A 56,428-nucleotide genomic window follows, 5' to 3' on the forward strand; every position below is an offset into this window, starting at 1 on the left:
AACTTGGTTTTAAAACCTATCTGGATCCTCAAGGATATTATGGTTATGCAGAAGTTGGTGAGGGGGATCTCCTTGCTATCCTCTGCCACCTAGATGTCGTTCCTGCAGGCGATTTGACAGACTGGGAAACTCCTCCATTTGAAGCTAGTATCAGAGATGGACGGATTTATGGTCGGGGTGCGCAGGATGATAAAGGACCTTCTCTTGCAGCCCTTTACGCAGTCAAAAGCTTGCTTGACCAAGGAATTCAATTCAAAAAACGGGTTCGTTTCATATTTGGTACTGATGAAGAAACCCTTTGGCGTTGTATGGCAAGATATAATGCCATTGAAGAACAGGCCAGCATGGGATTTGCTCCTGACTCATCATTCCCATTAACCTATGCAGAAAAAGGGCTCCTTCAAGTCAAACTTCATGGACCTGGGTCAGAACAACTCTCCTTAGATATAGGTGGAGCCTTTAATGTCGTACCTGATAAGGCAACTTATCAAGGACCACTTATGGAACAACTCCAAGAAGGTCTAGTAGTTGCTTGTTATGATTATCAACAAAATGATCAGTCCCTTACTGTTCTAGGACTATCTAAGCATGCCAAGGATGCCAGTCAAGGGATTAATGCAGTCATTCGTCTAGCCACCATCCTTGATTCTATTCAATCCCATCCTGCACTTACATTTCTTGCCAAAGAAGTTGGTCAAGATGGTCAAGGAAAAGGAATCTTTGGTGATATCAGCGACCAGCCTTCTGGACATTTATCCTTTAATGTGGCCGCCTTAACCATTACTCCCGAAAGTTCTGAGATTCGAATTGATATCCGAATCCCAGTCCTTGCAGACAAGGATGCCCTTGTCAATCAGCTGAAAGAGCGCGCAAAAGCTTACCAACTTAGCTACCAAGAATTTGACTACCTAGCGCCACTTTACGTGGCAAGAGATAGTATGCTCGTCACTACACTCATGCAGGTTTATGAAGAAAAAACTGGTGACAATAGTCCCGATCTATCATCTGGCGGCGCAACCTTTGCACGTACCATGCCAAACTGTGTCGCTTTTGGTGCCCTCTTCCCAGGAAGAGAGCAAACAGAACACCAAGCAAATGAATATGCTATCTTAGATGATCTCTATCATGCTATGGATATCTATGCTGAAGCTGTTTACCGATTAGCGACCTAAAAGACCTCCTAAACTCCGTCCCACATTGGGGCGGAGTTTTATAATAGATTGAATCTAGAACAGTACACTCCGACTGCTAAAAATATTTCTAGAAATTAGTTTAACTTTGCTAATTGATTTGTTCATACCCTATTTCAATCTACTATAGGAAAATTCTAAATAGCAAGCTACAACAAAAGCCAAGGAAGGGATTTTCTTGGCTTTTTGCAATAGTTTTAAGGTAAGTTACCAACTCAGGCACTCTTTTTTCATTAGGACACGAAAACGCGAAAACGATTATTTTTCGCCGATGAGTTAGTAAGGCAGTTAGCTAGACCGCTTCCTTTCTGTTACGACGGCAAAACCCACGAATCGATACCATTCGTGGGTTTTGCCTAGTGAAGCGTTTAGGTAAACCGCCATAGCGGTTACCGTTTATTAGATTACGACACGGAGTTTGGCAAATCGATTCTATTTGCCAAACGTAGTTAGTAAGGCAGTTAGCTAGTTCGCCGAATAGCGACTAGCGTCCAACAATTAGGAACTTTAGTTCCAATTGTTCGTACTGAGTTACATCTTCTCCTCTAGCTCAACGTCTGGATACTTGTCCGCAAACCAGCGGAGGGCAAAGTCGTTTTCAAAGAGGAAGACAGGTTGGTCAAAGCGGTCTTTAGCCAAGATGTTTCGACTTGAAGACATACGCTCATCCAAATCCTCTGGTTTAATCCAGCGAACTGTCTTTTTACCCATTGGGCTCATAACCACTTCTGCATTGTACTCATTTTCCATACGGTGTTTGAAGACTTCAAACTGCAATTGACCAACGGCACCCAACATATATTCACCTGTTTGGTAGTTGGTATAAAGCTGAATAGCTCCTTCTTGAACCAATTGCTCAATCCCCTTATGGAAGGATTTCTGCTTCATGACGTTCTTAGCAGAAACTTTCATGAAAATTTCAGGTGTAAAGGTTGGCAGAGGTTCAAATTCAAATTTATTTTTTCCAACTGTCAAGGTATCCCCAACCTGATAAGTACCGGTATCGTAAACTCCAATAATATCACCTGCCACGGCATTGGTCACATTCTCACGACTTTCCGCCATAAACTGAGTGACATTAGACAGTTTAGCCCCCTTACCAGTACGAGGCAGATTAACACTCATCCCACGCTCAAATTCACCTGACACGATACGGACAAAGGCAATACGGTCACGGTGACGAGGGTCCATGTTGGCTTGGATTTTAAAGACAAATCCTGAGAAATCCTTGTCGTAAGGATCCACAATTTCGCCATCTGTTTTCTTATGCCCATGTGGTTCTGGAGCAAACTTGAGGAAGGTTTCAAGGAAGGTCTGCACACCAAAGTTTGTCAGGGCTGAACCGAAGAAGACAGGCGTCAATTCTCCAGCAAGGATTGCTTCCTCTGAAAACTCATTCCCAGCTTCATTTAAAAGCTCAATATCGTCTTTGACTTGCTCATAGAAAGGATTGCTTCCAAAAAGCTTGTCTCCATCTTCTAGGCTAGCAAAACGCTCATCCCCCTTGTAAAGTTCCAAGCGTTGATTATATAGGTCATAGAGTCCTTCAAAGGCTTTCCCCATCCCGATTGGCCAGTTCATCGGATAGCTCGCAATGCCCAAGACTTCTTCTAATTCTTGCAAGAGGTCCAGTGGCTCACGACCGTCACGGTCTAGCTTGTTCATAAAGGTAAAGACTGGAATGCCACGGTGTTTCACGACCTCAAACAATTTCTTGGTTTGAGCCTCGATACCCTTGGCAGAGTCCACGACCATGACCGCAGCATCCACCGCCATCAAGGTACGGTAGGTATCTTCTGAGAAGTCCTCGTGTCCTGGTGTGTCGAGGATATTCACGCGCTTACCATCGTAGTCAAATTGCATAACAGATGACGTGACCGAAATCCCACGTTGTTTCTCGATATCCATCCAGTCAGACTTGGCAAAAGTCCCAGTTTTCTTTCCTTTTACAGTACCTGCCTCACGAATCTCTCCCCCAAAATAGAGCAATTGCTCTGTAATAGTCGTTTTACCCGCGTCCGGGTGAGAGATGATGGCAAAGGTACGGCGTTTCTTAATTTCTTCTTGAATATTCATAAGTTCTCTTTCTTTGATTCTCTATTTTTCTTGTTTCAATAACTAAGAATGATTTCTACATTGGATTTTACCATTCCTTTCAACACTCCATTATATCGGATTTTAGCATTTTTTTCAATTTCTATTTCTTTTCACTTATCCCTCCCTTATTTATAGGAAAATATGGTAAAATAGAACAGATAAATAATCATCATTTCACGAAAGGATGCAAGATGAAAATTACGCAAGAAGAGGTAACACACGTTGCCAATCTTTCAAAATTAAAATTCTCAGAAGAAGAAACTGCTGCCTTTGCGACAACCTTGTCTAAGATTGTTGATATGGTCGAATTGCTGGGCGAAGTTGACACTACTGGTGTTGAACCAACGACTACCATGGCAGATCGCAAGACCGTTCTTCGCCCAGACGTAGCCGAAGAAGGAACTGACCGTGATCGCTTATTTAAAAATGTACCTAAAAAAGACAATTACTATATCAAGGTACCAGCTATCCTGGACGATGGAGGAGATGCCTAATGACTTTTAACAATAAAACGATTGAAGAGTTGCATAATCTCCTTGTATCTAAGGAAATTTCTGCAACCGAACTAACGCAAGCAACGCTTGAAGATATCAAGGCACGTGAAGAAGCTATCAATGCCTTTGTCACTATCGCTGAAGATCAAGCTCTTTCTCAAGCTAAAGCTATTGACGAAACTGGAATTGACGCTGACAATGTCCTTTCAGGAATTCCGCTCGCAGTCAAAGATAATATCTCTACAGACGGTATCCTCACAACTGCAGCCTCAAAAATGCTTTATAACTACGAGCCAATCTTTGATGCGACAGCTGTTGCCAATGCAAAATCTAAGGGCATGATCGTTGTTGGGAAAACCAACATGGACGAGTTTGCCATGGGTGGTTCAGGTGAGACTTCCCACTACGGTGCCACTAAAAATGCTTGGGACCATAGCAAGGTTCCTGGTGGTTCATCAAGTGGTTCTGCTGCAGCTGTAGCCTCAGGCCAAGTTCGCTTATCACTGGGTTCTGATACTGGTGGTTCTATCCGCCAGCCTGCTACCTTCAACGGGATTGTTGGTCTCAAACCAACCTACGGAACAGTTTCTCGTTTCGGTCTCATTGCCTTCGGTAGCTCATTAGATCAAATCGGACCTTTCGCACCAACTGTTAAGGAAAACGCCCTCTTGCTCAACGCTATTGCTAGCGAAGATGCCAAAGACTCTACTTCTGCTCCTATCCGCATTGCCGACTTTACTTCAAAAATCGGGCAAGACATCAAGGGCATGAAAATTGCTTTGCCTAAGGAATATCTTGGTGAAGGGATTGACCCAGAGGTTAAGGAAACCATTCTGAATGCGGCCAAACACTTTGAAAAACTCGGTGCTATCGTCGAAGAAGTCAGCCTTCCTCACTCTAAATACGGTGTTGCCGTTTACTACATCATCGCTTCATCTGAAGCTTCATCAAACTTGCAACGTTTTGACGGTATCCGTTATGGCTATCGTGCAGAGGATGCGACTAATCTTGATGAAATCTATGTAAACAGCCGTAGCCAAGGTTTCGGTGAAGAGGTGAAACGTCGTATCATGCTTGGAACTTTCAGCCTTTCATCAGGTTATTACGACGCCTATTACAAGAAGGCTGGTCAAGTTCGTACCCTCATCATCCAAGATTTTGAAAAAGTCTTTGCGGATTATGACTTGATTTTGGGACCAACTGCTCCTAGCGTTGCCTACGACTTGGATTCGCTCAACCATGATCCAGTTGCTATGTACTTGGCTGACCTCTTGACAATTCCTGTCAACTTAGCTGGTCTACCAGGGATTTCTATTCCTGCTGGATTTGTTCAAGGTCTACCAGTAGGACTCCAATTGATCGGTCCTAAATACTCTGAAGAAACTATCTACCAAGCTGCTGCTGCTTTTGAGGCAACAACAGACTACCACAAACAACAACCTGTGATTTTTGGAGGTGATAACTAATGAACTTTGAAACAGTCATTGGACTTGAAGTCCACGTAGAGCTCAACACCAATTCAAAAATCTTCTCACCTACTTCTGCCCACTTTGGAAATGACCAAAATGCCAACACTAACGTGATTGACTGGTCCTTCCCAGGAGTTCTGCCAGTTCTCAATAAGGGTGTTGTCGATGCTGGTATCAAGGCTGCACTCGCTCTTAACATGGACATCCATAAGAAGATGCACTTTGACCGCAAGAACTACTTCTACCCTGATAATCCTAAAGCCTACCAAATTTCTCAGTTTGATGAACCAATCGGTTACAACGGTTGGATTGAAGTGGAACTAGAAGATGGTACGACTAAGAAAATCGGTATTGAACGTGCTCACTTGGAAGAAGACGCTGGTAAAAACACCCATGGTACAGATGGTTACTCTTATGTTGACCTCAACCGCCAAGGGGTGCCTTTGATTGAAATCGTATCTGAAGCAGACATGCGTTCACCAGAGGAAGCCTATGCTTACCTAACTGCCCTCAAGGAAGTCATCCAGTACGCTGGTATTTCTGACGTCAAGATGGAAGAAGGTTCAATGCGTGTAGATGCTAACATCTCCCTTCGTCCTTATGGTCAAGAAAAATTCGGTACCAAGACTGAATTGAAGAACCTCAACTCCTTCTCAAATGTTCGCAAGGGTCTCGAATACGAAGTTCAACGTCAAGCTGAAATCCTTCGCTCTGGTGGTCAAATTCGCCAAGAAACACGCCGTTACGATGAAGCTAACAAGGCAACCATCCTCATGCGTGTCAAAGAAGGTGCTGCTGACTACCGTTACTTCCCAGAACCAGACCTACCTCTCTTTGAAATTTCTGACGAGTGGATTGAAGAAATGCGTACGGAGTTACCAGAGTTTCCAAAAGAACGCCGTGCGCGCTACGTCTCTGACCTCAGCTTGTCAGACTATGACGCTAGCCAGTTAACTGCAAATAAAGTCACTTCTGATTTCTTTGAAAAAGCTGTCGCCCTCGGTGGTGATGCCAAACAAGTTTCTAACTGGCTCCAAGGTGAAGTCGCTCAATTCTTGAACGCCGAAGGTAAGACACTGGAACAAATCGAATTGACACCTGAAAACTTGGTTGAAATGATTGCTATCATCGAAGATGGTACGATTTCATCTAAGATTGCCAAGAAAGTCTTTGTTCACCTAGCTAAAAATGGTGGTGGAGCGCGTGAATACGTGGAAAAAGCTGGTTTAGTTCAAATCTCAGATCCTGATGTTTTGATTCCAATTATTCATCAAGTCTTTGCGGATAACGAAGCCGCTGTTGCCGACTTCAAGTCAGGAAAACGTAACGCTGACAAGGCCTTCACAGGATTCCTCATGAAAGCGACCAAAGGCCAAGCCAACCCACAAGTCGCCCTCAAGCTACTTGCCCAAGAATTGGCTAAGTTAAAAGAAGATTAATATGTAAAGGAAACCAGCCCTGAGGTTGGTTTTTTCTTGACAAATACTAGGAAAGCGTTTCCAATATTACATGTAAAGTTTCCTAAAAGGAAAACTAAAAATCGCAACGATAAGGAGTTATTCATATGGCTACAATGAAAGCAGCTCGCTGGCATGCAGCAAAAGATGTTCGTATTCAAGAAGTAGAAGTCCCTGAGGTACTTCCGCACCAAGTAAAAGTTGCTGTTAAATTCACAGGAATTTGTGGTACTGACCTCCACGAATTTTTAGATGGCCCTATCTTCATCCCAACAGAAGAACATGTCTATTCTGGTCAAAAAGCACCAGTAACACTGGGACATGAATTTTCTGGTGAAATTGTAGAAGTCGGAAGCGATGTTACTCGTGTTAAAGTTGGTGATCGTGTTGCTGTAGAACCAATTCTAGCTAAGAATAACTTAGTTGGTAATTATAATTTGGATCCAAACCTTAATTTTGTCGGTTTGGCTGCAGACGGTGGATTTGCTAAATATTGTGTTTTAGACGGTGACTTAGTACATGTCATTCCAGATAGCTTAAGCTATGAGCAAGCTGCTCTCACTGAGCCAGCTGCTGTTGCAGTTTATGCAGTTCGTCAATCAGCACTAAAAGCTGGTGATACTGCTGCTGTCTTTGGCTTAGGTCCGATTGGTCTCTTAATTGTAGAAGCCCTTCGTGCAGCGGGTGCTTCTAAGATTTATGCTGTTGAACTATCACCTGAACGTCAAGCAAAAGCTGAAGAGTTAGGAGCTATCGTTGTCCGTCCGGAAGAAGGTGAAACAGCTGTTGAAGCTATTCATCGTTTAACAAACGGTGGTGTAGATGTTTCTTATGAAGTAACGGGTGTGCCAGTAGTTTTAGGACAAGCCTTAGCTGCCGTACATAAAGCAGGTGAGTGCATGGTGGTCTCTATCTGGGAACGGGAAGCAAATATTAATCCGAATGAATTTGCAATCCAAGAAAAGACACTAAAAGGAATCATTGCTTATCGTCATATCTTCCCTAAAGTATTAGAATTGATGGAACAAGGCTACTTCTCTGCTGAAAAATTAGTTACTAAGAAAATTAAATTGGAAAATATCATCGAAGAAGGCTTTATCGAATTAACTCAAGATAAGTCACAAATTAAAATTTTGGTAGAACCAGAATAAAAATCAATCTTTTTAAGACAATACTAACAGGTCGGAGTAAGCTTACTTCGGCCTTTTGAAATATAATACTCTTCGAAAATCTCTTCAAACCACGTCAGCGTCACATTACCGTATATATGGTTACTGACTTCGTCAGTTCTATCCACAACCTCAAAACAGTGTTTTGAGCAGCCTGCGGCTTGCTTCCTAGTTTGCTCTTTGATTTCCATTGAGTATGAGAAGAAATATAGTGGATACTCTTTAACATTAACCACTCCACCTAACTAGGCAATATTCTTTTTCTCCCCTACCATCTCCCATTAACTATTTTGACTTTATTTCCAGAAGATTTTATGGTAAAATGAAGAGTAATAATATTTATTAAAGAGGTGAAAACATGATTGAAGCAAGTAAACTAAAGGCTGGTATGACCTTTGAAACAGCAGAAGGAAAATTGATCCGCGTTTTGGAAGCTAGCCACCACAAACCAGGTAAAGGAAACACTATCATGCGTATGAAATTGCGTGATGTCCGTACTGGTTCAACATTTGAAACAAGCTACCGCCCAGAAGAAAAATTTGAGCAAGCTATTATCGAAACAGTTCCAGCTCAATACTTGTACAAAATGGACGACACAGCTTACTTCATGAATACAGAAACTTATGACCAATACGAAATTCCTGTTGTAAATGTTGAAAACGAATTGCTTTACATCCTTGAAAACTCAGATGTAAAAATCCAATTCTACGGAACTGAAGTAATCGGTGTGACTGTACCAACTACTGTTGAATTGACAGTTGCTGAAACACAACCATCTATCAAAGGTGCTACTGTTACAGGTTCTGGTAAACCAGCAACAATGGAAACTGGTCTTGTCGTGAACGTTCCAGACTTCATCGAAGCAGGACAAAAATTGATTATCAACACTGCAGAAGGAACTTACGTTTCTCGCGCCTAATCTCTAGAAACTAGAAAGAGGTCATTCTATGGGAATTGAAGAACAACTTGGCGAAATCGTCATCGCCCCACGTGTACTAGAAAAAATCATTGCTATTGCAACTGCGAAAGTTGAAGGCGTACACTCTTTTTCAAACAAATCAGTATCTGACACCCTTTCAAAACTTTCTCTTGGTCGTGGCGTATATCTAAAAGAAGCAAACGATGAGCTCACAGCCGATATCTACCTCTACCTAGAGTACGGTGTCAAAGTTCCTAAGGTTGCTATGGCTATCCAGAAAGCTGTTAAGGATGCTGTCCGTAACATGGCTGATGTTGAAATCTCTGCTGTCAACATTCACGTTGCAGGTATCGTTCCAGATAAAACACCAAAACCAGAATTAAAAGACTTATTCGACGAGGACTTCCTCAATGACTAGTCCATTATTAGAATCTAGACGTGAACTACGTAAGTGTGCTTTCCAAGCCTTGATGAGTCTTGAATTTGGTTCAGATCTAGAAACTGCTTGTCGCTTCGCCTACACACATGATCGCGAAGATACAGACGTACAACTTCCTAACTTCCTTGTAGAGCTCGTTTCTGGTGTCCAAGCTAAAAAGGATGATCTGGACAAACAAATCACACAACATTTGAAAACTGGTTGGACCATCGATCGTCTGACTTTGGTAGAAAAGAATTTACTACGCCTAGGAGTTTTTGAAATCACTTCATTTGATACTCCTCAACTCGTAGCTGTTAACGAAGCCATTGAGCTTGCTAAAAGCTTTTCAGATCAAAAGTCAGCTCGTTTCATCAATGGACTCCTCAGTCAATTTGTGACAGAAGAAGATTAAATAATATAGAAAAAGTGTTTGACTCAGATCAAACACTTTTTTCTTTCCCTTCCACTATCTAAAAAAGTGGTAATAGACATAATTATAAACAAAAATCCAGATAGGTTTTGCATAAGTGAGAAAGTTGAAAAAACTATGGCATAGGATTGTAATTCTCAGGTTCTTTGTCCAACGGTAGACAAGGGCATAGAAGAGACCGCCTAAACTATAAATGATCAAACTGATAGGATCTCGGTGAGTTAGGATCAAATGACTAAGTCCAAAGATAAGAGCAGATAGGATAACATCCAGGTAGTACTTGGACTGGGGGAAAAAGGTATTCATAAAGTACCCTCTATGAATCAGTTCCTCCAATATAGGGCCGACGACTACTGTTAAACTAAAACTGAGAACAGTTGATAGAAAAGTTGGTTGCCCATTGGAATATAGAATCGAAAGAAGGTCTTGAAAGATATACTTGTTATCAATTAAGTGATGAAACTGTAACTGAAAGGCATCCACCAATTGACGATCAAAATAAGTAGCCACTAGAGCGACTAGAAGATAAAGATTTGTCGACCATTTCCAAGACTCATTTTCAACGATATAGAGCATCTTTTTCTTTTTGAGCCAGTAGATAAATAATAGCAAAAGAGCTGTTACTTCAACTGTTAAAAAGATAGAATAGCCATCTATCCCCCATCCTAAAAACTTAGTCAGATGCATAATCCCTAACTCTGGTAGATAAACTGATAGAAATACCAGTAAGATATAGACTCCCAAATGCCAAAGTTTTTTCATACTCACTCCTTTAACTTATCAATAGCCAACACCAGAACCACGTCTAGTCACATCAGCAAGTATAGTTTTCTGATCTGTTGCTATACTAGGTCAAGTCCAAATTCTTTCATCAAACATCCAAATCATACCACCGCCTGAAACTTGCTCTAACTCTTCAAATGAAAGAACTGTAAATATATCTATACATGTCATGTCAAGTAGCTTCTTAAATGATATGTTTCTAAATCTATATGTACATTATACATATTTTTTTGATTATTTTAGCAGTTATTTCCTCAACTGTCAATTCTTAATCCTGAAATGTCTTTTTATAGAAGACAAAAAGCTAGAACCTTTTCCTAGTTCTAGCTTTCTTTTTAATATTTTCTAAAGCGTTGATAACGTTCTTCAATGAGTTGATCTAGCGGAAGTTTACCAAGTACATCGAGTTCTGCTTGGAGTTGTTCCTTCACTTGCTTGATTAAATCTTTGCTTGAAAGACCAACTTCAGAAATGACCTTATCTACAACTTGCATATCCAACAACTCATACGAGGTGATTTTCATCAACTCAGCTGCTTCCATGGCGCGAGTTCCATCTTTCCATAAGATAGAAGCAAATCCTTCAGGACTCAGTACGGCATAGATGGAATTTTCAAGCATCCAAACACGGTCAGCTACTGCTAGAGCTAGAGCGCCACCAGAGCCCCCTTCACCGATAATAATGGCAATAATGGGCACTTTTAAATCACTCATTTCAAAGAGGTTACGGGCAATAGCTTCACCTTGACCCCGTTCCTCTGCCCCTACACCAGGATAGGCTCCCGCAGTGTTGATAAAAGTTACAACAGGCCGGCCAAACTTTTCAGCTTGCTTCATCAAACGAAGGGCCTTGCGATAGCCTTCTGGATGGGGTTGTCCAAAGTTACGGTTAAGATTATCTTGTAAGCTTTTACCTTTTTGGATTCCAACAACAGTTACTGCTTGGTCTCCCAACAAACCAATACCACCAATAACAGCACCATCATCCCGGAAAGAGCGATCCCCATGTAGCTCGATAAAGTCATCAAAAATTCCTGTTGCGAAGTCCAAGGCAGTTAAGCGGGTTTGTTCACGTGCTTCTCTGACGATTTTCGCTATATTCATCAACAATCCCCCTTATGCAACCTTACTAATCGAGCAATCATATCTGGCAATTCTCGCCGTTTTACAATTGCATCTACAAAGCCATGCTCTAGAAGAAACTCTGCCTTCTGGAAATCCTCTGGTAAGTCTTCCCTTACAGTATTTTCAATCACACGGCGTCCAGCAAAACCTACCAAACTTTGGGGCTCTGCCAAGATGATATCCCCTTCCATGGCAAAGGAAGCTGTTACTCCTCCAGTCGTCGGGTCAGTAAGGATTGTCAGATAAAAGAGACCTGCATTGGAATGACGTTTGACTGCTGCAGAGATTTTAGCCATCTGCATCAAACTCATGATTCCTTCTTGCATGCGTGCTCCACCAGAAGCTGTAAACAAGACGACTGGCAATTTCTCATCTGTGGCAAATTCGAACAAGCGAGTAATTTTTTCACCAACAACTGTCCCCATCGATGCCATGATAAAGTTAGAATCCATGATGCCAAGGACAACCTTCTCTCCCTTAATCAAAGCTGTTCCTGTTACAACAGCCTCATCAAGACCTGTCTTTTCGCGCATCAAGGTCAACTTTTTACGATAGTCTGGAAAATTCAAAGGGTCCTGAGTCTCAATCCCTTTAAACATTTCCAAAAACGTCCCCATATCAATGGTTAAGGCTAAACGCTCTTGAGCTGAAATACGGAAGGTATAGCCACAGTGAGGGCATATCCGCTCACTCCCCAGGTCCTTTTGGTAAATCGTATATTTGCAACCTGGACATTGGGAGAAGAGCTCATCTGGAACCTCTGGCTTGATCTGAGGTTGATTTACAGTCGAACGATTGGGATTGATTCGAATATATTTATCTTTTTTACTAAATAGAGCCATACAGCCCCCTTTTCAGTCTTATACTATTTTTATACTCAATGAAAATCAAAGAGCAAACTAGGAAGCTAGCCACAGGTTGCTCAAAGCACTGCTTTGAGGTTGTAGATAAGACTGACGAAGTCAGCTCAAAACACTGTTTTGAGGTTGTGGATAGAACTGACGAAGTCAGTTACCTATATCTACGGCAAAGCGAAGCTGACGCGGTTTGAAGAGATTTTCGAAGAGTATTACATTATTCTTTTTCTTGATAGTGTGGTAAGAAAGTTTCCATCAAGAATGAAGTATCGTAGTCCCCTGCTATCACACGACGATCTGAAATCAAATCGAGTTGAAAATCAGCATTGGTGACGACCCCTTCAATTTCGAGTTCATAAAGAGCTCTTTGCATTTTCATGAGTGCATCAAAACGATTTTCACCATGAACAATAATTTTAGCAATCATACTATCATAGTATGGTGGAATGGTATACCCTGGATAAACTGCAGAGTCAACACGCAAGCCAACACCACCGCTTGGTAGATAAAGATTAGTAATCTTACCTGGGCTCGGTGCAAAATTAAAGGCTGGGTTTTCTGCGTTGATACGGCACTCAATAGCATGTCCTTTTAGAACAATGTCTTCTTGTTTCAGAGTCAGAGGTTGACCTGACGCAATACGGATTTGTTCCTTGACAATATCCACACCAGAAACAAATTCGGTTACTGGATGTTCTACTTGGACACGAGTATTCATTTCCATAAAGTAGAATTTGCCACTTGCTTCATCTAGTAGGAATTCAATCGTACCCGCATTTTCATAACCAACAGATTCGGCTGCACGGACTGCTGCAGCACCAATTTCATTACGAAGTGTTTTCCCAATAGCAATCGAAGGACTTTCTTCTAAAACCTTTTGGTTATTCCGCTGAAGCGAACAGTCACGCTCACCTAGGTGAATCACATGTCCCATCTGGTCAGCAAGAATCTGTACCTCAATGTGGCGAGCAGGATAGATCACACGCTCTAGGTACATCGCTCCATTACCAAAGTTGGCTTTGGCTTCACTAGAGGCTGTTTCAAAGGCTGACACGAGATCTTCTGCTTTTTCAACCTTACGAATCCCTTTTCCACCACCTCCAGCTGAAGCTTTCAGCATAACTGGATAACCAATTTTTTCAGCAATAGCAAGAGCCTCTTCTGCTGTATGGACCTCTCCATCTGATCCTGGAATGACAGGCACGTTTGCCTTAATCATTTGAGCACGGGCGTTAATTTTATCTCCCATGACATCCATGACACGAGCTGATGGTCCGATAAATTTGATCCCAACTTCTTCACACATGGTTGCAAATTTGGAATTTTCACTTAAAAAACCAAATCCAGGGTGAATAGCTTCAGCTTCAGTCAAGACCGCAGCTGAAAGGATAGCATTGATGTTCAGATAAGATTCTGTAGCCTTCCCAGGGCCGATACAGATAGCCTCATCAGCCAAAAGCGTGTGGAGTGCTTCCTTGTCAGCAGTTGAATAAACAGCGACTGTTGCAATTCCTAACTCTCGTGCCGCACGAATAATACGAACAGCGATTTCACCACGATTGGCAATTAAAATCTTACGAAACATGGAAAACCTCCCTAGTTTCCAATAGCAAAGGTCAGAGTACCGCTTGCTGCAAGCTTACCATCTACTTCTGCCTTCGCTTCTACTACGGCGATTGGGCCACGACGTTTGACAAACGTTGCTGTCATGACAAGCTGATCACCAGGAACAACTTGCTTTTTAAATTTAACTTTGTCCATACCAGCATAGAAGACAAGCTTTCCTTTGTTTTCAGGTTTTGATAATTCCAAAACACCTGCTGTTTGTGCCAAGGCTTCCATAATGAGGACTCCAGGCATAACTGGGTATTTAGGAAAATGACCATTGAAGAAAGGTTCGTTAATCGTCACATTTTTAATAGCAACAATGGTATCTTCGCTAACTTCTAAGACACGATCCACTAAGAGCATGGGATAACGGTGTGGCAAAGCTTCTTTAATTCCTTGAATATCAATCATTTGATACGTACCAAGCCTTTCCCAAACTCAACCATTTCTTCATTTTCAACTAGAATTTCTGTTACAACACCATCTTTAGGTGCTGGAATTTCATTCATGATCTTCATAGCTTCGATGATGACCAAGGTTTGGCCTTTTTTAACAGTATCACCTACTGAAACAAAATTAGATTTGTCTGGTCCGGCAGCCAAGTAAGCAACTCCGACAAGTGGACTTTCTACAAGGTCCCCCTCAGCTACAGATTCACTAGCACTTGATTCTGAAACTACTTCTACAGCTGGTGTAGTTTGAGCTTGAGGTGCTTGACTTGCTTCTGCAACAAGTTTCGCTTCATTCTTACTGAAGACCAACTCATCCGTTCCATTTTTATAAGAAAATTCTCTCAAGCTTGACTGGTCAAATTGCGCCATCAAGTCTTTGATTTCATTTAAATTCATCTTTACTTATTCTCCCAACGTTTGAAAACAAGGACTGCATTATGCCCACCAAATCCAAAGGTATTTGAGATAGCATATGGAATTCCACACTTCAATCCCTGTCCATAGATAACGTTTGCTTCAATATAGTCTGATAATTCTGTTGTTCCGGCTGTCATTGGAACATAGCTATGACGAATAGCTTCAATAGTAGCAATGGCTTCAACAGCCCCTGCTGCTCCCAGCAAATGACCTGTGAAGGATTTGGTTGAAGAAACTGGAACATCCTTACCTAGAACAGATACAATGGCACCACTTTCTCCTTTTTCATTGGCAAGAGTCGAGGTTCCATGAGCATTGACATAGGCTACTTGGTCTGGAGAAATCTCAGCTTCTTCCAAGGCTAATTTGATGGCCTTAATAGCTCCTTGACCTTCTGGATGTGGTGAAGTCATATGGTAGGCATCACAAGTATTTCCGTAACCAACAACTTCAGCTAGGATAGTTGCACCGCGTTTTTCAGCATGCTCTAAACTTTCAAGAACCAACATACCTGATCCTTCACCCATGACAAATCCATTACGGTCTTTGTCAAATGGAATAGAGGCACGACTTGGATCCTCTGTTGTTGAAAGAGCTGTCAAGGCTTGGAAACCTGCAATGGCAAATGGAGTGATAGAAGCCTCAGAACCACCAACTAGCATAACATCTTGGTAACCAAACTTGATGGAACGAAAGGCATCCCCAATTGCATCATTTGAAGAAGCACAAGCAGTATTGATAGATTTACAAACACCGTTTGCTCCAAAACGCATAGCAACATTTCCTGATGCCATATTTGGTAAAGCTTTTGGAAGTGTCAATGGTTTTACACGTTTTGGTCCCTTATCATGAAGTCGAAGCACTTGATCTTCGATTTCCTTGATTCCACCGATACCTGAAGCAACGATGACACCAAAGCGGTCTCTATCAAGAGTCTCTACATCAAGATTAGCATTGTTCACTGCTTCTTGTGCTGCATATAGTGCATATAAAGAATAAGCATCAAAACGGTTGGTATCTTTTTTTACAAAATATTTGTCAAAAGGAAAATCCTGGATTTCTGCCGCATTATGCACCGCAAATTCACTATGATCAAACTTGGTGATTTCAGCAATTCCGATTTTTCCAGTTGTCAAACTATTCCAAAATTCTTCTGGTGTATTTCCGATTGGAGATGTCACTCCATAACCTGTCACTACTACTCGATTCAGTTTCATTCTTCTACCTCTATTTTAACTCTTATTGCATAGTTAGTCCACCATCAATTGCAATGACTTGTCCTGTTAGATAATCTTGACTAGCCAGAAAGGCTGTCACATCAGCAACCTGCTCAGCTTGGCCAAATTGTTTCATCGGAATTTGTGCCAACATGGCATCCTTTACTTTATCTGTCAAGACTGCGGTCATATCCGATTCAATCATCCCTGGCGCAATAGCATTGACACGTACATTGCGATTGGCAACCTCACGTGCTACTGATTTAGTAAATCCAATCAAACCAGCTTTGGATGCGGCGTAGTTGGCTTGACCGATATTTCCCATGAGACCAACAACACTAGACATATTGATGATAGCACCTTCGCGTGCTTTTATCATCGGTTTTAAGACTGATTGTGTCATATTGAAAGCCCCTGTCAAATTGACTTTCAAGACCTTCTCAAAATCTTCTTCTGTCATCTTGAGCATGAGAGTATCTTGAGTAATCCCAGCATTATTAACGAGGACATCAACTGAACCCAGCTCTTCAATGGCTTGGTCTACCATACGTTTTGCGTCCGCAAAATCAGACACGTCACCAGAAATAGCAAGAACCTTCACCCCGTATGGTTTAAATTCGGCAAGAAGTTCCTCGGAGATTTCACCACGACTATTCAAAACAACATTGGCTCCCAAGCTGGCAAATTTATGAGCAATGGCGAGACCAATTCCTCGACTTGAGCCTGTAATAAAGACATTTTTCTGTTCTAGTTTCATGTTTCTCCTTTCAGAACTTCTACCTCATGAAATTTAATTCTCTAGAAGTGCTTCTAAGCTTGCTTGATCTTCCACATTAGCAAGTTGAGCTGTTTTATTAATCTTTTTAACGAATCCTGACAAGACTTTTCCAGGACCAATCTCGATAAAACGAGTGACACCCGCTTCTTGCATGACTGCAATACTTTCATAAAAACGAACGGGTTCCTTAACTTGACGAGTCAAAAGTTCTGCAATTCGTTCTTTTTCCATGACCTTTGCTTCTGTATTGCCAACAAGTGGACAAGCAAAGTCAGAAAACTCAACTTCTGTCAGGGCTCGAGCTAGTTTTTGACTAGCAGGTTCCAATAAAGCTGTATGGAAAGGACCAGAAACATTTAGCGGAATCAAACGTTTTGCTCCTGCTTCTTGCAAGAGTTGAACCGCACGATCTACCGCCACTACCTCACCACCAATAACAATTTGACTCAGCGTGTTGTAGTTAGCTGGAGTTACAACACCAAGTTGAGAAGCTTCTTGACAAGCTTTTTCAATCACTTCAACTGGTGTATTTAGCACAGCTACCATTTTCCCTGATCCTACTGGTGCTGCTTCTTCCATATAAGACCCACGTTTAGCAACTAGAGCCACTGCAGCTTCAAAATCCAAGGCACCACTAGCTACCAGGGCAGAGTATTCTCCAAGAGACAAACCTGCCACCATATCAGGCTGGTAACCTTTTTCCTTTAGTAGTCGGTAAATAGCAACGGATGTAGCTAAAATAGCTGGTTGCGTGTAACGAGTCTGATGTAGCTTCGTTTCATCGTTATCAATCAAGTCACGAAGGTCATAACCTAAGACTTGGCTAGCTTGATCGATTGTTTCCTTGACGATAGCATATTGGTCGTATAGCTCACGTCCCATTCCAAGGTACTGGGCTCCTTGACCTGCAAATAGAAAGGCTGTTTTAGTCATTTCTTGTAACTCCTGCCCAACGAGCAGCTTCTGCTTGAATCTTTTCAGCTGCACCATAGTAAATATCTTTTAAGATTTCTTCAACAGTTTCTTCTTTCGAAACCAGACCTGCAATCTGGCCGGCCATCACTGAACCGCCATCCACATCCCCATGGACAACAGCTTTAGCTAAGGCTCCTGCACCCATTTGCTCAAAAATTTCTAAATCTGGATTTTCTTGTTTAAAGGCATCTTTTTCAGCTTGCTCGAAATCACGAGTCAATTTGTTTTTAATGGCACGAACTGCGTGTCCAAAATGTTGTGCCGAAATCGTTGTATCAATATCACGAGCTTTTAAAATTTTAGCTTTATAGTTTGGATGGGCATTTGATTCTTTAGCAACTACAAAACGAGTCCCTACTTGCACAGCCTCTGCACCAAGCATAAAGCCAGCAGCAGCTCCTTCACCGTCTGCAATACCGCCAGCAGCGATAACAGGAATGGAAACAGCAGCTGCAACTTGACGAACCAAGGTCATAGTTGTTAGTTTACCGATGTGTCCACCTGCTTCCATACCTTCTGCAATAACAGCGTCTGCACCGATTTTTTCCATCCGTTTAGCCAAAGCAACACTAGGAACTACAGGAATAACGGTGATTCCCGCTTCATGAAATCGCTCCATGTATTTACTTGGGTTTCCTGCGCCAGTTGTGACTACCTTAACCCCTTCTTCAATGACGAGGTCAACAATATCATCAACAAATGGAGACAGAAGCATAATGTTGACACCAAAAGGCTTGTCTGTTAAAGATCTAATCTTATTGATATTGGCCTTAACCACTTCTTTAGGAGCATTTCCTCCACCGATAATACCTAGACCACCTGCTTTTGAAACAGCTCCAGCAAGGTCACCATCTGCAACCCAGGCCATTCCACCTTGGAAGATAGGATATTTAATATTCAATAATTCTGTAATACGTGTTTTCATAGTGCCTCCATGAGTCTTGCTTAGGTAATAGTTCGACTTTATTATACTTTGACGGTCAAACTATTACCTAAACAAGAGGGAGCGGGTCTCCCCTACTCCTTCTTCATTTATTTTAATTATTTTGTTTGCTCTTCAACGTAGGCAACCAAGTCACCAACTGTTTTCAAGTCATCTTCTGCTTCGATTTGAATATCAAAAGCATCTTCAATTTCTGAGATTACTTGGAACAAGTCCAATGAATCTGCATCCAAATCATCAAAAGTAGATTCAAGTGTTACTTCTGATGCATCTTTTCCAAGTTCTTCAACGATAATTTCTTGTACTTTTTCAAATACTGCCATGATAGACTCCTTTAAAATAAATAGTTTTTATAACAATGTGTTCACCACATGATTACCTAAATTGTAACAATAAGCGTGCCCCATGTCAAACCTCCGCCGAAGCCTGACAAGAGAATTTTTTGGCTTCCATCCAAACGAATGAGCCCTTCCTCTACACACTCTGAAAATAGGATCGGAATACTTGCCGCACTGGTATTTCCATACTTGGTCATATTTGCTGGAAGCTTATCACGATCTACACCGATCTTTCTAGCCATCTTATCCAAGATACGGTTATTGGCCTGATGAAGCAGGAGATAGTCTAGCTCTTCTGCAGATACAGGACTCATTTCTATGGTCTCTTTGATAGACTTAGCAACATCTCGAATTGCAAAATCAAAAACTGCTCGGCCATCCATTTTCAAGAAAGCATCTGGATTTTCTTGAACTGAAAATGGTGACGTCAAGCCTGTCTGCCCATAGGTCAAGCACTCACTACGCGAACCGTCGCTATTGAGACTCTCCGCTAGAAAATGTTGCTTATCGCTTGCTTCTAACAAGACCCCCCCAGCTCCATCTCCAAATAGGACAGCTGTTGAACGATCTGTCCAGTCCAAGGTTTTGGACATAGTTTCACTACCGATGACCAAGCCCTTGCTAAAGCGACCTGATGATATGAATTTCTCAGCAGTTGAAAGGGCAAAGGTGAAACCACTACAAGCGGCGGTGAGATCAAATGCAAAGGCCTTACGAGCACCTATACGAGCCTGTACACGTGTTGCAGTAGATGGCATCATCGAATCAGGGGTCATCGTAGCTAAGATGATGAAATCCAACTCCTCAGCATAAATCCCTGACTTCTCTAGGAGTTGTTTTGCAACTTCAGTAGCCAAATCCCCAGTTGACTCGGTCTTAGAAATGCGACGCTCTTTGATTCCAGTTCGACTTGAAATCCATTCATCACTCGTATCCATAACCTGAGCCAAATCTTCATTTGTGACAATCTGCTCTGGTACATAATGAGCAACCTGGCTTATTTTTGCAAAAGCCATTATTTCAAATCCTCCAAAAATTGATAAAGATTGGTCAAACCTTTACTCATGACATCCATTTCCTCTGGGCTCATGCCTTCGATGATCCTTTCGACCATGGCCTTATGAAAACGTCTATGGAGCCGATGTACCAAGCGACCTTTCTTTGTCAAATGCAGATGTACTACACGACGATCCTGATCTGATCGCAAGCGCTCGATATAACCTTTTCGTTCCAAGTTGTTCAAGCTAGTTGTCACGGTTCCTAGAGTTACCATCAACTCTTTGGACACTTGACTTGGAGTCACATCTGGAAACTTGCCAATCACATCGATCGTGTGCATTTCCTTGATAGAGATATCCTTGAAACGACTACCTCTCAAACTCACTTCCTCAATCACAAGGACGTTATTAAAAATAGATGTTAAATAGTCATTGATCCGTTGGTAGTCCAATTTTCTTCCCTCCCTCATCAAAAAAGTTTAACTATCAAAACATTTGACAAAAAAAGTATATCAAACTTCAAAGAATTGCGCAAGTATTTTATTATTTCCCCAAAAATTTTGGACGTCTTCTTTCAGAATGTGCACGAACACCTTCTTTGAAATCCTCCGTATAAGATAGAGTTTCCTGTAGCTCCAGTTCCAATTTTGCATATTCATGCCACTGCTTAAACTCGCTCTCCCAGACCAATTTCTTAATGGCTGCGTAAGAGTTAGTAGAGCCTCTTCTCAACTTCTTCAACAGTTGCTCTCTTGTCTTTTCCAGTTGCTCACTAGCACACAGACGATAGACAGCTCCTGCTTCTAAAGCCTTCTCAGCTGTAAAAGCTTCACCGGTCATAGCAAGTTGCGTTGCCCGAGTCGCTCCTAGCGATCGTGTCAGCAAGAATAAGCCACCCGCATCTGGAGCCAAGCCCACGCCTACAAAGGCTTGAATAAATTTAGCCTTGTCCGACGCAATACAGAAGTCAACAGCCAAGGCCATATTGGCAGCTGCACCAGCAACTGCTCCGTCTACTTCCATGATGACAGGCTTAGGAATTTGCTTTATTTTATAAGAAATGGCATTGACTAATTCTGCAATCTGAGCCAAGGATGCAATATCATCCTCTTCGACAGCACGTTTCATTTCTACTAGATCGCCCCCAACAGAGAAGACTTTGCCAGCAGCATTGATGAGAATAAACGAAACCGATGCATCTTTTTCAGCCAATTCCAATGCTTCTAGAATTTCTTGACACATAGGAATATGAAAACCATTGGCCACCTCAGGACGATTTAAAGTTAGTATCGCTAAATCGTCTTGAACTTGATAGAGAATATGATCCATAGGCACTTCTTTTACATTACAACGATGTTCAAATTATTTTATTTTCGAATTATATCTTTTTCCAGCTTATTAGACAAGAGAAAAATCGACCGAAAGTGTATCGGCCGATTTTAAAAACTTAGTTTGGTCTCTAAAAATAAAGGAAAACCAGTACTTGTATCATCCATGAAATCATAAATGACTTCAAGCATCCGCCCTCCTTCTCTCTGATAGAGCTGTTCTTTGTTGAATCCTTTATGGTAGAATTCTCCTGAAACCATGTAAAAAACACGATTTGGATCTTCTAGGTAGGCAAAAAGATTCCCTGTAAAAGGAACTTCCTTATCCCCGTCCTTGTCGACCTGACTTGCAGCTAAGAGTTTCGTGATTCCTCTAAATTGTCCACTCTCATCTGTTCGACAGTAAAACTTGACTCTAGCTTCATAGTTAGGATTGACGATAATCTTTTCAGAGAGAATTCGATAAGTCCTTGACTGACTATCTGACAAGCCTATAGATAAGATAATTTTAGCCCTCTCAACTGATATCTGACCTTCCTGAGCATACTCAATCGCTAATTCTTCTCCAGTCAAACGACCACTGGGAAGAGGATGATAAGTTGCTCCGATACTTGTAGGAATCATCACGAAGGTAAGGAATAGTATTAAATAAAACACTCTTTTAATCATCTTTCCCAACTCCTTTCATCAGAAGAGTTTTCCCCTACACCTTTATTATAAGCTTTCCTGATGAGACATTCAAACAATTATATAGGAAATTTTCCAGATTGAAAAAAGCCCCTCTTTCTGCTATAATCGTATAAAATACTTACTTTAGGAGTTCTTATGAAGGTTGTTAAATTTGGTGGAAGCTCGCTTGCCTCTGCTAGTCAGTTAGAAAAAGTTTTAAATATTGTCAAAAGTGACCCTGAACGTCGTTTTGTGGTTGTATCTGCCCCTGGTAAACGCGATTCGGAAGATACTAAGGTTACAGATGCCTTGATTAAATACTACCGCGACTATGTAGCTGGAAATGACATTAGTAAAAGCCAAAACTGGATTATCGATCGTTATGCTGCCATGGTTAGCGAATTAGGTCTTAAACCAGCCGTTTTAGATAAAATTTCAAAAAGCATCCGTGCTCTTGCAACTCTTCCAATTGAAGATAATAAGTTTCTTTACGATACCTTCCTTGCTGCAGGGGAAAACAACAATGCCAAATTGATTGCAGCCTACTTTAACCAAAATGGCTTGGAGGCGCGTTATGTTCACCCTAGAGAAGCTGGTATCGTCGTTACGAGCGAACCTGGAAATGCACGTATCATCCCATCAAGTTACGATAAAATCGAGGAATTGACCAATTCAACTGAAGTTCTTGTTATCCCTGGTTTCTTCGGTGTTACGAAAGAAGACCAAATTTGTACCTTCTCACGCGGGGGTTCAGATATTACTGGTTCCATCATTGCTGCTGGTGTCAAGGCTGACCTCTATGAAAACTTTACGGATGTAGACGGAATCTTTGCAGCTCACCCTGGTATTATCCATAAGCCACACTCTATCCCTGAATTGACCTACCGTGAAATGCGTGAATTGGCCTATGCTGGATTCTCTGTACTACACGATGAAGCACTTCTACCAGCCTACCGTGGGAAAATTCCTCTTGTCATTAAAAATACCAACAATCCAGACCACCCAGGTACTCGCATTGTGCTACAACATAGCAGCGACAAATTCCCAGTTGTTGGGATCGCTGGTGATTCTGGCTTTGTCAGCATTAATATGTCTAAATATCTGATGAACCGCGAAATCGGTTTTGGTCGTAAAGTTCTTCAGATCCTTGAGGACCTTAATATTGGTTGGGAACACATGCCAACTGGTATCGATGACCTGTCTATCATCTTACGTTCACGAGAATTGACTCCGATCAAGGAAGAAGAAATCCTTCGTCAGTTAGTCCAAAAAGCAGAGGTAGATCACGCTGAAATCGAACACGACCTCTCTATCATTATGATTGTTGGGGAAAAAATGAAGCGTCATATCGGGGTAACTGCTACAGCCACTCGTGCCTTATCTGAAAACAAGATCAACATCCAAATGATGTCACAAGGTTCTAGTGAAGTTTCTATCATGTTTGTTGTCCATAAAGACCAAGAAAAAGCCGCCCTTAAAGCTCTCTACCAAGCATTTTTCGGTGAAAATAAGGAAGACTAAACATGGCACAATCCCTCAACAAGGTCGTCGACTTGCAAACAACTGGAACCTCCTATCTCTCCATTACAGGAAAGGTTGGAAAATTTCTGGTCGGAGATCATGCTTTAGAATTTTACGCAAATCGTAATGTCGAGGACTATATTCAAATCCCATGGTCCAGCATTAATCAAATCGGAGCCAATGTTTCAGGCCGCAAGGTTAGTCGTCATTTTGAAATCTTTACAGATCAAGGAAAATTTCTCTTCGCCTCAAAAGACTCTGGAAAAATTCTTAAAATAGCTCGTGAAAAACTGGGAAATGACAAGGTAGTCAAACTTCCTACCTTAGTCCAAATCATTGGTCGAAAAATTAAAAATCTATTTGCAAAAAAATAGAAAGTTTAGTATAATCATAGAAACGGATAAGTAGGTTACTTCCTTCTTTCAGAAAGTCTGCGGGTGCTGCGAGCAGATAGAAGATTTAATTGAAATTCTACCGTTGTTTTAAATCAAATACAGAATCAAGTGCACACCTGTGAAGTTGGATGGAACCGTGGCCCTGCCACTCCAACGCTTTGTCGGGTGTGCTTTTTTCATAAAGGAGTTTATATGTTAGATATCAAACGTATTCGTACAGACTTTGATGCTGTCGCAGAAAAACTAGCTACACGTGGTGTAGATGCTGCTATCTTGAACGAGATGAAAGAAATCGATGCCAAACGACGTGACATCTTGGTTAAGGTTGAAACTCTCAAGGCTGAACGTAACACAGTTTCTGCTGAGATTGCCCAAGCTAAACGTAACAAGGAAAATGCAGACGACAAGATTGCAGCTATGCAAACCCTATCTGCAGAGGTAAAAGCTCTGGATGCTGAGTTGGCAGAAATTGATGCTAAATTAACAGAATTTACCACTACTCTTCCAAACATCCCAGCTGATAGCGTTCCTATTGGAGCAGACGAAGACGATAACGTAGAAGTTCGCCGTTGGGGAACTCCTCGCGAGTTTGGCTTCGAACCAAAAGCTCACTGGGACCTTGGCGAAGACCTTGGTATTCTTGACTGGGAACGTGGTGGAAAAGTCACTGGAGCTCGCTTCCTCTTCTATAAAGGACTTGGGGCTCGTTTGGAACGTGCTATCTACAACTTCATGTTAGATGAGCATGGAAAAGAAGGCTACACTGAAGTCATCACACCTTACATGGTTAACCATGACTCTATGTTCGGTACAGGACAATATCCAAAATTCAAAGAAGATACGTTTGAATTGAAAGATACGAACTACGTCCTCATTCCTACAGCTGAAGTTCCTCTGACCAACTACTACCGTGATGAAATTCTTGATGGAAAAGACTTACCAATCTACTTTACTGCTATGAGCCCATCATTCCGTTCTGAAGCTGGTTCAGCTGGTCGTGATACTCGTGGTTTGATTCGTTTGCACCAATTCCACAAGGTTGAAATGGTGAAATTTGCCAAACCTGAAGAGTCATACGAAGAACTAGAAAAGATGACAGCCAACGCTGAAAACATCCTTCAAAAACTCAACCTTCCATACCGTGTGGTTGCTCTCTCTACTGGAGATATGGGCTTCTCTGCTGCTAAGACTTATGACTTGGAAGTATGGATCCCTGCGCAAAATACCTACCGTGAAATCTCAAGCTGTTCAAATACAGAAGATTTCCAAGCTCGTCGTGCCCAAATCCGTTACCGTGATGAAGCAGACGGCAAGGTGAAACTCCTCCATACCTTGAACGGTTCTGGACTTGCAGTTGGACGTACAGTGGCTGCTATCCTTGAAAACTATCAAAATGAAGATGGCTCTGTGACAATTCCAGAAGTTCTTCGTCCATACATGGGTGGAGCTGAAGTCATCAAACAATAACATTTTCAGATAAAAAAAGAGGAAGCTGAGCTCCCTCTTTTTAAGTGATACAAAAGAAACCGGTAGAAATCATGATTTCCACCGGTTTTTATTTATTTCTTAGTAACCACCCATCATTGATGGATCCATAGCTGGGGCTGGTGCTACAGGTTCTGGCTTATTAGCTACGACTGCTTCTGTTGTTAGAATCAAGCTTGCTACTGAAGCTGCGTTCTGAAGGGCTGAACGGCTAACCTTAACAGGATCGATAATTCCTGCTTCAATCATGTTGACCCACTCACCTGTGGCAGCATTGAAGCCTGTTCCAAGCTCTGCATTTTTCAAACGATCGATAACGATTGAACCTTCATAGCCTGCATTGTAGGCAATTTGGCGAACTGGCTCTTCCAAGGCACGAAGTACAATGCTACGTCCTGTCGCTTCATCACCTTCTAACTCCAAGGAAGCAACAGCAGAGATAACATTAACAAGGGCAGTACCACCACCTGCAACGATTCCTTCTTCAACAGCTGCGCGAGTCGCATTGAGGGCATCTTCGATGCGGAGTTTCATTTCTTTCAATTCTGTTTCAGTTGCAGCACCGACCTTAATAACTGCTACTCCACCTGATAATTTAGCCAAGCGTTCTTGAAGTTTTTCACGGTCGAATTCTGAAGTTGTTGTTTCGATTTGAGACTTGATGACAGCTACACGATTAGCAATTGCTTCAGGATTACCTGCACCTTCTACAATGACTGTACTATCTTTATCAACAGACACTTTAGCTGCTTGACCAAGCGCTTCGATGGTAGCATCTTTCAATTCAAGACCAAGATCTTCTGTGATAACAGTTCCGCCTGTCAAAATCGCGATATCTTCCAGCATAGCCTTACGACGGTCACCAAATCCAGGCGCCTTAACAGCAACTACGTTGAAGGTTCCACGGATCTTGTTCAAAACAAGAGTTGGAAGAGCTTCACCGTCAACGTCATCAGCAATAATCAAGAGAGGACGACTGCTTTGAAGGATGCTTTCTAGTAGTGGCAAGATTTCTTGGATATTTGAAATCTTTTTATCTGTAATCAAAATGTATGGATTTTCAAGGTCTGCAACCATTTTTTCATTGTCAGTGACCATGTACTGTGATAGATAACCACGGTCAAATTGCATTCCTTCTACAACTTCTAGTTCTGTTTCCATACCACGTGATTCTTCAATGGTGATAACTCCATCTTTACCAACTTTTTCCATGGCTTCAGAGATGTACTCACCAACTTTTTCAGAGCGAGAGGATACAGCAGCGACTTGTGCGATTGCTTCCTTGCTTGATACTGGAATTGCATTGTTTTTCAAGGCTTCAACAGCTGCAGCAACCGCAGCTTCAATCCCACGACGAATACCGATTGGATTTGCTCCAGCAGTGACGTTTTTGATTCCTTCGCGGACGATGGCTTGAGTCAAGACAGTTGCAGTTGTTGTCCCATCACCCGCGATATCATTGGTTTTTGAAGCTACTTCTGATACCAATTTGGCACCCATATTTTCAAAATGGTCTTCTAGTTCGATTTCTTTAGCGATTGTTACACCATCATTGGTAATCAATGGTGAGCCGAATGATTTTTCAAGAACAACATTACGGCCTTTAGGCCCCAAGGTTACTTTAACTGTATCAGCTAGGATATCAACACCACGTACCATAGCTGAACGAGCATCTGATGAAAATTTAATGTCTTTTGCCATACTTACTTCCTCCTCTTATTCTTCCACGATTGCTAAGATGCTAGCTTCACCAACGATGACATATTTTTCATCGCCATCTTTGACATCAATGCCTGCATGAGCTTCCACTAAAACTTGATCTCCAACTTTTACACTTGGAGCGACTAGTTCACCACTCAAGGTACGAACGCCTTGTCCTGTAGCCACTACTGTAGCTGTTTTTGTTTTTTCTTGAGCTGATCCTGCAAGGACAAAGCCTCCGACAGTTTGTTCTTTTTCTTCAATTTTCAAGACCACACGGTCTCCTAATGGTTTCAACATCTGTTTTCCTCCATAATTCAATCATATTATTAGCACTCTTTGTACACGAGTGCTAAACCATAGTTCTATTGTATCACTTGGTCAAAAATAGTCAAGAAAAAAGTCTGATTTATAGCATAAAAAGAGTTGGAGAAAAATCTCAAACTCTTTTCATTTTAGAAGGGAAGTTCCTCCTCTTCCAAGACCAAATCTGCTAAGTCTTGTCCTGCATTATTTTCACGCATAGCACGTTGGGCACGGCTTTCTAAGAGTTGGAAACCTGTACAGAGAACTTCTGTTACATAGTTGGTCTGGCCATTTTTCTCGAAGCGACGGGTACGTAGTTCCCCATCCACAGAAATGAGACTGCCTTTGCTTCCATAACTCGCCAAAGTTTCAGCAAGTTTGCCCCAGACTACAATATTAATGAAGTCAGCTTCACGTTCTCCATTTTGATCTTTGTAACGACGGTTCACTGCGATAGTTGCTCGTGCAACGGACTTGTCGTTGTTGGTTTTGTGCAATTCTGGTGTTGCCACGATTCTTCCAATAAGAATAATTTTATTATACATTTTTCATCCTCCTACTTATCTATTCGAAGGAAATCAAAAAAAGTTACAAAATTTGTAACTTTTTTAAATAATGTTAATCTCTGTGAATCATAAATCCAGTTGCTTGTTGATTGGCCATGATGGTCATATCTGTGATTTGCACACGACGAGGTTGGCTGGTCACATAAACTACAGCATCTGCAATATCTTGCGCCTGCAGGGCTTCAAGTCCCTGATAGACCGTTGCAGCCCGTGCCTCATCTCCATGGAAACGGACCTTAGAAAAGTCAGTCTCTACGATTCCTGGCTGAATGGTTGTCACCTTGATATCAGTCGCAATGGTATCAATTCGTAGTCCATCTGAAAATGTTTTGACTGCAGCCTTGGTTGCTGAATAGACTGCTGCACCAGCGTAGGCGTAAATACCTGCGGTTGAACCCATATTAATGATATGGCCTTGATTTGCAGTCACCATAGAAGGCAAGAGACAACGAGTAACAGCCATCAAGCCCTTGACATTGGTATCCAGCATGGTCAGCATATCCAACTCTTCATAGTCCTGATAGGGAGCTAAGCCTAAAGCAAGTCCAGCGTTATTGACCAATATATCAATCTGACCCACAGTTTTTAGAATATCTGAACAGACAGTCTTAACCATGCTCATATCCGTAACATCTAAAGGAAAAGTCCAAACTTTTTGATTTGGAAAGGCTTCTACGAACTCAGTTTTGAGAGCTTCAAGTCTTTCTGTTCGACGCCCTGTGAGAACGATATTCTCACCTTTTTCTAGATATGCACGCGCAATTGCTTCACCGATACCTGATGTTGCACCTGTAATCACTACATTTTTTGCCATCTTATTTCCCCTCAAGCGAACAGCATAGATAACTGTTACGGATTAAGCTGTCCAATGTTTGGCTGGATCGAACGGAGTCCCAACAACTTGGTCGTCTGACAGTTCAATGACACCACGTTTTTTTGGAGCATTTGGTAAGGCAAGTTCACGAGGACTGCACATCATACCAAAGCTCTTTTCCCCACGAAGTTCCCCTGGGAAAATGAGATTGCCTTTTGGCATCATAGCTCCTGGAAGAGCTACAATGGTTTTCAAACCAAGACGCGCATTGGGAGCACCAGCAACGATTTGTACTGTTTTGTCATTTCCAACAGCAACTTGACAGATGTTCAAGTGATCACTATCTGGATGTGCCACCATCTCTACAATTTCACCAACGACAAATTTCGGTTCCTTGTCATTGATAATCTCTTCGGTAAAATCTTGAGCTTGCAATTCTTGGTTCAAATGAGCTACTTGGTCGTCTGTCAAGAATACTTGGCCACGTTCCTCAATTTTGAATAAGCTAGAAACTTCAAAAATATTCCAAGCAACAGTTTCACCAGTTTCCTTTAGGAAAACACGCGCCACATTGCCTTTACGTTCAACATCTAGTTTGGCATCGCCACTGTTTTTCACGATGACCATAAGGACATCACCGACATGTTCTTTGTTATATGTAAAAATCATTCTTTCTTTTCTCCTATTTTAATTCTGCTAAAAAGTCGTTTATTTGTGCCTTGGTTTTACGGTCACGATTGACAAAGCGTCCAATCTCCTTGTTCTTGTCTAAAACAACAAGACTTGGAATCCCGTATACATCCCAAAGTTTAGCAAGTTCCATGTACTCATCTCGGTCTACCCGTATAAAAGTGAACTCTGGATTTGCCTCTTCAATCTCTGGCAAAGCAGGATAGATATAACGGCAATCGCCACACCAATCCGCAACAAAAAGGAAGACCTTCTTGCCATCCTGCTCTACTAAATTTGCTAATTCTTCTATATTTTTAGGAGAAATCATAAGACTTCCTCCTCGTAGATGAGATCTTCATCTTCATAGACAAAGGTATAGTGACGACCATCTTCAAAAATGACACCACCAACAAGACGTTCTAGGCTACTTTCATACACTTTGACATAGAGAGTTCCAATCTCTCCCATTTCTGAAAAGTAGTCACGCACAATAGCAGTCAACTCTTCTTGTGTCTTCATGAGTTTGTGATCATCAGCGACTTTCTTAGCACCAAAAGCAAGAGCTCCAAGCCCTACCACAACTAAACCTGTTTTAATAATATTTTTCGTTTTCATGCTAACATTGTAACACAAAAAGGCTCAAGGAACAATGAAAAAGGGAGTTTCCCTCCCCTTTACCATCATTGAATACTTAATAGTTTCTCTCTCCAAATAAACCCTCTGGTAATTCATGGAATCCCTTGCCTGCCTTGAAATTTTCAAACTTGCCTAGCAAGAACTGGTAGGCATCCAAGCGACTTTCATAGCGAATCATGGCATCTTTAGCACGCTCATCTTGATCTTCTTCATAGACCTTTTGGCTTTCCTTGAGCGCCATATCGTTAATCATGATTTGGGTATTAACCCAAGCTTCAAATTCTTTCATAAATTCTTGTTCGTAACTCATTGTTTCTCCTTATTCTATTCCTCGATAATAATCTGTATCAATCTCACGGTAAGGCTGGATATCCTGAACGTACTCCAAGACTCCTTGAAATTCTCCATTTTCATCGTGTACAGCAGCATAAGTAATATGAACAAACTTGCCCCGTGACTCGGACTTGAACCACATCTCGTACTTATCTTTTTTCCCTTCACGAAGACCTTGCATAATCGCTTTGACTTTCTCCAAATATTTTGGTGGATGACATAGCTCAACATTGCGACCGACTTGAGACGGTGTCCGCTTGAAAATCATCTCATCTGCTGGCGTATTGTCATTGTAATACTGGAAGATATCATCCTTATTAACAAAGGTAATCTCCATAGGTAGATGGTTGAGGATGAGATTGGCTTGTTCAACTGAGAGATAACCATTTCCAAAAGCTTGTTGGCTATGGCGGTCTACTACCGTTTCCTTTTCCTTTGGTGTAAAAGTGATAGTAAACTGACCTTCTGGTGTATCGATCACTTGCTGAACTTGTCCATCTACAGTTTCTGGCTGAGTTGGTTCTTCTACACTTTTCTCCTCAACAAAGCTTTTACGTTCAGGAACCCATTTTTTAGATGGCCGGATGATAGCATAGCCATAAGCATCACTTTCCTCGGCAATCTGAATCCAGTCATCCTGGGTAAAGGATTCGAGCAGAATCATGAGAAGGATAGATTCTTCCTTGAAAATCATACTCTCAAATTCAGTCGCAAAAGCTTCAAAAGCTTCCTTTACAGCGGAAATATGCTCTTCTGGTAATGACTTGGTTGCCGCTAAAGCTGTTTGAAAGAGATCCCTAATCTGATCATCCACTCCCCACATGACTTTGGGAGGTGAATCATGTCCATAACGTTCCATGATAGGAAAAAAGAGCTCTTCCTTGCGCTGGTAGTGGATATTAAATTGACCAACAAGCCCCATCTGACGTACCAAGCCTTTGCGCATCTCAACCAGCATTTCCTCATCGTCCACAGATTCATAAGTCGAGAGCAATCTACGAACCCGAATCAAGGCAGCACGGAGAACTAGATTTTCATCCTTAAAGACTCGTACAGGGTGACCAGGATGCTCGGTATCTTCAACTTCTACGCCCTTAACAGCATTCTTAAAGAGGTTAGCATGCACATCACAGAGTTCCATGACGTCTTCAAATGTCACACCTGAGTCAGAGTTCATCAACTCGTGCTCCATGAGAGAAATCTCGATAGCTGATACACCTGTAAAGGTTGCATCAAAGCGTTCCTGAACGGATTCAGGGGAGGCTCCATTATGCAATTCTAATAAAATATCCCGTAGGATATGAATACGTTCATCTGCCATTAGTCTATTCCAATCACTTCGTAACCATTTGCTTCAAGTGTGCGCACAATCTTATCCATAGGAGTTCCCTCCAGCTTAGACCCCTGTTTGAGCGATACTTTTCGTCCGACTGTATTTCGCATCAAAGGATTTGCAAGAGGTTTAAAACCGAGTTCTACTAGGATATCTAAAACTTCTGGATGCTTGTCCACAACTTCCGCAACAGGAATAGATACATCAATGATATTGTCCATCATAACCTCCATCATATTCTCTAACAGTTTTTTCTTTTTTATTATACCACAAGGGCAAAGATTAAAAAACTAGCAGTAGAAGACTTGCTAGTTTATTTCGTATAATTTCATTATTTCTAATTATATAGACTTTTCCTAGTAAAACCTCAAAGTCTTATCCTTACCATGATCATCAGAGAAGTTTGAAAAACCAATCTATGATCTTGAAAAGAATCTTATAGAACAGTAATTGGAAGGCGAAAGAGATTAGGAACCAGAGTATTTTTATCAAACCAACAATTGGTGTTATAAAAAGAAGAGTGAAGAGCCTCCAAAAAGATTTCATTCTTTATCCTCCGGCTTCATCAACCAAGTAGCTGTATCCATAAGCTTATCTACAAGAAATAATTTTCCTAAGCCAACTACTATATTTTCATCTTTCTTCATGGTTTCTGCGACTTTTATAGCCTGAGTTGTAAGAAAATAATTACCGTATGTTTTAGCCAATATTTTAATGATACCCATTTCATTCACCTTCTATGATTTCCGCTTCCTTTCGGATTGTTTCTATATCTTCTTGATATTGCTCCTCATCATAGTTAACTAATTTGGAGAGCTCTTTTTGCAGACTTTCACCCATGGGTTTCATGGTTGCAAAGGTTAATCCTCCAGAAATGATTCCACCTAAAATAGGAATAAATTTCCCCATTCCCTTGGCCAATCCTCCTTTTGTTAAGTTAACTCCAAAAATTTTCAAAACTTTTTTCAAAATTGGGTACCAAAGTGTCTTAGTCAAAGCTTTCTGGGGAACAGTTTTCATGACCTGCTTAGCAACAGCAACACCTCCCGCCCGGAGGAGAGCAGCAGTGCCATTCACTCCAAGCATTACTCCGAGGTAGAGTAAAAGTGTGTTTTGAGCATCTTCACTCAATTCATCACGAGATGCCCATAGATCATCATAACCATAAATATATCCTAGTTCTTGAGCTAATTTCAATGAAAAAGCATAAAACTGGGCCACATCTGCTGGTATGGTAATTGCCATAGCCAGCCCTCCAGGTAGACCTGCTACAACCGATGTCCCGCTAGCCAGTAAGACATTATCCATAATACATGCATTTGCCACTCTATCTAAAATTTCCTGAGAGAGCAAGCTTGATGGCCCCTGTTCCAATAATGTGGTAATATCCTTTGGATCTAATTCTTTAGAAAACTTATCAACTAAAAATTTTGAACGATCAACTTTCACAACAGGTAGTTTCACCACTTGTTCCAATACTTGCATCGCTAAATCTTGCTCAGCCATTTTAATATCTCCCTTAAATTAAATATTTACATTATTTATTATACCATTCTATTTGAAAATTATAAAGCGTTTTCGTATCATATATTATCTTTCATTTTTCCACACAAAAAAGAGGGTTACCCCTCTTTCTGCTTAATGTTTATCCAGATTGCGTAGCATCTCGTCAATCTTGTTTCCATATTCGATGGATTCGTCTTTGACGAAAGTTAAGTCTGGAATTTTGTACAATTTCAAATTGCGACCAAGTTCACGTTTGATAGTACCAGTTGCTTTTTCAAGTCCGACTTGAGCTTTTTGATTATCTGAAGCAAGGTTACTCAAAATAGTGTAGTAGACCTTAGCAACAGACAAGTCACCTAGCATCTGAACATCAGTGATAGTCACACCTTGGACACGAGGATCACGGACTTTCTTTTGCAAAATCTCATTGACTTCGCGTTTGATTTCCATGCCTACACGGTCTGTACGGAAATGATTTGCCATACTTTTTTCCTTTCTCTCAATTGAACCAAAAGCTAGGCCAGCAGACCTAGCTTTTTTTAAACTTATTGATTTTCAATTCAAATTGAAACGAAGTGCAATTTGAACTCATCCGCTTCTTTCGCCGTGGTGAAAGTGCTAGAACTGATTTATCAGTTCTAGCACAGGGGATTTTTGAGACTCTAGGCTCAAAAATAAGCAATGAAACCATGGGTTTGCTTGCGTCCCTCACCACCTGAGAAAGGAGCAAAAAATTATCTCTTGATTTCTTCCATGATGTAGGCTTCAATCACATCATCCATCTTAAGATCATTGTAGCCGTCAATCATGAGACCACCTTCACGGCCGTTTGTAACTTCTTTAACGTCATCTTTATAGTGTTTTAAGCTAGCTAGAGCACCATCGTAAATAACGACACCATCACGGATAACACGGACTTTAGAGTCACGGGTAACTTTACCGCTGGTAACCATGAATCCTCCGATTGTTCCCACTTTAGATACCTTGAAGGTTTCTCGGATGATCGCTTCACCGATAACTTTTTCTCTAAATTCTGGGTCAAGCATCCCTTTCATGGCTTCTTCCATCTCTTCGATCACCTTGTAGATGATGCTGTGGAGACGGATTTCTACATCGTCAGCTTCTGCTTGTTGACGAGCTTGTGGTGTAGGACGTACGTTGAAACCAATGATAAAGGCATTTGAAGCCTCGGCAAGAGTCACGTCAGATTCGTTGATGGCACCGACAGCTGCATGGACGATAGTAACTTTCACGCCCTCAACATCAATTTTTTGAAGTGAGGCAGAAAGTGCTTCAACAGAACCTTGTACGTCTGCTTTGATAATGACGTTAACTGACTTGAGTTCGCCAGCTTTAAGGGTATCAAAGAGATTTTCAAGGCTGACACGTTGTGTAGCTTGACGTTGCTTCATAAGAGCACGTTTAGCACGTTCTTCACCAGCTGCACGAGCAGATTTTTCATCTTCGTAAACGGCAAAGTGGTCACCAGCCATTGGCGCTTCGTTCAAACCAGTGATCGATACTGGTGTTGATGGGCCTGCGACCTTCACACGACGTCCAAGGTCGTTGGTCATTGCACGAACACGTCCGAAAGTATTTCCGACAACGATTGGGTCTTGAACGTTCAAAGTACCTTGTTGAACAAGGAGGGTTGCAACTGCACCTTTTCCTTTATCCAAACGGGCTTCGATAACAGTACCGATGGCACGAACAGTTGGGTCAGCCTTGAGTTCTTGGAGCTCAGCCACAAGGAGGACTGTTTCCAGCAACTCATCAATATTTTGGTTGAACTTGGCTGAGATTTCTACAAACTCAGAATCTCCACCCCAGGCAGTTGACATAACACCGTGTTCAGCCAATTCACCGATCACACGTTCTGGGTTGGCACCTGGTTTATCGATCTTGTTAATGGCTACGATGATTGGAACATTAGCCGCTTTTGAGTGGTTGATGGCTTCGATAGTCTGAGGCATTACCCCGTCATCTGCCGCTACGACCAAGATGGTAATATCGGTAACAGAAGCACCACGCGCACGCATAGAAGTAAAGGCCGCGTGTCCTGGTGTATCAAGGAAGGTAATCTTCTTACCATTTTCTTCGATCTGATAAGCACCGATATGCTGAGTGATACCACCAGCTTCTCCCGTAGCAACACGAGAATTACGAAGGGTATCCAAAAGGGTTGTTTTACCATGGTCAACGTGTCCCATGATCGTTACAACTGGTGGACGCTCTACGAGTTCATCTTCATTGAGATAACCCTCTTCAGCAAAGAAACGTTCGATATCAGCATTGTCCACTTCAACCTTTTGTTTAGCTTCAATACCGTAATCTACCATGAGGAGTTCGATTGTTTCACCGTCCAAGGACTGATTTTGTGTCGCCATCACACCCATCATGAAGAGTTTCTTAACAATCTCAGCTGGTTCGCGTTTGATACGTTTTGCGATTTCCGCAACGGTCATACCATCTGTATATTCAAATTCTGTTGGCAATTCATGGAACTTACGCTCTGTAACAGGTTTTGGTGCCTGATTACGGTTGTTTTGCTTATTGCCTTTTTTATTCTTTTTGTTATTGTTCCAGTTACTATTTCTTTGATTTCTCACTTGATTTTGACTACTTCGATTCTTTTGTTGTTTTCTAGGACCATCTTCTTCGTGATCGTAATCATCACGATCTTTGTCTGGTCGGGCTTGTTTCTTACGACGTGTATCCACTACAGGTTCTTTAGCTGCAAGAGCTACTTCAACCACTGGTTGAACTGGCTGCGCTTGTTCAGCTAACTTAGCAGCTTCTTCAAAGATTTCCTCAGGTTCCTTACGTTTATTTGCTTGGGCCAAGGCTTCTTTAGCTGCTTGTGACTGTTTGAAGCGTTCCTCGCTTGAGCGTGCGTATTCGGCATTTTGCTCTGCCTTCAGGGCTGCTGCACGAGCCTTGAAATCAATGCGTGGTCCAGCCTGATTTGAACGTTTGTCCTCTTGCTGACGGCGATCATTCCCACGATTTTGCTGACCTTGTTGTTTTTTACCTTGATCATTAAAACGACGGTTGTCGCGGTTTCCTTGACCTTGTTTGCCACCGTTACGGTTATCATTTTTTTGACGATTCCCATTTTGTTGATGGTCACGGTTATTACCCTTATTTTGCTTGCGTCGTTCAGCCTGCTCTTTTGCACGTGCTTCACGCTCAGCCTTAAAATTTCGACTCTGCGGTTTTGCTGGTGCCACTTTTTCTTCTTTAGGGGCAACAGCTGCAGCTGGTTTTGCCTCTTCCTTAGTGACAACTGGCTTTGGAGCCACAGGTTTCGATTCTACCTTTGGAGCAGGAGCAGGTTTAAAACTTGCTACGATTTTTGAAGCAGCTGCTTCCTCCACACTTGATGAGTGGCTTTTTACATCCAAGCCCAACTCTTTTGCACGCGCTACAACTTCTTTACTTTCTTTTCCAAGTTCTTTTGCGATTTCGTACAATCTTTTCTTAGACAAATCATGTCCTCCTCTTCTATTCCATAAGAGACCTCATTTTCTTTGTAAATCCAGCATCTGTCACAGCCAAAACTTTTCTTGATTTTCCGACTGCTATGCTTAATTCCAGTGTTGAAAACACGGTAATAACTTCTACTTGATAATAATGACTTTTATCCTGAATCTTCTTGGTCAGGTTGGGACCAGCATCATGGGCGAGAAATACCAGTTTTACTTTCTGGTCTTGGATAGCCTTGACGACCATTTCTTCACCCGAGATGATTTTCCCTGCTCTCTGAGCAAGACCCAAGAGATTGGCAATTTTTTGCTTATTCAAGTCCTAACTCTCTTCTTTTCACTTTGTGATCAACATAGGCAATCAACTCGTCATAAAAGCTTTCTTCAACTTCCATACTAAAGCTACGGTTAAAGACTTTTTTCTTTTTGGCCTCAAGGGCTTCTGCATTGTCTAGCTTGATATAAGCACCACGACCATTAGCCTTGCCTGTCGGGTCGATAAAGACCTGTCCCTCTTTGTTCTTGACAATACGGAGCAAGTCACGCTTATCAATCACTTCATTAGACACAACAGACTTACGCAAAGGGATTTTTCTAGTTTTCATCCTTCCCTCCTCTGATCAGCTCTTATTCTTCGACCAATTCATCTGCTTCTACCTGGTCAGCTTGTTCTGCTGCTTCCATGGCTTCAAACTCACTTGCAGACTTGATATCGATACGGTAGCCTGTCAAATGAGCTGCCAAACGAACGTTTTGTCCACGACGACCAATCGCAAGAGAAAGCTTGTTATCTGGCACAACGACCAAGGCACGTTTGCTGTCGTTTTCATCAAAGATAACTTGGTCAACTTCTGCAGGAGCGATAGCATTGTAGATAAATTCAGCTGGATCTGCTACCCATTCGATAACGTCGATGTTTTCTTCGATTGGAACCATACGATCGCTCTTGGCATCGTAGCGAGCTGGGTGGAATTTGCTAGTAATTTTCTTGATGTTAGCACCACCACGTCCGACGATTGTCCCGATCGCATCCACGTTTGGATTGTGGCTACGAACAGCAACCTTTGTACGGTCACCTGCTTCACGAGCCACGCTCATGATCTCAACTGTTCCGTCATAAACTTCAGGAATTTCTTGTTCCATCAAGCGTTTGATCATTTCTGGATGGCTACGGCTCACAAAGACGTTCACACCACGAGGATTGTCTTCAACCTTGTAGACATAAACTTCGATACGATCGTGAGAAGCAAAGACTTCTCCCGGGATTTGATCTTGTTTTGACAATTGAGCTTCGATGCTGCCAAGGTTGACATAGATAAAGCGATTGTCGAAGCGTTCCACTGTACCTGACATGATTTCTTGCTCATGCTCTTTGTATGTGTTGTAAGTGATAGCACGTGTTTGCTTACGCATTTTTTCCATGATGGTTTGTTTTGCAGACTGGGCTGCTACACGACCAAACTCTCCTGGTGCTTCTTCAAATTTAATCTTGTCCCCAAGCTCGTAAGCTGAGTTAATGGCAAGAGCATCTTTCAAGCTGATTTCCAAACGGCTATCAAATACTTCATCAACAACTTCACGAACAGTATAAACTGTAAAGTCACCTGTTTTTTCGTTGAAATCAATGGCTACACTATCAGACTGCCCATAGCGTCTGCGATAGGCTGAACGAAGTGATTCCACCACTGCATCAATGATGTCTTCTTTTTTGATTCCCTTGTCTTCTTCCAAAATGCGGAAGGCCTCTAGCATTTCTTTACTCATCTTCTATTCACTTTTGAATCTTCAAAAGCTTCCTTTCTTTTACTATAATTTTACTGCTAAACGTGCTTTCGATACCAAACTGTATGGGATTTGGACTGTTTTCTTACGAGTCTTGTCCATATATTCCATAGTCAACTCATCCTCTTCAAAGGCTAGCAAGGTTCCTTCAAAGACCTTTTGCTTATCGATGGCTTGGTAAAGTCCAACATGGATGTATTTCCCAACTGCTCCAGCGACTGCTTCCTTGGTTTTCAAAGGACGCTCCAAGCCTGGACTGGTGATTTCTAGGAAATATTGTTCTGGGAAGGGATCTGGCTTGATAGTATCTAGGACAGGACTGATGATTTCTGTCAAGTCCGCTGTGTCGTTCAAGGTAATTCCCTCTGGTTTATCTACAAAAATACTAAGAATCATGTCACTGCCAATCTTTCCGTACTCGATATCCACGAGTTCAAAGGGAGCTTCAATGACAGGTTCTACGACTTCTCTGACTAATTCTACGATAGTTGCGATTGCGTCCACCTCCTCATAAGCAAGAGGCGAAGATATTTCCCCGCCTCACTTTCTCATATTCTTACTTATAGTATAGCACTTTTGACTACTTATGTAAAGTATAAGCACTCAGAAGGCTTGATTTTAAGCTTGTTCTTAAAATTCTGCACGATTTTCCAGAAAAGAATCTATTATGGAGAGACGAGAGTGTCCCCACCGAGCAATCTGAATTCCTTACAAATCAACCACCCTCATCAAAACAACAGATCCTTTTCAATCTTTCACCTCTTTTGACTGTGAAATTCCTAATAACCCCAAATCATATTTCCATGATAAAATGCGTCTCACAGATTCATCAATACGATCTTCTGTCAGCTCCCCAGAGGAGACTTTCTTTAATAAATAGGGAATCTGAGTCTGGTATGAAGACCCTAAAATTAAGTCATTTCCGGCTAGAATCACTTGGAAAGCAGCTTCATCCTGATTAACAAAATCAGCTAATCCTGCCATATCTAGATCATCCGTCATAATGACACCTTTAAAATTCAGTTCCTTGCGAAGAATTTCATTGATTTTGGGTGAGATAGAAGACGGAACTGTATCGATTTTAGTCAGGATGTTGTGAGATACTAAAACACTATCTGCACCAGCATCTATGCCAGCTTGAAAGGGGAGAAAATCTGCTTGTCTTAATTCATCCAGAGAACGGTTGTCTTGGATAATAGCAGTATGGCTATCTCCATTATCACCATATCCAGGAAAATGCTTCAAGGTTGACCCAACCTTGTTTTTTTGAAGTTCTGTTACAACCTCCTCAACATAACTTGCAGTCGTTTGGGCATCTTGTCCAATGGTTCGATCATAGATGAAGGCTGATGGATTGCTGGCAAGATCTGCAACTGGAAAGAGTCCAGCATTGATACCAACAGATTTTAGTAGCTCTGCCTTCTGCCTAGTATCAGAACGGATTGCCTCCATCCCACCCTTTTGATAAAGTTCCAAAGGAGATTGGAAAGGAGTATCTAAAATCGAACTGATACGAGTCACTGTTCCACCTTCCTCATCTGAACCAATTAATAAAGGAATCTTTGAAGTGGCTTGGTAGCGACTTGTTAAAGCCTTGATATCCTCTAGGGTTTGTCCTTGAAAATCTCTCCCAAACAAGAGATAACCTCCAAAATGATAGGACTGAAGGTCTTCTAGCTGATGACTAGAAGGAACCCTAGCCCAGAACAACTGGCCTACTTTTTCTTCCAAAGTCATCGAGACTAATCTTTCTTCAACAACCTTATTCTTCTCTGTTTCACTAGTTTGAGTAGTTTTCTCAGTTTTTTCTACTTGAGACTCCACTTGTCTATGATGTTGATAGTCGGCCAAAATCAAACCACCTATCACAAGGAAAAAAAAAAGATAGACTACAATCGGTTTTATTCTTCTTCTCATAACTCCTTCATTATACCACTTATCCGGTTGCAAGTATACAGTTACCAAAATCTCGAATGAACTAACAGCAAACTAAAAGAGCTTAGCCCCGTGCAATAGAGAACTAAACCCTTGGAAAATTATATATCTAACTTTTTTGGTTATGATAAAATTTTTGATTAACATATTTTTTACATTAAAACTGAGCCTCAACTCGGTAGATAACTTGACCCTTACTTGAGAATTTTTCTTCATATTCAGTCATGACATTACCTTCAAAGTCGCTGGCATGCAAGTCTAACCAAACTCCATTGAGCTTCATGCCATATTGAGAAAAGCTCACTAGGCTATATTCAAACAAGCCACGGTTATCCGTTTTGAAATGAATCTCACCGTGTTCAGGCAAGATACGCTTGAAGGTATCCAAGAAACTCTTATAGGTTAGACGACGCTTTTCATGGCGTTTTTTAGGCCACGGATCTGAAAAGTTCAGGTACAAGCGATCAATCTCACCATCTTCAAAGTAGTCGGTCAAATCAGAACCATCAACCCACAACAACTTAATATTGGGTACAGCGACTTCCAAGACCTTGTCCAAGGCATAACTTAAAACAGACTTTTGGATATCAATCCCGATATAGTTGATATTAGGGTTTTGTTTGGCCATACCTGACACAAAGGCCCCTTTACCACTACCAACCTCAACATGGATAGGATTGTCATTTCCAAATAAGTCTCGCCATTTTCCTTTGGCTTCTAAAGGATTTAAGACAACATACTGAGGATTAGCCTCTAGTAATTCTGTTGCCCCTTTACGATTTCTAACTCTCATCTCTTCTTTCCATACTTGTCACGGAAGATACGCAAGGCATAAATCTCCCGATTGACATTTTCTAGATCTTCATTTGTATAATATTTGGCAATCTGGCTCAAGAAGGATAACTGAGCATACCAAAATAGTTTGCTGATGACTGTCTGGTTGTATTTATAACCGTAATAAGTCAACCACTCTTTCCACTGATAGTCTGGAATATAGTGACATAGCATATGCGCTACATCAAACATGCGATCCGTTAAACGAACGGAATCCCAATCCACTAAATAAATAAGACCGCTCTCTGTCTCAATCCAATTACTATGTCGTACATCTCCATGAACGATCGTTGCATAATCTTCCCTAAAGTTTGGCAAACTTCCGCGCAAATCCTCTACTACCATTCTTAGATATTGATTGTTCTTCAAGGATTCGGGAGCATCTTTTAACCAAGCCTGAAGCAAGTCTAAAGGTGTTTCTAAAGAATAACCCAAACGAGTCAATTGCGTCATCAAAGGACGCGAACGATGCAAACGACTCAAAATATTGATAATCTGCTTGCGATTCATATCATAAGGGGTCAAAATTTTACCATTCAACCATTCTTGGGCACACATATCACGCCCATCCGATAAACGGCGAGTCCATAATAATTGAGGAGCGATTTGTTCCTTGGCTAAACCAGGTAGGATTGGAGAGGTGTTCATTTTAATAAAGACGCGCTTCCCATTAGGATAGCTTCCCATATAAGCTTTCCCGCTTTTCCCAGGTATAGGGGTCAGCGTTAGCTCAATATCACCCAAGTCCATTTCTTTCCTCCGTATAAAGTTTCCTTACTATTCTACTAGTTTTTAGGCTATTCGTCAACCAGTCCAGACCTGATTCTCAAATAAAAGCCTCTGGGGTGGGGTGGGTTATCATTATAGAAAGAAAAAGGTAAGCACAATCTCCTACTTACCTTTCATGATTTTTATAAATAAAATAAGAGCGGCCAACTGTTGTAAAACATATGGACTAGAGTAGAAACCCATAGATTTTGGCTCTTTTTATAAGCAAAGCCCAGTAACAAGCCCCCAAGTAGATAAAAAATAAACGAAGGGACATTAGAAGGTCCATGCATGAAAGAAAAGAGAGAGGAAGTTAGAACAAGCCCCAACCAAGAATTTTCAAATATAGCCCCCTGAAGAAGTCCCCTGAAAATGAGTTCCTCCTGGATGGGTCCAAAAACTGAGGTAGTCAAAATCAAAGACAGAGAAATTCCTCTGCTGACTTCCGCCAAGTGTTGAACTCCCGCGCCAGAAGAAACAGCGAAGAAACGAATATAAATTAGCGTCTCAAGCACACTTAGAAGAAAGGTTACAATGAACAGCAAAAGTTCTTTCTTACTTAACATCCCAAAAGAAATCATTTCAAACTGTCTAGCATAAGCAACACTCAGCAAGGTTACAAGAAGACTTACAATAATCAGTGCAGATTCATTTTGAAAAAAATCTCCATGGTTAATCGTATAAGGAACTGTAATGACGATTATTAGTACTAAAAATCCAAAACATAAGGCATGAAATTTATCAAAAAACTCCATCAAATTATCCTCCTCAACAAACAGACTTCCTACATGTCATCCTTTAGTTCTAGCCTTTCCAAAACAAACCATTTTAACAACCAAAATCCGACCACATAGCCAGCCCCTAAGAATATAGCTATTAAAGCTAACATGGGATTCAGGAAATAAAAGACCACCACAGATACAAAGGTTAGCACAAAAACATTAAAGGCAATGGTGTCAGAAGCCAAGTCTAGAATATAGGGCGTCAACCAGTCTAAGGTTTTTGAATCTAGGAAAAATAAGTGTTTATACATGATGACCTCCTCTATGGCTGAAAAGTAAGCCTTTGGTTTTTTTACCCCAAGACCCTATGTAGAAAAGTGAGCAAAAATGGTAAGTTTGCGATGATATTATTGATGATATGAATCGTATAAGAAGGATAGATAGTCTTGGTATAGCGTGTCAAACCACCAAATATACATCCAACTGCTGTATAAACCAGAAGATCTAGTAGACTAGGAAAACTTGAAAAATGAGGTAAGGCGAACAAAATCGACGGAAATAGAATATCCAGTCCCCATCTTGAATTCTTAAAGAAGGCATGTTGAAGTAGTCCCCTACATACCAATTCTTCCATCAGAGGTCCTAGCACGATTAAGGTTAGGTAAACACCGAACTCCGCAAAATTGGTCTCACTATAGACAATAAACAAATTCCAACTTTCGTTTGTCCCCTGAACATGTTTAGCTGTCAGATAGTTAAAGCTTATAAGCACGACAGCGGCTAACATCGTCAGAACAGAATAGCTCAACCACTTTTTCCTAGGGATACAAAAGAGATAAGCATGACCCGACCTGATCAAAATCCAAACCATCAGGCCAATAAAGAGAAGGCTGATGATGTTTCGAATCCAGATGACATTTCCTACCCAAGACGAGAACTCCCAATAATTTCTCCAAAATTGGGTTGTCCAAAACAATCCGAAAAACAAAAATAAATAAGAAAGGACTGCACTAGTTTTGAAAAGAATAGAATATTTTTTCATAGAAACTCCCTAATGGCTTTGCTATCGTAACTATCAACAATTATCATTTAATTCTCCACATTCAGTCTCGGTAGCTATCACAATGACTTTGATAAGCTAATACATCTACCCTTGTGTACTTTTGTTGCTGCTAAAAACTTTATATTTTTCATCATCTAGGCAGTCAATTCTTTTCAAAATGATAGACCATCATCTTTTTCTACCTAATCATTTTATAATACTTGATAGTCTCGATGAAAAGCCTTGGCAGATACCACTCGATGATTTGTGAGGTCAAGATAATCTCCTGGATAGCCAAGGACATACATACTATAACCAGCAAAACCTCCTCCTGCTGTTCCGACTAGACCAATTTTGAGATTGGTTACAAGAGAAGACTGAAGTCCTGCCATTAAAATTCGGACATGATTGTCTAGCCATACTATGTAATTCTTTTGCAAGGCGTCTTCTACCCAATCTGGTTTAGGAGTATCTTTACCAATTTCCCAAACTTCTACTATTTGATTTTTATATTTTGCTTGCATCTTTTTAATCTTTCAGGACTCTTGCGGGATTTTTATGTTCTTCTTACCTGGTCTATGTCTTACTAGACTATAGATCGTAACAGGAGTACTCACCAGTACAAGAACATTTCTCCATAGTTCTGTTGAAATCATGAGTACTCTTATACAAAGAACAAGAGATATCAATATTACTACAACTCGGGCAAAGCAATCTAAAAAATACACATACTTTTTCATCTGATTCCTCCATCTATTGATTTCACATCTACCAGGTTAGTTCCCTAGTCACTATGGCGTTAACTGACCATCCTCTATATTCCTTTATAAATTTAACCACTGTCAACTACTAGAAGAATGATAAACAATTGTAACAGATATGGACTAAAGTAGGCACCGATAGGTTTTGACTCTTTTTATAAGCAAAGCCCAGCAACAAGCCCCCAAGTAGATAATGGAAAAATGATCCATTCTAGACCTATAAAACTTCTATGTTCAAGATTCAAAGTGGCTGTTTCTCCATTTTTTTATTGAACTTAATGAAGATATAAACCGAAACAAAGTATGCTAGTGCGTCCATTACATAATACCACTCATTTCCCCTAAGCGGATAAAGACAAGTTTGCATGATTACATACAAGATGACAATCGTTATTATTTTTTTCACCATAAGAATCACTCCTCGATTTCAGTTTAGCATTGGTATCCTTGTGATTTTTCACTTTTAGGATAGCACTACTTTTTTAGGTTTTGCATCCAAATCTTGAATGGTCATCAAAAACTCTTAAATTACAAGAACTTCTTTTTTAAAAAAACCAGCAGTCTGAAAACACGGCCTGTAAGTTCTTTTTGTGATCTTACTTTTTATAATACTTCAAGCCCCAAATGAGTAGCAGCATGATAATCAAGCAGAGAATAGAACCAATATAGCCAATCAGTTGCTGATAGGATTCGGCTGCTGTGATTCCTCTATACAAACAAATAATAGACATAAAGCATGTCAATCCGATGAACATAAGTTGGTTGGTTCTAGGACTAACCAAATCATCATCTTCAAACTCTCTTATTCTCATCTCCCTAGTGAGATAAACAGTGACCAAAATGGAAGCTAAGTTAATAACCACTAAAAGAAATTGGAAAACTAAGGAAAAATTTAAAAACTGACGAGAGAGAAATAGATAAGTAGAGACAAGCAAGGGCAACTGACCTAGGAACAATCTCGCAAGGAAGGTGTTCCGTTTTTTAGCAAGAATAGTTTTCATTTCTTTGCTCCTTTCTTTTTCATTAAAGCAAAATAGATTATAACTGCAATCAGATAGGCTATGGTATAAAATAAATGATACCAATTACTCTCCCCAAGCGGAGACATGATTAGATACAAGATGAAAATGACAAGTATTTTTTCTTCATAAGACTTCCTCCTAAATATTTGTTGAGCAAGAACCTTTACACTGCTAGTATAGCACTCCTTTTGACAGTAATTCCCCCAAATCATGAATGGTCATCAAAATCTCCTAAATTGTAGAAAAAGCAAGCACGGAAAACATGCTTGCCCTAATAAAACTTAACAAATTAAAATGCACTCATCCTTACTTCCCTTTCTTCTGATACATTCTCATGATAGCTAGGACGATAAAGACTAGCCAGCTTGCTAAAACTAGTAGAGTGAGGCCTGTATGTATGATTTCAGGTGTCCTCTCTATTTGGCTGATGAGACGGACTAAGGACATCACTGCCATCTGAATGAGGAGTATGGATTCCGCCCTAACCAATGATGTCTGCTGATTTTCAACTGCATGTAAAAAGGCTGGTAGCAAGACACAGGTTGTAACAATTATAATCAGATTAGCTCCTGTACCTTCTCCCTCCTTGACTAGAGAAAAAATGAGAAGATTTGATAGGATGATTAGTAGAGAACAAGCTATAAAATAGGATTTCTTATTCATATAGGATACCTCACAAACTAGAGTATATATTATTTTTGGTTTCTGAATGATATTCATTATTTTGGTAAGGAGAAAGTTCTTTGTTCAATTCAAGATGTTTCAATAACCATTCAAGATTTGGATGAAAATTTTTTAAAAATAGTACTATACTAAACTTGTCAAAGTTGCAACAAGACAAAAAAGAAATGTATTAATCTTATAGGTTTTATTCATAGTAAATACCTATAAGGTATATTGTATGGACCAAGTTAGAGTGTATATCAATTTTGTAAAATGGGGGTGGGGGCTTGATGAAATTTCAAAACTGTAGTTCGCAATTTGGCCTATGTTTATTTGGTCTGTACATAGTTGTAGAGCATCAGGATTTATTAAACTTTATTATTGGAGGTGTGTTAATTATTACTTCCATTATATCGTGTCATGTTAATTATAAGAAATACAAAAGGAGAAAAAATGATTGATTTAGCTATTAAATTTCAAAAATTAGAAACCTCTCCCGATGGTTGATGATAGAGAAAATTATTTTATACAAGCAATTTACTGTAACTCAAAATTACTTTGATTAACTATTCAGCCATACAGACCGAGAAACAAGAATTCTCGGTCTTATTTTCATCATTCTGTATGTATCATAGTAAGCACCTGACGAAAGACTTGATCTTGACAGGTGGTATTGAGACTGGCATTGGGATAACTTTCCACAATCTTCATGACAGTATAGAGACCAACCCCTCGGTTCTCCCCTTTAGAACTAACTCCAAAGGAGAAGATTTTTGAAACATCTATGCCCTCTTCTTTGATGGAGTTTTCAATGATAAAGGTCTCCTGTGCTCCATTTTTTAAAAAGGCAATTGAAACGCGAGGTTGACTGGTCTCTAGACTAGCTTCAATAGCATTGTCACAAAGGATAGACACAATGGTTAGAAAATCAAGCAGGCTCATACTCTCGACTTGAATTTCCTCAGGAACTTCGACATTAAAGACAATATCCTTTTCTCTGGCTTTTATAAATTTTCCAGCTAGGAGACTTTTGAGGGCACGGTCCCGAACATTCACCAATCGTCCAAGGTCATATTTATTGTCCTGCAATTTCTGACTGGAGTCCTTCAAGACGGAGTCGTAGACCTCTTTTATCTGCTCCATATCCTCCTCTTCAATGCCCAGACGTAAGCTGGTCAAGAGGTTAGTGTAGTCATGGCGAAAACTCCGTACTTCCTTGTAAAGTTCCTCTATATGCCGACTATAGCGTTCCATATCTCTATAGCGCAAGGTCTGCTCTTGGTCCAATCTCTCATGGAGTTTGTCCTTCAAATAGGTATCCAATTTCTTAATAATTCCCATAAAAAAGAGCAAGTAAAAGACTAGGATGAGATGGCGAACAGTCTTTGATTGGATATCGTATGCATATTCAAAGTAAGACAGATTTTCCATGACTAGAAAGTAGGCCCCCATTATCCAGTTAATCTTAGTCAGGGACTTTTGAAAACCTTTATCTAGAATCTCCTTTCTCAAACTAGTAAAATCATAGTCCAACCATTTCAAGAAAGCTAAAACTATGAAGCAAACGAATAGCATAATCAATAAAAAGACAGGATTGCCATCTCCATCTACAATCCCTTGCCCCAAAAACGGAAGCACAAAATAAGAAACACTTCTGTAAAAGAGATCCATCAATACAATTGGAAAGAGACCATAAAAGAAAAGGAGTTTTTTAGGAAGCCCTCTTAACAGTAAGAAAGATAGACATATACCGAACAAAGGTTCTATAAAATAGGACAAATATTCACTTACATCCAAAAATTGAAAAGTCGCAAAAATGGCCCCTAGAAGAAATTTCAAAAGAAAAGCTTTAAAAATCCTCTCAAAAGTGAGACCAATTCCATCTACCTTAAAGAAAATGACAATTTCTAGTCCATTAATAACAAGAAAATACAACAATATCCAAGCAATGTTCATAAACTCTCCTAGCTCAATGTAAGTTATTGATAGCCTCAGACACTTCCCTGACCTTATAACGCGCTATCATACAACTTCCACCATTAGGAAAGAAAAGGAGTTTTTCTTTCTTATCCAAACGCACCACATTGGCAGGATTGATGAGAAAAGAGCGATGGCACTGCAAGAGACGAGGTTCCTGCTTGAAAACCTCCTCTAAACTCGCTGTAAATTCCAACCTGTCCGTCTTGGTATAGAGAATAACACGATGGGGTCTTGGAGACGTTTCGAGATAGTAAACCTCTTTAAAAGGATACTGAAATTGGGCGAATTTTGATTTAAAATAAAAGCAATCTTCCGCTAGACTTTTACTGTCTCGACTATTGGCATAGAGGAGGGCTGTCTCGATCCGAGCTTCAAATTCCTCTGCCGAAAGGGCCTTATCAATGTAGTCCAAAGCAGACACTTGGTAACGAAAGGACAGGGGCATAAACTCTGAGTGAGTCGTCACAAAGACAATCAGGGCATAGGGGTCCCGATCTCGAATCTTTCTAGCCACTTCTAGCCCTTTCATCTCTTCATTTCGAATCTCAATATCCAAAAAGAAAAGCTGATGCGCCCCCTTTTCATGCACTTCTGCCAGCAGTTGGTCTGGTTTCCCAAAGACTTCAAAAGAACTGGGAATGATACTCTGTTTTTTCAAAAGTTTTTCAATTGTCGTTTCAATTCTTGCTTGTTGGGAAAAATCATCTTCTAAAACAAAAATTCTCATCTTCTTACTCTCCTTCTTTCAACCATTTTTGGCGAATTTCTCTATAACGACGTCTGGAATACTGAACAGCATATCGACCTTCTTCTCCAAGAAAAAGAGTCTTTGATTGGAGTTCCATGGATTTTACTCGTTCAAGGTTGACCAGACAATTCCGATGACATCTCGTTAAGGTTTCCCCATATTGTTTCTCAAGCTTGCTTAAATTTTGAAACAGATCAAAGCTAGCTTCTTTAGTAAAAATCTGCACGGTATGGGCTTTACTTGGATGCGTTTGGATATAGTAGATATCCTTTATGTTTAATTTAAAAATTTCTTTCTCTTTTTGGATGATGATATAGTTCATGGATAAAACCTCCTGTAGAGAGGATATCATAAGTCTAGCAACTAATTTTCACCAAATCCTAAACGGTCCTCAAAAATTCCTAAAGTGTTGAATTTTTTACTAAATAACCATGATAACCTTACAACTATTTTATCATAAAATCCCGCTATTACCATTCAGGAAATTTCAATGACAATTAAAGATTTGTAGATAAAAAAAGAGTAAAAAGTGATAGGCTATGATTAGAAAGACAAAGGCTTAAAACAACTTTAAAACCATCACAAAGGAGGAATTCTCATGACAGAAACAGACCCAATCAAAAGAGCTCAGACACTGATAACTGAGTTAAACAAAGCCTACCAAGTCTGCAAACAGGCAACAACTGACGATGTCCGTTTCCAGGAGCAACTGGACAATATCCTCTGCTTTCTCTCTAAAGCTGAGACAGTGGATAATCGATTCTTGATTGAGCTGGAAAAATTTTACCAAACTTCCAGTCTTCTCATGGGCCTCAGTGCTCTCAATCCAGATGCCCCTACCCGTGCCGCTTGGAGAGCCTATGACCGCTTCCACTTTGACCAAGTCAAAACCAAGTTGAGTCTCTACGGGCCAACCCTTATCTTGTAATAGTCTTCAAAAATATTTTCAAACCATGTTAGCCTTAAAAATGGGATTTGAGTAACCTGCGGCTAGCTTCTGATTTGCTCCTTGCTATTCATTGAGGTTAGGTAAATAAAAATGGCGGTGTGACAGAAATTGATAGACAAAGTCTCGATTTCGTAGTCCCAGCCCCGCGAGGATGATTAGGAGCTTTTTGGAGTCTAAAAGACGAACAAAAAGTTCAATCAGCTACCGCGTCAAAGTTTGATTGCTAATAAAAAGTGAGGTCGGGATCTTTTGTCCCAACCTCATTTTTTTCTAATCTTATAAGATTTAGTCCTGCATCTGGCGTTTCACCTGATAAGGAAGATACAAGATTTGCAAGACCAGGCCAGCTCCAAGGAGGGCTAAAAGGGCTAGTTTTTCTTGGAGGGTAATCAACCCAACTAGCAGTTGAACCAATAAAACAAAACCAGTCAATCCTCGGACAACTGCCTGTAACCCTTTTTCCTTTTGTCCCTTGTTTAGCGGGAAAAGTTGGGTCAAATATTGGTAATCAAAGGCATGATAGAGGGCCAGCAACTGAAAGAGCAAGAGATAGTTAAATAAAACCACTACTGCTGCGGCTATCCAAGCTTGCTCGATAAAGATCAACGCCAGCAAGGATAGGAAGAGGAGACGAAGGCTGAGGGCAAAGAGGTCTCCATTTCGCAGATAAGAACGAAGATAGAGGTTCTGCCAGATCTTGCTCGGCACCTTCTGAACAACTTTAAGAATAAAGTCTAGATAGGCACGACGCTTGACGCTGTTTGAAATTCCCTTGACTTGGGTAAAGAGGGCAAAGAAGCGAAGCAAGAACTGCTTGCGTTTACTTTCTTGGGCAATCACATAGTCCCAGTCAAGATGATTTGCACTAAAAAACTTGCCAGCCTTTTTCTGAAACAGGAAATATTTCCCGACTCCCAAAAGAAGAACATAAACACCAAAAACTCCTAAGCCCAAGCCCATGGCTAAAAATAGAGGGGCAAAAAGAAGCAAAAAGAGAGTCTGTACACTAACCCAAAAGATGAAGGAAACTAGGCTGTGCTTTTGGATATGTTCTCTTACTTCTTCTTCAGCTACTAAGAGAAAGAGCTTATCAGGCGCTTCCACATAGGTCGCTATCCCACCCCAAAGTAAGAGTAAAACAGAGACAATCCCAATTAAACCTAGGATTGGTAAGTGATTCTCAGGAAAATGCTGGAGCAGTTGACTATACTGATAGGCTAGAAAACCTACCAAGACCAGTAAAAACAAGACAAAATGGTCATTGAGCACATAGCGCAGATAACCGACACACTCTTTACGAAATGCCTGCTTTCGCTTTAGAAACAAGTCTTTCATCGGTCCTCCTCTTTGGTCAAAGCCAAATAGATATCATTGAGACTTGCTTGAGGCATAGCAAAAGCTTGTCTCAACTCTTCAAGATCCCCTTTAGCTCTCACTTGACCTTTGTGAAGAATAACAAAAGAATCACACATTTTTTCAGCAGATTCAAGAACGTGGGTACTCATGAGGATAGACTTCCCTTTTTTCTTTTCAAGATCCAGAAGCTGAATCAAGTCAGAAATAGCCAAGGGATCAAGACCAAGGAAAGGTTCATCGACGATAAAGAGACTCGGATCCACTACAAAAGCACAGATAATCATGACCTTCTGCTTCATCCCTTTTGAAAAATGAACAGGGAACCAGTCCAATTTCTGGTCCAAACGAAACATTTTTAACAAGGATTCTACTCGCTCAAAAGCTACTTTCTGCTCAATACCATAGGCCATGGCAACCGTCTCGATATGCTCTCTGAGAGTTAATTCTTCGTACAAGCTAGGAGTTTCAGGGATATAACCAATTTTCTTGCGATAGCTCGTAGCATCCTCTCCTAGAGTCAATCCGTCAATCTTAATCTCCCCACTATATGGCGTCAAAAGACCAATAATCTCATTGATAGTCGTAGATTTTCCTGCACCATTCAAACCTATCAAACCTACCAACTGTCCGCTTTCAACTGTAAAGGACACATCTTTCAAAACAGGAACATGAACATAGCCCCCAGTCAGGTTTTTAATTTCTAACATATTTTCTCCAAATCTGGTATAATGTAGCTATATTATATCAAAATTCAATACAGTAGAGGTAGATTTTATGTCAGATTGCATTTTTTGTAAAATTATCGCAGGGGAGATTCCCGCATCAAAGGTTTACGAAGATGATCAAGTTCTTGCCTTCCTTGATATCTCACAAGTAACACCTGGTCACACCTTGGTCGTACCAAAAGAACACTACCGCAATCTTTTAGAAATGGATGCTACAAGTGCTAGCCAACTTTTCGCCCAAGTACCAAAGATTGCTCAAAAAGTCATGAAAGCTACCAAAGCTGAAGGTATGAATATCATCGCCAACTGCGAAGAAGTCGCTGGACAAACCGTTTTTCATACCCATGTCCATCTAGTTCCTCGTTATGGTGCAGATGACGACCTAAAAATTGACTTTATCGCACATGAACCAGACTTCGACAAACTTGCTCAAGTCGCTGAAACAATCAAAAACGCTTAAGGAGTCACTATGAAACTATCAAATTTACTACTTTTTGCAGGCTCTGCAGTCGGTTCATACCTCCTCGTTAAGAATCGCCAAGCTATCACTGAAGAAGTTCTAGATACTACTGATCGCGTTGAAGCCATTAAGGATGACTTGGATATCATCCAAGATAGCCTGCAAATTATCGACCAACAAAAAGAACTCATCAAGGAATATCAAAAAGATTTGACCTATAAGTTTAAAGTCTTGGAAAAAGACGTCCAAACAAGACTTGCTGTACTAAAAGAATTGCAGGAAACTGAAGAAAACTAAGGGAAACTCCAATTTTCCTTATTCCCCTTTAAATCCATTTTGGATTATCAGATCTTAATAGACAAGGGAGGGCATGAAAATGAAACAGTTTTTTAAAGTTTTGGCGCGGATCATCCTGATTATTTGTGGTGCCCTCTGCCTTCTTGCAGCCCTGGCATTTCTAATACTGGCCAATCTGTTCAAGGCCTCACCTGGTGATATTCAAGAAGGAAATGAATCCTTAAAACAAATCTTTATCTCCCTTGACCTGCCTCCTGAGAAAGTAGAATCAAATGGAAGCTATCAATTCGAGGGTGGGGGCTTAGATTTTTATGTGACTTTCTCAGATGATATCGTCAATAGCCACCCAGTCCTAAAAGAAAGCCCAAACCTTACTAAAAACCGACTCAAAGTCTATGTCTTAAACACAGGAGATATTTCCTACCATTCAGTAGAAGACAACTTATTCAATCATGGTTTATTCCAATTTTTAGAGGAGGAAAGCAGGAAGTATTTCCAAGAAATCGGAAAGAAATCAAATCCTTCTTACTTTATTCTCTCTTGGAGGGATCCAGAAAGCATGAAAAAGGGAATCGCATTCTATGAAAAAGCTTTGACCTTGGTGGATATTCAGGATAATTCGGCGATTAATCACATTGATACCGTCGTCCTTAAACCTGGAAAAGAAGCGGAATTCAGGCAACTCATCCAGGACATGGATGAGGCTGGCTTACTCACTCAAAGATCTGAATAGCAGACCAACCAGAGATTATTTCTCCCATGCTAAAAGACTAAAGATTGCACGAAAAAGAGCCCGAAGGCTCTTTTTACTTTATGCTTTATTCTCCTTCAAAGGCATCCTTAATATGGTCAAAGAAGCCTTTTTTCTTTGGATTTACTTTTAAATCACCTGCAGCTGCGAATTCTTTCAAGGCTGCTTTTTGTCGTTCGTTCAAGCCTGTTGGAGTCACGACATTGACAGTAACGTATTGGTCACCAAGGGCACCACCACGAAGGCTAGGCGCACCTTTACCACGTAGACGGAATCGTTTACCAGTCTGAGTTCCTTCTGGAATGACTAATTCTACATCACCATGAACTGTAGGGATGTCTACTGTATCACCAAGTGCTGCTTGAACAAAATTGAGGTTCAAATTGTAGAAGATAGTGGTTCCTTCACGTTCAAACTTATCACTAGCTTCAACTGAAACCACCACGTACAAGTCACCATATGGTCCACCGTTAAATCCTGCTTCACCTTGACCAGCTAGGCGGATCTGTTGACCTGTTTCCACACCAGCAGGGATTTTTACGTGTACACTATGGGCTTGTTTTTCATGACCAGTTCCATGACAGGTTGTACATGGATCTTTGATTTCTTGACCACGGCCATGACAGACATCACAGGTTACTTGGCGACGCATCATGCCGAGAGGTGTTTGGGTATCAACATTGATCACACCTGAACCATGACAGCGTCCACAAGTAACTGGACTTGTTCCTGGCTTAGCACCAGAGCCATTACATGTACGACAGCTAGCTTCACGATTATATTTGACTTCCTTTTCTGTACCAAAAATAGCTTCTTCAAAAGTCAAATGAACGCGATACTGGAGGTCGTCACCTTGACGAGGGGCGTTTGGATTACGTGATGCACCGCCACCACCAAAGAAGCTTGAGAAGATATCTTCAAATCCGCCAAAGCCACCTGCTCCGTCGAAGCCTCCGAAACCGCCAGCACCACCAAAACCACCGTTGGCTCCAGCCGCACCATATTGGTCGTAAGCAGCACGTTTCTGTTCATCACTTAAGGTCTCATAAGCTTCTTGAACTTCCTTGTACTTGTCCTCAGCACCAGGCTCCTTGTTGATATCTGGGTGATATTTTTTAGATAATTTCCGATAGGCTTTCTTGATCTCATCTTGAGATGCATTCTTTGAAACGCCCAAACGGTCATAAAATTCAGTATTGTTCATACAAGATACTAAGAGCGGACAGAAAGCGACTAAAATTTAGGAAACCGACAAGAAATCCTGATTTCTTAGGCGTTTTATCTAATTTCCAAGCTTTCCGCTCGGGTTCAATTCCCCGAACACTCTTTGTTCCTTTCTTTTAGTATTGTGAAATGAAACTACAATTTAAGTGGGTTCATTTTTATCTATTAACAAAAAAATCGTAATCAATTTTAAAACAAGAGTGTTTTTACAATATTTAGTTTAAGTAAAATAAGACAAAAGCAGTATTTACTTGCATACCAGCTATATATTACAGATCACATCGTAGATAAATTATTTTTCTCAATAAAAGATACTCATTAAAAATGTTTAGTATATAAATAATTGTTGCTATTTTAAGAAATCAAAGTTGACTTTTTTTACATTATATTCTGACAAATCTATTTTATTTCTACTTTCATAATAAGTACCATCATCTTTTTGGCGAATATAGAAGTCATAGGTCTTGTTCCCAGTTTTACTATTGCTTGGTTTCATCTTGCTAGCCAATAATTTAAGCTGAGGTGCCTCAAATTGAACTCCTTTAAACACATCATCTACTTTAGTAAAAAATATCAAAAATTCATTGTCATGTAAATCTTCAATCATTTTTTCATCCAAAGAATACCACGTCGACCATAAAAAATCAATATCTTTATAATTCTTACTGTAACGAACATATTTAACTGGTATTTTTTTATTCTTAGCAATTAGCTTCTTTATATCTTTCAGTAAAAATACTTTTTCTGCTCTAGAGACTTGTTCGTTATATTTGGACATTGGTTCGTTATCACTATCAGAATCATTATTCTCAAATTTACTACTAACATAGTCTAGATAGGTACCTAAAAATTCATTCGAGGAATTTTTAGTTTTCCATCTCATAACCTCAATATGCGATTGACATTGACTAATGATCTTAAGTTCATCATTCTTATTCCTATAAAACTCACGAATGTTATCAATATCTTTTAACATTTGCAAATTTTTTTCATACTCTATTTTCGACTTACTATGACGCCATGAATAAATTCCCGCAATACCAGCCACTATGGACACTAGGGTCTCTGAAGAAAAAATAACTTTGATTAAGGTGGGACTAGATTCATTAATCTCATTATAATAGAATGTTAAACCAATAAATATTATTAGTATAAAAATGAGAACATATAAAAGTAGTAACAAATAATCTTGTTTTAGCTTTTGTATTGGTTTGCAACACCGTTTCTTAAACATTTTACTCCTATAAGAAACTAGAACAGCTTAAGCTGTTCTAGTTATTCAACTTTACTTTTCAGTAAACTCTCCGTCTACGACGTCATCGCCTGCGTTTCCTGTTGCTTGTGCGCCTTCTGCTCCTGCTTGAGCTTGTTGCGCTGCTGCGGCTTGTTCGTAGAGTTTAACAGCAAGTCCTTGAGCTTTTTCGTTCAACGCTTCAAGTTTTGCTTTCATTTCGTCCAAGTTGTTGTCTTCTTGAGCTTTCTTAAGGTCATCAAGGGCAGCTTGGGCAGCGTCACGTTCTGCG

The 56,428-nt window shown here is 40.6% G+C and carries 67 protein-coding genes and 1 pseudogene (2 of these 68 only partly in view); 15 read left to right on the plus strand and 53 right to left on the minus strand.

Annotation, left to right across the window (positions count from 1 at the left end; all coding sequences use genetic code 11):
• On the plus strand, window positions 1–1,172 hold the 3' portion of the coding sequence (locus O3611_RS06585; RefSeq protein WP_371608148.1) for a dipeptidase. Its footprint begins 157 nt before the window's first position; 1,172 of the gene's 1,329 nt are visible here — the last part of the coding sequence; its start codon lies beyond the left edge, outside the window; its stop codon occupies window positions 1,170–1,172.
• Window positions 1,173–1,721: 549 nt separating this feature from the next.
• On the opposite strand, the gene O3611_RS06590 is transcribed toward O3611_RS06585, so the two are convergent.
• Window positions 1,722–3,266: a peptide chain release factor 3 gene (locus O3611_RS06590; protein WP_311522608.1), complete on the minus strand. Its 1,545-nt coding sequence runs from the start codon at window positions 3,264–3,266 to the stop codon at window positions 1,722–1,724.
• Window positions 3,267–3,478: 212 nt separating this feature from the next.
• Here O3611_RS06590 and gatC point away from each other — a divergent pair, with 212 nt between their 5' ends.
• From gatC to nusB, 7 genes are all read left to right on the plus strand, one after another.
• Window positions 3,479–3,781, plus strand: coding sequence for an Asp-tRNA(Asn)/Glu-tRNA(Gln) amidotransferase subunit GatC (gene gatC, locus O3611_RS06595; protein WP_248034666.1), 303 nt, complete (start codon window positions 3,479–3,481; stop codon window positions 3,779–3,781).
• On the plus strand, window positions 3,781–5,247 hold the full coding sequence (gatA, locus tag O3611_RS06600) for an Asp-tRNA(Asn)/Glu-tRNA(Gln) amidotransferase subunit GatA (RefSeq protein WP_248034667.1): 1,467 nt from the start codon (window positions 3,781–3,783) through the stop codon (window positions 5,245–5,247). Before gatC ends, gatA begins: the two co-directional genes overlap by 1 nt.
• Window positions 5,247–6,689 (plus strand): Asp-tRNA(Asn)/Glu-tRNA(Gln) amidotransferase subunit GatB, encoded by a 1,443-nt coding sequence (gatB, locus tag O3611_RS06605; protein WP_248034668.1) that lies wholly within the window; start codon window positions 5,247–5,249, stop codon window positions 6,687–6,689. Before gatA ends, gatB begins: the two co-directional genes overlap by 1 nt.
• A 125-nt stretch (window positions 6,690–6,814) precedes the next feature.
• Complete coding sequence (locus O3611_RS06610; RefSeq protein ID WP_371608149.1) at window positions 6,815–7,858, plus strand: 2,3-butanediol dehydrogenase; 1,044 nt, start codon at window positions 6,815–6,817, stop codon at window positions 7,856–7,858.
• A 376-nt stretch (window positions 7,859–8,234) separates the two neighbouring features.
• Window positions 8,235–8,795, plus strand: a complete 561-nt coding sequence (gene efp / locus O3611_RS06615) for an elongation factor P (protein WP_000568646.1) — start codon at window positions 8,235–8,237, stop codon at window positions 8,793–8,795.
• Between the two features lie 28 nt (window positions 8,796–8,823).
• The gene (locus tag O3611_RS06620; RefSeq protein WP_049503061.1) at window positions 8,824–9,213 is read left to right on the plus strand and encodes an Asp23/Gls24 family envelope stress response protein; all 390 of its coding nucleotides are present in this window, start codon (window positions 8,824–8,826) and stop codon (window positions 9,211–9,213) included.
• The gene (gene nusB, locus O3611_RS06625) at window positions 9,206–9,628 is read left to right on the plus strand and encodes a transcription antitermination factor NusB (protein WP_049503062.1); all 423 of its coding nucleotides are present in this window, start codon (window positions 9,206–9,208) and stop codon (window positions 9,626–9,628) included. Before O3611_RS06620 ends, nusB begins: the two co-directional genes overlap by 8 nt.
• Window positions 9,629–9,682: 54 nt before the next feature.
• Here nusB and O3611_RS06630 read toward each other — a convergent pair whose 3' ends face one another.
• The 16 genes from O3611_RS06630 to O3611_RS06705 all read right to left on the minus strand — a co-directional run bounded on the left by O3611_RS06630 (window position 9,683) and on the right by O3611_RS06705 (window position 22,133).
• A complete protein-coding gene (locus O3611_RS06630) occupies window positions 9,683–10,408 on the minus strand; it encodes a CPBP family intramembrane glutamic endopeptidase (protein ID WP_248034671.1) in 726 nt (241 codons plus the stop codon).
• 90 nt (window positions 10,409–10,498) lie between these two features.
• Window positions 10,499–10,600 carry a bacteriocin gene (locus tag O3611_RS06635; protein ID WP_282434667.1) on the minus strand — a complete coding sequence of 34 codons (102 nt, stop codon included), beginning with the start codon at window positions 10,598–10,600 and terminating at the stop codon, window positions 10,499–10,501.
• A gap of 164 nt (window positions 10,601–10,764) precedes the next feature.
• Window positions 10,765–11,532 (minus strand): acetyl-CoA carboxylase carboxyl transferase subunit alpha, encoded by a 768-nt coding sequence (locus tag O3611_RS06640; protein WP_371608150.1) that lies wholly within the window; start codon window positions 11,530–11,532, stop codon window positions 10,765–10,767.
• On the minus strand, window positions 11,532–12,395 hold the full coding sequence (gene accD / locus O3611_RS06645) for an acetyl-CoA carboxylase, carboxyltransferase subunit beta (protein ID WP_371608151.1): 864 nt from the start codon (window positions 12,393–12,395) through the stop codon (window positions 11,532–11,534). Before accD ends, O3611_RS06640 begins: the two co-directional genes overlap by 1 nt.
• A gap of 232 nt (window positions 12,396–12,627) precedes the next feature.
• Entirely contained in the window at window positions 12,628–13,995 is a 1,368-nt protein-coding gene (accC, locus tag O3611_RS06650; protein WP_371608152.1) for an acetyl-CoA carboxylase biotin carboxylase subunit, read from the minus strand.
• Window positions 13,996–14,006: 11 nt separating this feature from the next.
• Window positions 14,007–14,429: a 3-hydroxyacyl-ACP dehydratase FabZ gene (fabZ, locus tag O3611_RS06655; protein ID WP_371608153.1), complete on the minus strand. Its 423-nt coding sequence runs from the start codon at window positions 14,427–14,429 to the stop codon at window positions 14,007–14,009.
• Window positions 14,426–14,866 carry an acetyl-CoA carboxylase biotin carboxyl carrier protein gene (accB, locus tag O3611_RS06660; RefSeq protein WP_371608154.1) on the minus strand — a complete coding sequence of 147 codons (441 nt, stop codon included), beginning with the start codon at window positions 14,864–14,866 and terminating at the stop codon, window positions 14,426–14,428. Before accB ends, fabZ begins: the two co-directional genes overlap by 4 nt.
• 2 nt (window positions 14,867–14,868) lie before the next feature.
• Window positions 14,869–16,104: a beta-ketoacyl-ACP synthase II gene (gene fabF, locus O3611_RS06665; RefSeq protein WP_371608155.1), complete on the minus strand. Its 1,236-nt coding sequence runs from the start codon at window positions 16,102–16,104 to the stop codon at window positions 14,869–14,871.
• 22 nt (window positions 16,105–16,126) lie between these two features.
• Complete coding sequence (gene fabG / locus O3611_RS06670) at window positions 16,127–16,861, minus strand: 3-oxoacyl-[acyl-carrier-protein] reductase (protein ID WP_248034678.1); 735 nt, start codon at window positions 16,859–16,861, stop codon at window positions 16,127–16,129.
• Window positions 16,862–16,894: 33 nt separating this feature from the next.
• A complete protein-coding gene (gene fabD / locus O3611_RS06675) occupies window positions 16,895–17,815 on the minus strand; it encodes an ACP S-malonyltransferase (protein ID WP_248034679.1) in 921 nt (306 codons plus the stop codon).
• Window positions 17,808–18,782 carry an enoyl-[acyl-carrier-protein] reductase FabK gene (gene fabK, locus O3611_RS06680; protein ID WP_371608156.1) on the minus strand — a complete coding sequence of 325 codons (975 nt, stop codon included), beginning with the start codon at window positions 18,780–18,782 and terminating at the stop codon, window positions 17,808–17,810. The genes fabD and fabK overlap by 8 nt, the downstream gene beginning before the upstream one ends.
• Window positions 18,783–18,898: 116 nt before the next feature.
• Entirely contained in the window at window positions 18,899–19,123 is a 225-nt protein-coding gene (locus tag O3611_RS06685; RefSeq protein ID WP_000257838.1) for an acyl carrier protein, read from the minus strand.
• Window positions 19,124–19,179: 56 nt separating this feature from the next.
• On the minus strand, window positions 19,180–20,154 hold the full coding sequence (locus tag O3611_RS06690; RefSeq protein WP_371608157.1) for a beta-ketoacyl-ACP synthase III: 975 nt from the start codon (window positions 20,152–20,154) through the stop codon (window positions 19,180–19,182).
• On the minus strand, window positions 20,154–20,588 hold the full coding sequence (locus O3611_RS06695; protein WP_075232026.1) for a MarR family winged helix-turn-helix transcriptional regulator: 435 nt from the start codon (window positions 20,586–20,588) through the stop codon (window positions 20,154–20,156). The genes O3611_RS06690 and O3611_RS06695 overlap by 1 nt, the downstream gene beginning before the upstream one ends.
• A 91-nt stretch (window positions 20,589–20,679) precedes the next feature.
• Window positions 20,680–21,465, minus strand: a complete 786-nt coding sequence (locus O3611_RS06700; RefSeq protein ID WP_371608158.1) for an enoyl-CoA hydratase — start codon at window positions 21,463–21,465, stop codon at window positions 20,680–20,682.
• Between the two features lie 110 nt (window positions 21,466–21,575).
• The gene (locus O3611_RS06705; RefSeq protein ID WP_371608159.1) at window positions 21,576–22,133 is read right to left on the minus strand and encodes a hypothetical protein; all 558 of its coding nucleotides are present in this window, start codon (window positions 22,131–22,133) and stop codon (window positions 21,576–21,578) included.
• A 156-nt stretch (window positions 22,134–22,289) separates the two neighbouring features.
• Here O3611_RS06705 and O3611_RS06710 point away from each other — a divergent pair, with 156 nt between their 5' ends.
• From O3611_RS06710 to serS, 3 genes are all read left to right on the plus strand, one after another.
• Window positions 22,290–23,654, plus strand: a complete 1,365-nt coding sequence (locus tag O3611_RS06710) for an aspartate kinase (protein ID WP_371608160.1) — start codon at window positions 22,290–22,292, stop codon at window positions 23,652–23,654.
• 2 nt (window positions 23,655–23,656) lie between these two features.
• On the plus strand, window positions 23,657–24,028 hold the full coding sequence (locus O3611_RS06715; RefSeq protein WP_371608161.1) for a DUF956 family protein: 372 nt from the start codon (window positions 23,657–23,659) through the stop codon (window positions 24,026–24,028).
• A gap of 213 nt (window positions 24,029–24,241) precedes the next feature.
• Window positions 24,242–25,516, plus strand: a complete 1,275-nt coding sequence (gene serS, locus O3611_RS06720; protein ID WP_371608162.1) for a serine--tRNA ligase — start codon at window positions 24,242–24,244, stop codon at window positions 25,514–25,516.
• 99 nt (window positions 25,517–25,615) lie between these two features.
• Here serS and groL read toward each other — a convergent pair whose 3' ends face one another.
• The 31 genes and pseudogenes from groL to O3611_RS06875 all read right to left on the minus strand — a co-directional run bounded on the left by groL (window position 25,616) and on the right by O3611_RS06875 (window position 49,465).
• Window positions 25,616–27,235, minus strand: coding sequence for a chaperonin GroEL (groL, locus tag O3611_RS06725; RefSeq protein WP_371608163.1), 1,620 nt, complete (start codon window positions 27,233–27,235; stop codon window positions 25,616–25,618).
• Window positions 27,236–27,250: 15 nt separating this feature from the next.
• Complete coding sequence (gene groES, locus O3611_RS06730) at window positions 27,251–27,535, minus strand: co-chaperone GroES (RefSeq protein WP_371608164.1); 285 nt, start codon at window positions 27,533–27,535, stop codon at window positions 27,251–27,253.
• Window positions 27,536–27,690: 155 nt separating this feature from the next.
• The gene (locus tag O3611_RS06735) at window positions 27,691–28,086 is read right to left on the minus strand and encodes a single-stranded DNA-binding protein (RefSeq protein WP_371608165.1); all 396 of its coding nucleotides are present in this window, start codon (window positions 28,084–28,086) and stop codon (window positions 27,691–27,693) included.
• Window positions 28,087–28,159: 73 nt separating this feature from the next.
• Window positions 28,160–28,921 (minus strand): SDR family NAD(P)-dependent oxidoreductase, encoded by a 762-nt coding sequence (locus O3611_RS06740; RefSeq protein WP_371608166.1) that lies wholly within the window; start codon window positions 28,919–28,921, stop codon window positions 28,160–28,162.
• 42 nt (window positions 28,922–28,963) lie between these two features.
• Window positions 28,964–29,590: a YtpR family tRNA-binding protein gene (gene ytpR, locus O3611_RS06745; protein ID WP_371608167.1), complete on the minus strand. Its 627-nt coding sequence runs from the start codon at window positions 29,588–29,590 to the stop codon at window positions 28,964–28,966.
• A gap of 13 nt (window positions 29,591–29,603) precedes the next feature.
• Complete coding sequence (locus tag O3611_RS06750; RefSeq protein WP_371608168.1) at window positions 29,604–29,921, minus strand: thioredoxin family protein; 318 nt, start codon at window positions 29,919–29,921, stop codon at window positions 29,604–29,606.
• On the minus strand, window positions 29,918–30,208 hold the full coding sequence (locus O3611_RS06755; protein ID WP_371608169.1) for a DUF4651 domain-containing protein: 291 nt from the start codon (window positions 30,206–30,208) through the stop codon (window positions 29,918–29,920). The genes O3611_RS06750 and O3611_RS06755 overlap by 4 nt, the downstream gene beginning before the upstream one ends.
• A gap of 76 nt (window positions 30,209–30,284) precedes the next feature.
• Window positions 30,285–30,539 carry a DUF1912 family protein gene (locus tag O3611_RS06760; protein WP_371608170.1) on the minus strand — a complete coding sequence of 85 codons (255 nt, stop codon included), beginning with the start codon at window positions 30,537–30,539 and terminating at the stop codon, window positions 30,285–30,287.
• Window positions 30,540–30,548: 9 nt separating this feature from the next.
• The gene (locus tag O3611_RS06765) at window positions 30,549–31,883 is read right to left on the minus strand and encodes a DUF438 domain-containing protein (protein ID WP_371608171.1); all 1,335 of its coding nucleotides are present in this window, start codon (window positions 31,881–31,883) and stop codon (window positions 30,549–30,551) included.
• Window positions 31,883–32,116: a DUF1858 domain-containing protein gene (locus tag O3611_RS06770; protein WP_000368731.1), complete on the minus strand. Its 234-nt coding sequence runs from the start codon at window positions 32,114–32,116 to the stop codon at window positions 31,883–31,885. Before O3611_RS06770 ends, O3611_RS06765 begins: the two co-directional genes overlap by 1 nt.
• Before the next feature lie 321 nt (window positions 32,117–32,437).
• Window positions 32,438–32,620: a hypothetical protein gene (locus tag O3611_RS06775; protein ID WP_075230637.1), complete on the minus strand. Its 183-nt coding sequence runs from the start codon at window positions 32,618–32,620 to the stop codon at window positions 32,438–32,440.
• 1 nt (window position 32,621) lies between these two features.
• Window positions 32,622–33,401: a hypothetical protein gene (locus O3611_RS06780; RefSeq protein WP_371608172.1), complete on the minus strand. Its 780-nt coding sequence runs from the start codon at window positions 33,399–33,401 to the stop codon at window positions 32,622–32,624.
• Window positions 33,402–33,533: 132 nt separating this feature from the next.
• The gene (rbfA, locus tag O3611_RS06785) at window positions 33,534–33,884 is read right to left on the minus strand and encodes a 30S ribosome-binding factor RbfA (protein WP_075227613.1); all 351 of its coding nucleotides are present in this window, start codon (window positions 33,882–33,884) and stop codon (window positions 33,534–33,536) included.
• A 251-nt stretch (window positions 33,885–34,135) separates the two neighbouring features.
• On the minus strand, window positions 34,136–36,889 hold the full coding sequence (infB, locus tag O3611_RS06790) for a translation initiation factor IF-2 (protein WP_371608173.1): 2,754 nt from the start codon (window positions 36,887–36,889) through the stop codon (window positions 34,136–34,138).
• Window positions 36,890–36,905: 16 nt separating this feature from the next.
• On the minus strand, window positions 36,906–37,205 hold the full coding sequence (locus O3611_RS06795; protein ID WP_223140590.1) for a YlxQ-related RNA-binding protein: 300 nt from the start codon (window positions 37,203–37,205) through the stop codon (window positions 36,906–36,908).
• The gene (gene rnpM / locus O3611_RS06800; RefSeq protein ID WP_000857562.1) at window positions 37,198–37,491 is read right to left on the minus strand and encodes an RNase P modulator RnpM; all 294 of its coding nucleotides are present in this window, start codon (window positions 37,489–37,491) and stop codon (window positions 37,198–37,200) included. The genes O3611_RS06795 and rnpM overlap by 8 nt, the downstream gene beginning before the upstream one ends.
• A 22-nt stretch (window positions 37,492–37,513) precedes the next feature.
• Complete coding sequence (gene nusA / locus O3611_RS06805) at window positions 37,514–38,650, minus strand: transcription termination factor NusA (protein ID WP_075230030.1); 1,137 nt, start codon at window positions 38,648–38,650, stop codon at window positions 37,514–37,516.
• Window positions 38,651–38,692: 42 nt separating this feature from the next.
• The gene (gene rimP, locus O3611_RS06810) at window positions 38,693–39,172 is read right to left on the minus strand and encodes a ribosome maturation factor RimP (protein WP_000338687.1); all 480 of its coding nucleotides are present in this window, start codon (window positions 39,170–39,172) and stop codon (window positions 38,693–38,695) included.
• Window positions 39,173–39,415: 243 nt separating this feature from the next.
• Entirely contained in the window at window positions 39,416–40,585 is a 1,170-nt protein-coding gene (locus O3611_RS06815) for a glycoside hydrolase family 3 protein (RefSeq protein ID WP_371608174.1), read from the minus strand.
• 175 nt (window positions 40,586–40,760) lie between these two features.
• On the minus strand, window positions 40,761–41,396 hold the full coding sequence (gene trmB / locus O3611_RS06820) for a tRNA (guanosine(46)-N7)-methyltransferase TrmB (protein ID WP_075230032.1): 636 nt from the start codon (window positions 41,394–41,396) through the stop codon (window positions 40,761–40,763).
• Entirely contained in the window at window positions 41,393–42,187 is a 795-nt protein-coding gene (gene ccrZ, locus O3611_RS06825; protein ID WP_371608175.1) for a cell cycle regulator CcrZ, read from the minus strand. Before ccrZ ends, trmB begins: the two co-directional genes overlap by 4 nt.
• Window positions 42,188–42,348: 161 nt before the next feature.
• The gene (locus O3611_RS06830; protein ID WP_371608176.1) at window positions 42,349–42,960 is read right to left on the minus strand and encodes a lysostaphin resistance A-like protein; all 612 of its coding nucleotides are present in this window, start codon (window positions 42,958–42,960) and stop codon (window positions 42,349–42,351) included.
• Window positions 42,961–42,989: 29 nt separating this feature from the next.
• Window positions 42,990–43,238, minus strand: a complete 249-nt coding sequence (gene blpZ / locus O3611_RS06835) for an immunity protein BlpZ (RefSeq protein WP_060955300.1) — start codon at window positions 43,236–43,238, stop codon at window positions 42,990–42,992.
• Between the two features lie 41 nt (window positions 43,239–43,279).
• On the minus strand, window positions 43,280–43,969 hold the full coding sequence (locus O3611_RS06840) for a lysostaphin resistance A-like protein (protein WP_371608177.1): 690 nt from the start codon (window positions 43,967–43,969) through the stop codon (window positions 43,280–43,282).
• Between the two features lie 212 nt (window positions 43,970–44,181).
• Window positions 44,182–44,493, minus strand: a complete 312-nt coding sequence (locus O3611_RS06845) for a role in replication (RefSeq protein WP_371608178.1) — start codon at window positions 44,491–44,493, stop codon at window positions 44,182–44,184.
• A gap of 325 nt (window positions 44,494–44,818) precedes the next feature.
• Window positions 44,819–44,935: pseudogene (locus O3611_RS06850) on the minus strand (type II CAAX prenyl endopeptidase Rce1 family protein); the annotation flags it as partial.
• A 391-nt stretch (window positions 44,936–45,326) separates the two neighbouring features.
• Complete coding sequence (locus O3611_RS06855) at window positions 45,327–45,731, minus strand: immunity protein (RefSeq protein ID WP_371608179.1); 405 nt, start codon at window positions 45,729–45,731, stop codon at window positions 45,327–45,329.
• Between the two features lie 327 nt (window positions 45,732–46,058).
• Window positions 46,059–46,415 (minus strand): hypothetical protein, encoded by a 357-nt coding sequence (locus O3611_RS06860; protein WP_371608180.1) that lies wholly within the window; start codon window positions 46,413–46,415, stop codon window positions 46,059–46,061.
• Between the two features lie 615 nt (window positions 46,416–47,030).
• On the minus strand, window positions 47,031–48,371 hold the full coding sequence (locus O3611_RS06865; protein ID WP_371608181.1) for a sensor histidine kinase: 1,341 nt from the start codon (window positions 48,369–48,371) through the stop codon (window positions 47,031–47,033).
• 13 nt (window positions 48,372–48,384) lie between these two features.
• Window positions 48,385–49,122, minus strand: a complete 738-nt coding sequence (locus O3611_RS06870; protein ID WP_371608182.1) for a response regulator transcription factor — start codon at window positions 49,120–49,122, stop codon at window positions 48,385–48,387.
• A 4-nt stretch (window positions 49,123–49,126) separates the two neighbouring features.
• Window positions 49,127–49,465, minus strand: a complete 339-nt coding sequence (locus O3611_RS06875; RefSeq protein ID WP_248034717.1) for a LytTR family DNA-binding domain-containing protein — start codon at window positions 49,463–49,465, stop codon at window positions 49,127–49,129.
• 276 nt (window positions 49,466–49,741) lie between these two features.
• On the opposite strand from O3611_RS06875, the gene O3611_RS06880 reads away from it, so the two are divergent.
• Window positions 49,742–50,071 (plus strand): hypothetical protein, encoded by a 330-nt coding sequence (locus tag O3611_RS06880; protein ID WP_049549671.1) that lies wholly within the window; start codon window positions 49,742–49,744, stop codon window positions 50,069–50,071.
• 306 nt (window positions 50,072–50,377) lie between these two features.
• On the opposite strand, the gene O3611_RS06885 is transcribed toward O3611_RS06880, so the two are convergent.
• Window positions 50,378–51,427 carry an ABC transporter permease gene (locus tag O3611_RS06885; RefSeq protein ID WP_049548358.1) on the minus strand — a complete coding sequence of 350 codons (1,050 nt, stop codon included), beginning with the start codon at window positions 51,425–51,427 and terminating at the stop codon, window positions 50,378–50,380.
• Window positions 51,424–52,155 (minus strand): ABC transporter ATP-binding protein, encoded by a 732-nt coding sequence (locus O3611_RS06890; RefSeq protein WP_371608183.1) that lies wholly within the window; start codon window positions 52,153–52,155, stop codon window positions 51,424–51,426. The genes O3611_RS06885 and O3611_RS06890 overlap by 4 nt, the downstream gene beginning before the upstream one ends.
• A 67-nt stretch (window positions 52,156–52,222) precedes the next feature.
• Here O3611_RS06890 and O3611_RS06895 point away from each other — a divergent pair, with 67 nt between their 5' ends.
• The 3 genes from O3611_RS06895 to O3611_RS06905 all read left to right on the plus strand — a co-directional run bounded on the left by O3611_RS06895 (window position 52,223) and on the right by O3611_RS06905 (window position 53,663).
• Window positions 52,223–52,633 (plus strand): HIT family protein, encoded by a 411-nt coding sequence (locus tag O3611_RS06895; RefSeq protein WP_049548356.1) that lies wholly within the window; start codon window positions 52,223–52,225, stop codon window positions 52,631–52,633.
• Window positions 52,634–52,642: 9 nt separating this feature from the next.
• Entirely contained in the window at window positions 52,643–52,930 is a 288-nt protein-coding gene (locus O3611_RS06900; RefSeq protein WP_045763640.1) for a hypothetical protein, read from the plus strand.
• 79 nt (window positions 52,931–53,009) lie between these two features.
• Window positions 53,010–53,663 (plus strand): hypothetical protein, encoded by a 654-nt coding sequence (locus O3611_RS06905; protein ID WP_371608184.1) that lies wholly within the window; start codon window positions 53,010–53,012, stop codon window positions 53,661–53,663.
• Window positions 53,664–53,748: 85 nt separating this feature from the next.
• On the opposite strand, the gene dnaJ is transcribed toward O3611_RS06905, so the two are convergent.
• The 3 genes from dnaJ to dnaK form a co-directional block, all read right to left on the minus strand.
• Window positions 53,749–54,885, minus strand: coding sequence for a molecular chaperone DnaJ (gene dnaJ / locus O3611_RS06910; RefSeq protein WP_049508269.1), 1,137 nt, complete (start codon window positions 54,883–54,885; stop codon window positions 53,749–53,751).
• Window positions 54,886–55,254: 369 nt separating this feature from the next.
• Window positions 55,255–56,139, minus strand: coding sequence for a hypothetical protein (locus O3611_RS06915; protein WP_371608185.1), 885 nt, complete (start codon window positions 56,137–56,139; stop codon window positions 55,255–55,257).
• Between the two features lie 51 nt (window positions 56,140–56,190).
• Window positions 56,191–56,428, minus strand: the final stretch of a protein-coding gene (gene dnaK, locus O3611_RS06920) for a molecular chaperone DnaK (RefSeq protein ID WP_000034667.1). 1,586 nt of this gene lie beyond the right edge of the window; the window shows 238 of its 1,824 coding nt (coding positions 1,587–1,824); its start codon lies beyond the right edge, outside the window — the gene reads right to left on this strand; the stop codon is at window positions 56,191–56,193.

It is taken from the genome of Streptococcus sp. 27098_8_91 (assembly GCF_041432385.1).
GTDB lineage: Bacteria > Bacillota > Bacilli > Lactobacillales > Streptococcaceae > Streptococcus.

Coding starts and splice junctions, on each gene's coding strand:
- O3611_RS06775 (WP_075230637.1), bottom strand. CDS start 32,620: ATGGGTATCATTAAAATATTGGCTAAAACATACGGTAATTATTTTCTT.
- gatC (WP_248034666.1), top strand. CDS start 3,479: ATGAAAATTACGCAAGAAGAGGTAACACACGTTGCCAATCTTTCAAAA.
- fabK (WP_371608156.1), bottom strand. CDS start 18,782: ATGAAAACACGTATTACAGAATTATTGAATATTAAATATCCTATCTTC.
- O3611_RS06640 (WP_371608150.1), bottom strand. CDS start 11,532: ATGAATATAGCGAAAATCGTCAGAGAAGCACGTGAACAAACCCGCTTA.
- nusA (WP_075230030.1), bottom strand. CDS start 38,650: ATGAGTAAAGAAATGCTAGAGGCCTTCCGCATTTTGGAAGAAGACAAG.
- O3611_RS06590 (WP_311522608.1), bottom strand. CDS start 3,266: ATGAATATTCAAGAAGAAATTAAGAAACGCCGTACCTTTGCCATCATC.
- O3611_RS06750 (WP_371608168.1), bottom strand. CDS start 29,921: ATGATTTCTCCTAAAAATATAGAAGAATTAGCAAATTTAGTAGAGCAG.
- ccrZ (WP_371608175.1), bottom strand. CDS start 42,187: ATGGACTTGGGTGATATTGAGCTAACGCTGACCCCTATACCTGGGAAA.
- ytpR (WP_371608167.1), bottom strand. CDS start 29,590: ATGATTTTTACATATAACAAAGAACATGTCGGTGATGTCCTTATGGTC.
- accB (WP_371608154.1), bottom strand. CDS start 14,866: ATGAATTTAAATGAAATCAAAGACTTGATGGCGCAATTTGACCAGTCA.
- O3611_RS06880 (WP_049549671.1), top strand. CDS start 49,742: ATGACAGAAACAGACCCAATCAAAAGAGCTCAGACACTGATAACTGAG.
- groES (WP_371608164.1), bottom strand. CDS start 27,535: ATGTTGAAACCATTAGGAGACCGTGTGGTCTTGAAAATTGAAGAAAAA.
- rnpM (WP_000857562.1), bottom strand. CDS start 37,491: ATGAAAACTAGAAAAATCCCTTTGCGTAAGTCTGTTGTGTCTAATGAA.
- rbfA (WP_075227613.1), bottom strand. CDS start 33,884: ATGGCAAATCATTTCCGTACAGACCGTGTAGGCATGGAAATCAAACGC.
- gatA (WP_248034667.1), top strand. CDS start 3,781: ATGACTTTTAACAATAAAACGATTGAAGAGTTGCATAATCTCCTTGTA.
- O3611_RS06780 (WP_371608172.1), bottom strand. CDS start 33,401: ATGGCTGAGCAAGATTTAGCGATGCAAGTATTGGAACAAGTGGTGAAA.
- trmB (WP_075230032.1), bottom strand. CDS start 41,396: ATGAGAGTTAGAAATCGTAAAGGGGCAACAGAATTACTAGAGGCTAAT.
- serS (WP_371608162.1), top strand. CDS start 24,242: ATGTTAGATATCAAACGTATTCGTACAGACTTTGATGCTGTCGCAGAA.
- O3611_RS06915 (WP_371608185.1), bottom strand. CDS start 56,139: ATGTTTAAGAAACGGTGTTGCAAACCAATACAAAAGCTAAAACAAGAT.
- O3611_RS06860 (WP_371608180.1), bottom strand. CDS start 46,415: ATGAATAAGAAATCCTATTTTATAGCTTGTTCTCTACTAATCATCCTA.
- O3611_RS06890 (WP_371608183.1), bottom strand. CDS start 52,155: ATGTTAGAAATTAAAAACCTGACTGGGGGCTATGTTCATGTTCCTGTT.
- dnaJ (WP_049508269.1), bottom strand. CDS start 54,885: ATGAACAATACTGAATTTTATGACCGTTTGGGCGTTTCAAAGAATGCA.
- efp (WP_000568646.1), top strand. CDS start 8,235: ATGATTGAAGCAAGTAAACTAAAGGCTGGTATGACCTTTGAAACAGCA.
- O3611_RS06900 (WP_045763640.1), top strand. CDS start 52,643: ATGAAACTATCAAATTTACTACTTTTTGCAGGCTCTGCAGTCGGTTCA.
- O3611_RS06905 (WP_371608184.1), top strand. CDS start 53,010: ATGAAACAGTTTTTTAAAGTTTTGGCGCGGATCATCCTGATTATTTGT.
- O3611_RS06770 (WP_000368731.1), bottom strand. CDS start 32,116: ATGGACAATATCATTGATGTATCTATTCCTGTTGCGGAAGTTGTGGAC.
- O3611_RS06855 (WP_371608179.1), bottom strand. CDS start 45,731: ATGAAAACTATTCTTGCTAAAAAACGGAACACCTTCCTTGCGAGATTG.
- O3611_RS06690 (WP_371608157.1), bottom strand. CDS start 20,154: ATGGCTTTTGCAAAAATAAGCCAGGTTGCTCATTATGTACCAGAGCAG.
- O3611_RS06765 (WP_371608171.1), bottom strand. CDS start 31,883: ATGGCAGATGAACGTATTCATATCCTACGGGATATTTTATTAGAATTG.
- O3611_RS06870 (WP_371608182.1), bottom strand. CDS start 49,122: ATGAGAATTTTTGTTTTAGAAGATGATTTTTCCCAACAAGCAAGAATT.
- O3611_RS06830 (WP_371608176.1), bottom strand. CDS start 42,960: ATGGAGTTTTTTGATAAATTTCATGCCTTATGTTTTGGATTTTTAGTA.
- O3611_RS06685 (WP_000257838.1), bottom strand. CDS start 19,123: ATGGCAGTATTTGAAAAAGTACAAGAAATTATCGTTGAAGAACTTGGA.
- O3611_RS06710 (WP_371608160.1), top strand. CDS start 22,290: ATGAAGGTTGTTAAATTTGGTGGAAGCTCGCTTGCCTCTGCTAGTCAG.
- O3611_RS06610 (WP_371608149.1), top strand. CDS start 6,815: ATGGCTACAATGAAAGCAGCTCGCTGGCATGCAGCAAAAGATGTTCGT.
- accC (WP_371608152.1), bottom strand. CDS start 13,995: ATGTTTCGTAAGATTTTAATTGCCAATCGTGGTGAAATCGCTGTTCGT.
- O3611_RS06885 (WP_049548358.1), bottom strand. CDS start 51,427: ATGAAAGACTTGTTTCTAAAGCGAAAGCAGGCATTTCGTAAAGAGTGT.
- fabG (WP_248034678.1), bottom strand. CDS start 16,861: ATGAAACTAGAACAGAAAAATGTCTTTATTACAGGCTCAAGTCGAGGA.
- O3611_RS06845 (WP_371608178.1), bottom strand. CDS start 44,493: ATGCAAGCAAAATATAAAAATCAAATAGTAGAAGTTTGGGAAATTGGT.
- fabF (WP_371608155.1), bottom strand. CDS start 16,104: ATGAAACTGAATCGAGTAGTAGTGACAGGTTATGGAGTGACATCTCCA.
- fabZ (WP_371608153.1), bottom strand. CDS start 14,429: ATGATTGATATTCAAGGAATTAAAGAAGCTTTGCCACACCGTTATCCC.
- groL (WP_371608163.1), bottom strand. CDS start 27,235: ATGGCAAAAGACATTAAATTTTCATCAGATGCTCGTTCAGCTATGGTA.
- accD (WP_371608151.1), bottom strand. CDS start 12,395: ATGGCTCTATTTAGTAAAAAAGATAAATATATTCGAATCAATCCCAAT.
- O3611_RS06715 (WP_371608161.1), top strand. CDS start 23,657: ATGGCACAATCCCTCAACAAGGTCGTCGACTTGCAAACAACTGGAACC.
- O3611_RS06630 (WP_248034671.1), bottom strand. CDS start 10,408: ATGAAAAAACTTTGGCATTTGGGAGTCTATATCTTACTGGTATTTCTA.
- O3611_RS06760 (WP_371608170.1), bottom strand. CDS start 30,539: ATGAGTTACGAACAAGAATTTATGAAAGAATTTGAAGCTTGGGTTAAT.
- O3611_RS06895 (WP_049548356.1), top strand. CDS start 52,223: ATGTCAGATTGCATTTTTTGTAAAATTATCGCAGGGGAGATTCCCGCA.
- nusB (WP_049503062.1), top strand. CDS start 9,206: ATGACTAGTCCATTATTAGAATCTAGACGTGAACTACGTAAGTGTGCT.
- O3611_RS06620 (WP_049503061.1), top strand. CDS start 8,824: ATGGGAATTGAAGAACAACTTGGCGAAATCGTCATCGCCCCACGTGTA.
- O3611_RS06740 (WP_371608166.1), bottom strand. CDS start 28,921: ATGGCAAAAAATGTAGTGATTACAGGTGCAACATCAGGTATCGGTGAA.
- O3611_RS06840 (WP_371608177.1), bottom strand. CDS start 43,969: ATGAAAAAATATTCTATTCTTTTCAAAACTAGTGCAGTCCTTTCTTAT.
- O3611_RS06875 (WP_248034717.1), bottom strand. CDS start 49,465: ATGAACTATATCATCATCCAAAAAGAGAAAGAAATTTTTAAATTAAAC.
- fabD (WP_248034679.1), bottom strand. CDS start 17,815: ATGACTAAAACAGCCTTTCTATTTGCAGGTCAAGGAGCCCAGTACCTT.
- O3611_RS06755 (WP_371608169.1), bottom strand. CDS start 30,208: ATGAAAACGAAAAATATTATTAAAACAGGTTTAGTTGTGGTAGGGCTT.
- O3611_RS06635 (WP_282434667.1), bottom strand. CDS start 10,600: ATGACATGTATAGATATATTTACAGTTCTTTCATTTGAAGAGTTAGAG.
- O3611_RS06815 (WP_371608174.1), bottom strand. CDS start 40,585: ATGAGAAGAAGAATAAAACCGATTGTAGTCTATCTTTTTTTTTTCCTT.
- O3611_RS06735 (WP_371608165.1), bottom strand. CDS start 28,086: ATGTATAATAAAATTATTCTTATTGGAAGAATCGTGGCAACACCAGAA.
- O3611_RS06865 (WP_371608181.1), bottom strand. CDS start 48,371: ATGAACATTGCTTGGATATTGTTGTATTTTCTTGTTATTAATGGACTA.
- O3611_RS06705 (WP_371608159.1), bottom strand. CDS start 22,133: ATGATTAAAAGAGTGTTTTATTTAATACTATTCCTTACCTTCGTGATG.
- O3611_RS06700 (WP_371608158.1), bottom strand. CDS start 21,465: ATGGATCATATTCTCTATCAAGTTCAAGACGATTTAGCGATACTAACT.
- gatB (WP_248034668.1), top strand. CDS start 5,247: ATGAACTTTGAAACAGTCATTGGACTTGAAGTCCACGTAGAGCTCAAC.
- blpZ (WP_060955300.1), bottom strand. CDS start 43,238: ATGTATAAACACTTATTTTTCCTAGATTCAAAAACCTTAGACTGGTTG.